The organism is Pedobacter sp. W3I1, assembly GCF_030816015.1.
Taxonomy (GTDB): domain Bacteria; phylum Bacteroidota; class Bacteroidia; order Sphingobacteriales; family Sphingobacteriaceae; genus Pedobacter.
Genome location: NZ_JAUSXN010000001.1, coordinates 5,015,955 through 5,073,625, shown reverse-complemented (window position 1 = coordinate 5,073,625; position 57,671 = coordinate 5,015,955). Strand labels below are relative to the sequence as shown.

Annotated in this window: 48 protein-coding genes, 5 tRNA genes and 1 pseudogene (1 of these 54 only partly in view); 33 read left to right on the top strand and 21 right to left on the bottom strand. The window is 38.0% G+C overall.

Annotation, left to right across the window (positions count from 1 at the left end):
• Nucleotides 1–350 precede the first annotated feature (350 nt).
• Nucleotides 351–1,505, top strand: coding sequence for an acyl-CoA dehydrogenase (locus QF042_RS20750; RefSeq protein WP_307531952.1), 1,155 nt, complete (start codon nt 351–353; stop codon nt 1,503–1,505).
• A 339-nt stretch (nt 1,506–1,844) separates the two neighbouring features.
• Nucleotides 1,845–2,018 (top strand): DUF6496 domain-containing protein, encoded by a 174-nt coding sequence (locus QF042_RS20745; protein ID WP_222431196.1) that lies wholly within the window; start codon nt 1,845–1,847, stop codon nt 2,016–2,018.
• Between the two features lie 91 nt (nt 2,019–2,109).
• Here the strand turns inward: QF042_RS20745 and QF042_RS20740 are convergent, their stop codons facing one another.
• Entirely contained in the window at nt 2,110–2,496 is a 387-nt protein-coding gene (locus tag QF042_RS20740; protein WP_307531950.1) for a hypothetical protein, read from the bottom strand.
• Nucleotides 2,497–2,665: 169 nt separating this feature from the next.
• Here QF042_RS20740 and rpsU point away from each other — a divergent pair, with 169 nt between their 5' ends.
• The 17 genes from rpsU (at nt 2,666) to rpoC (ending at nt 18,696) form a co-directional block, all read left to right on the top strand.
• Nucleotides 2,666–2,860: a 30S ribosomal protein S21 gene (gene rpsU, locus QF042_RS20735; RefSeq protein ID WP_025143268.1), complete on the top strand. Its 195-nt coding sequence runs from the start codon at nt 2,666–2,668 to the stop codon at nt 2,858–2,860.
• 158 nt (nt 2,861–3,018) lie between these two features.
• Nucleotides 3,019–3,900 (top strand): tyrosine-type recombinase/integrase, encoded by an 882-nt coding sequence (locus tag QF042_RS20730; RefSeq protein ID WP_307531948.1) that lies wholly within the window; start codon nt 3,019–3,021, stop codon nt 3,898–3,900.
• Between the two features lie 14 nt (nt 3,901–3,914).
• Complete coding sequence (gene hpf / locus QF042_RS20725) at nt 3,915–4,262, top strand: ribosome hibernation-promoting factor, HPF/YfiA family (RefSeq protein WP_025143266.1); 348 nt, start codon at nt 3,915–3,917, stop codon at nt 4,260–4,262.
• A 544-nt stretch (nt 4,263–4,806) separates the two neighbouring features.
• Nucleotides 4,807–4,879: transfer RNA gene (locus tag QF042_RS20720), tRNA-Thr, on the top strand.
• 39 nt (nt 4,880–4,918) lie between these two features.
• Nucleotides 4,919–5,001, top strand: a tRNA-Tyr gene (locus tag QF042_RS20715).
• Nucleotides 5,002–5,082: 81 nt separating this feature from the next.
• A tRNA-Gly gene (locus tag QF042_RS20710) sits at nt 5,083–5,158 on the top strand.
• An 81-nt stretch (nt 5,159–5,239) separates the two neighbouring features.
• Nucleotides 5,240–5,311, top strand: a tRNA-Thr gene (locus tag QF042_RS20705).
• A 124-nt stretch (nt 5,312–5,435) separates the two neighbouring features.
• Nucleotides 5,436–6,623, top strand: a complete 1,188-nt coding sequence (gene tuf, locus QF042_RS20700) for an elongation factor Tu (protein WP_116250009.1) — start codon at nt 5,436–5,438, stop codon at nt 6,621–6,623.
• Nucleotides 6,624–6,705: 82 nt separating this feature from the next.
• Nucleotides 6,706–6,776 (top strand) — tRNA-Trp (locus QF042_RS20695).
• Between the two features lie 109 nt (nt 6,777–6,885).
• Nucleotides 6,886–7,083 carry a preprotein translocase subunit SecE gene (secE, locus tag QF042_RS20690; RefSeq protein ID WP_025143264.1) on the top strand — a complete coding sequence of 66 codons (198 nt, stop codon included), beginning with the start codon at nt 6,886–6,888 and terminating at the stop codon, nt 7,081–7,083.
• Nucleotides 7,084–7,092: 9 nt separating this feature from the next.
• Complete coding sequence (gene nusG, locus QF042_RS20685) at nt 7,093–7,632, top strand: transcription termination/antitermination protein NusG (protein ID WP_025143263.1); 540 nt, start codon at nt 7,093–7,095, stop codon at nt 7,630–7,632.
• A 600-nt stretch (nt 7,633–8,232) separates the two neighbouring features.
• Nucleotides 8,233–8,676 carry a 50S ribosomal protein L11 gene (gene rplK, locus QF042_RS20680; protein WP_010601094.1) on the top strand — a complete coding sequence of 148 codons (444 nt, stop codon included), beginning with the start codon at nt 8,233–8,235 and terminating at the stop codon, nt 8,674–8,676.
• A gap of 20 nt (nt 8,677–8,696) precedes the next feature.
• Complete coding sequence (gene rplA, locus QF042_RS20675) at nt 8,697–9,395, top strand: 50S ribosomal protein L1 (RefSeq protein WP_307531943.1); 699 nt, start codon at nt 8,697–8,699, stop codon at nt 9,393–9,395.
• A gap of 2 nt (nt 9,396–9,397) precedes the next feature.
• Nucleotides 9,398–9,919, top strand: coding sequence for a 50S ribosomal protein L10 (rplJ, locus tag QF042_RS20670; RefSeq protein WP_307531941.1), 522 nt, complete (start codon nt 9,398–9,400; stop codon nt 9,917–9,919).
• A 64-nt stretch (nt 9,920–9,983) separates the two neighbouring features.
• The gene (gene rplL, locus QF042_RS20665) at nt 9,984–10,361 is read left to right on the top strand and encodes a 50S ribosomal protein L7/L12 (protein ID WP_029279312.1); all 378 of its coding nucleotides are present in this window, start codon (nt 9,984–9,986) and stop codon (nt 10,359–10,361) included.
• A gap of 157 nt (nt 10,362–10,518) precedes the next feature.
• On the top strand, nt 10,519–14,322 hold the full coding sequence (rpoB, locus tag QF042_RS20660) for a DNA-directed RNA polymerase subunit beta (protein ID WP_307531936.1): 3,804 nt from the start codon (nt 10,519–10,521) through the stop codon (nt 14,320–14,322).
• An 87-nt stretch (nt 14,323–14,409) separates the two neighbouring features.
• On the top strand, nt 14,410–18,696 hold the full coding sequence (gene rpoC, locus QF042_RS20655) for a DNA-directed RNA polymerase subunit beta' (protein WP_307531934.1): 4,287 nt from the start codon (nt 14,410–14,412) through the stop codon (nt 18,694–18,696).
• Between the two features lie 167 nt (nt 18,697–18,863).
• On the opposite strand, the gene QF042_RS20650 is transcribed toward rpoC, so the two are convergent.
• Nucleotides 18,864–20,165, bottom strand: coding sequence for an IS4 family transposase (locus QF042_RS20650; RefSeq protein ID WP_307526034.1), 1,302 nt, complete (start codon nt 20,163–20,165; stop codon nt 18,864–18,866).
• A 434-nt stretch (nt 20,166–20,599) separates the two neighbouring features.
• On the opposite strand from QF042_RS20650, the gene QF042_RS20645 reads away from it, so the two are divergent.
• The 3 genes from QF042_RS20645 (at nt 20,600) to QF042_RS20635 (ending at nt 23,524) form a co-directional block, all read left to right on the top strand.
• A complete protein-coding gene (locus QF042_RS20645; protein WP_029279713.1) occupies nt 20,600–20,911 on the top strand; it encodes a DUF3467 domain-containing protein in 312 nt (103 codons plus the stop codon).
• Nucleotides 20,912–20,987: 76 nt separating this feature from the next.
• On the top strand, nt 20,988–22,211 hold the full coding sequence (locus QF042_RS20640; protein ID WP_307531931.1) for an OmpP1/FadL family transporter: 1,224 nt from the start codon (nt 20,988–20,990) through the stop codon (nt 22,209–22,211).
• A gap of 11 nt (nt 22,212–22,222) precedes the next feature.
• Nucleotides 22,223–23,524 carry a G-D-S-L family lipolytic protein gene (locus QF042_RS20635; protein ID WP_307531928.1) on the top strand — a complete coding sequence of 434 codons (1,302 nt, stop codon included), beginning with the start codon at nt 22,223–22,225 and terminating at the stop codon, nt 23,522–23,524.
• A 169-nt stretch (nt 23,525–23,693) separates the two neighbouring features.
• Here QF042_RS20635 and miaA read toward each other — a convergent pair whose 3' ends face one another.
• The 4 genes from miaA to QF042_RS20615 all read right to left on the bottom strand — a co-directional run bounded on the left by miaA (nt 23,694) and on the right by QF042_RS20615 (nt 27,572).
• Complete coding sequence (miaA, locus tag QF042_RS20630; RefSeq protein ID WP_307531927.1) at nt 23,694–24,629, bottom strand: tRNA (adenosine(37)-N6)-dimethylallyltransferase MiaA; 936 nt, start codon at nt 24,627–24,629, stop codon at nt 23,694–23,696.
• Nucleotides 24,630–24,739: 110 nt separating this feature from the next.
• Nucleotides 24,740–25,387: a hypothetical protein gene (locus QF042_RS20625; protein WP_307531924.1), complete on the bottom strand. Its 648-nt coding sequence runs from the start codon at nt 25,385–25,387 to the stop codon at nt 24,740–24,742.
• A gap of 97 nt (nt 25,388–25,484) precedes the next feature.
• On the bottom strand, nt 25,485–26,891 hold the full coding sequence (locus tag QF042_RS20620) for a CCA tRNA nucleotidyltransferase (protein ID WP_307531922.1): 1,407 nt from the start codon (nt 26,889–26,891) through the stop codon (nt 25,485–25,487).
• A gap of 114 nt (nt 26,892–27,005) precedes the next feature.
• A complete protein-coding gene (locus QF042_RS20615; protein ID WP_307531920.1) occupies nt 27,006–27,572 on the bottom strand; it encodes an L-threonylcarbamoyladenylate synthase in 567 nt (188 codons plus the stop codon).
• Nucleotides 27,573–28,021: 449 nt separating this feature from the next.
• Between QF042_RS20615 and QF042_RS20610 the strand changes: the two genes are divergently transcribed.
• Both QF042_RS20610 and QF042_RS20605 read left to right on the top strand, forming a co-directional pair.
• The gene (locus QF042_RS20610) at nt 28,022–28,573 is read left to right on the top strand and encodes a DUF4136 domain-containing protein (RefSeq protein WP_307531918.1); all 552 of its coding nucleotides are present in this window, start codon (nt 28,022–28,024) and stop codon (nt 28,571–28,573) included.
• A gap of 178 nt (nt 28,574–28,751) precedes the next feature.
• Entirely contained in the window at nt 28,752–29,309 is a 558-nt protein-coding gene (locus QF042_RS20605) for a DUF4136 domain-containing protein (RefSeq protein ID WP_307531916.1), read from the top strand.
• A gap of 300 nt (nt 29,310–29,609) precedes the next feature.
• On the opposite strand, the gene QF042_RS20600 is transcribed toward QF042_RS20605, so the two are convergent.
• Complete coding sequence (locus QF042_RS20600; protein WP_307531914.1) at nt 29,610–30,719, bottom strand: glycosyltransferase family 1 protein; 1,110 nt, start codon at nt 30,717–30,719, stop codon at nt 29,610–29,612.
• 78 nt (nt 30,720–30,797) lie between these two features.
• Nucleotides 30,798–31,617: pseudogene (locus tag QF042_RS20595) on the bottom strand (2,3,4,5-tetrahydropyridine-2,6-dicarboxylate N-succinyltransferase).
• Nucleotides 31,618–31,800: 183 nt separating this feature from the next.
• Between QF042_RS20595 and QF042_RS20590 the strand changes: the two are divergent.
• The gene (locus QF042_RS20590; RefSeq protein ID WP_307531912.1) at nt 31,801–32,199 is read left to right on the top strand and encodes an RNA-binding S4 domain-containing protein; all 399 of its coding nucleotides are present in this window, start codon (nt 31,801–31,803) and stop codon (nt 32,197–32,199) included.
• Here the strand turns inward: QF042_RS20590 and QF042_RS20585 are convergent, their stop codons facing one another.
• The 3 genes from QF042_RS20585 to QF042_RS20575 all read right to left on the bottom strand — a co-directional run bounded on the left by QF042_RS20585 (nt 32,200) and on the right by QF042_RS20575 (nt 34,220).
• Nucleotides 32,200–32,970 (bottom strand): EcsC family protein, encoded by a 771-nt coding sequence (locus QF042_RS20585; RefSeq protein ID WP_307531910.1) that lies wholly within the window; start codon nt 32,968–32,970, stop codon nt 32,200–32,202.
• 126 nt (nt 32,971–33,096) lie between these two features.
• Entirely contained in the window at nt 33,097–33,537 is a 441-nt protein-coding gene (locus tag QF042_RS20580) for a nucleoside deaminase (protein WP_307531908.1), read from the bottom strand.
• Nucleotides 33,538–33,620: 83 nt separating this feature from the next.
• The gene (locus QF042_RS20575) at nt 33,621–34,220 is read right to left on the bottom strand and encodes an OmpH family outer membrane protein (RefSeq protein ID WP_307531905.1); all 600 of its coding nucleotides are present in this window, start codon (nt 34,218–34,220) and stop codon (nt 33,621–33,623) included.
• Between the two features lie 1,057 nt (nt 34,221–35,277).
• Here QF042_RS20575 and gyrB point away from each other — a divergent pair.
• Complete coding sequence (gene gyrB / locus QF042_RS20570) at nt 35,278–37,236, top strand: DNA topoisomerase (ATP-hydrolyzing) subunit B (protein WP_307531902.1); 1,959 nt, start codon at nt 35,278–35,280, stop codon at nt 37,234–37,236.
• Between the two features lie 416 nt (nt 37,237–37,652).
• On the opposite strand, the gene QF042_RS20565 is transcribed toward gyrB, so the two are convergent.
• The 9 genes from QF042_RS20565 to mdh all read right to left on the bottom strand — a co-directional run bounded on the left by QF042_RS20565 (nt 37,653) and on the right by mdh (nt 44,639).
• On the bottom strand, nt 37,653–38,579 hold the full coding sequence (locus QF042_RS20565; protein WP_307531900.1) for a bestrophin family protein: 927 nt from the start codon (nt 38,577–38,579) through the stop codon (nt 37,653–37,655).
• Between the two features lie 24 nt (nt 38,580–38,603).
• The gene (locus QF042_RS20560) at nt 38,604–39,101 is read right to left on the bottom strand and encodes a hypothetical protein (protein WP_307531897.1); all 498 of its coding nucleotides are present in this window, start codon (nt 39,099–39,101) and stop codon (nt 38,604–38,606) included.
• A gap of 211 nt (nt 39,102–39,312) precedes the next feature.
• A complete protein-coding gene (locus QF042_RS20555; protein ID WP_307531895.1) occupies nt 39,313–40,665 on the bottom strand; it encodes a cell wall metabolism sensor histidine kinase WalK in 1,353 nt (450 codons plus the stop codon).
• Entirely contained in the window at nt 40,666–41,343 is a 678-nt protein-coding gene (locus tag QF042_RS20550) for a response regulator transcription factor (RefSeq protein WP_307531893.1), read from the bottom strand.
• Nucleotides 41,344–41,535: 192 nt separating this feature from the next.
• The gene (locus tag QF042_RS20545; RefSeq protein WP_307531891.1) at nt 41,536–42,069 is read right to left on the bottom strand and encodes an SRPBCC family protein; all 534 of its coding nucleotides are present in this window, start codon (nt 42,067–42,069) and stop codon (nt 41,536–41,538) included.
• 64 nt (nt 42,070–42,133) lie between these two features.
• Nucleotides 42,134–42,529, bottom strand: a complete 396-nt coding sequence (locus tag QF042_RS20540; protein ID WP_307531889.1) for a group III truncated hemoglobin — start codon at nt 42,527–42,529, stop codon at nt 42,134–42,136.
• The gene (locus QF042_RS20535; protein WP_307531886.1) at nt 42,510–42,953 is read right to left on the bottom strand and encodes a hypothetical protein; all 444 of its coding nucleotides are present in this window, start codon (nt 42,951–42,953) and stop codon (nt 42,510–42,512) included. The genes QF042_RS20540 and QF042_RS20535 overlap by 20 nt, the downstream gene beginning before the upstream one ends.
• A gap of 64 nt (nt 42,954–43,017) precedes the next feature.
• The gene (locus QF042_RS20530; protein WP_307531885.1) at nt 43,018–43,443 is read right to left on the bottom strand and encodes an aspartyl protease family protein; all 426 of its coding nucleotides are present in this window, start codon (nt 43,441–43,443) and stop codon (nt 43,018–43,020) included.
• A 257-nt stretch (nt 43,444–43,700) separates the two neighbouring features.
• On the bottom strand, nt 43,701–44,639 hold the full coding sequence (gene mdh, locus QF042_RS20525; protein WP_307531884.1) for a malate dehydrogenase: 939 nt from the start codon (nt 44,637–44,639) through the stop codon (nt 43,701–43,703).
• A gap of 1,037 nt (nt 44,640–45,676) precedes the next feature.
• On the opposite strand from mdh, the gene dnaE reads away from it, so the two are divergent.
• The 7 genes from dnaE (at nt 45,677) to QF042_RS20490 (ending at nt 57,101) form a co-directional block, all read left to right on the top strand.
• On the top strand, nt 45,677–50,110 hold the full coding sequence (dnaE, locus tag QF042_RS20520; RefSeq protein WP_307531882.1) for a DNA polymerase III subunit alpha: 4,434 nt from the start codon (nt 45,677–45,679) through the stop codon (nt 50,108–50,110).
• Between the two features lie 156 nt (nt 50,111–50,266).
• The gene (gene trxA / locus QF042_RS20515) at nt 50,267–50,587 is read left to right on the top strand and encodes a thioredoxin (RefSeq protein ID WP_029275428.1); all 321 of its coding nucleotides are present in this window, start codon (nt 50,267–50,269) and stop codon (nt 50,585–50,587) included.
• 127 nt (nt 50,588–50,714) lie between these two features.
• Nucleotides 50,715–51,932: a PQQ-dependent sugar dehydrogenase gene (locus tag QF042_RS20510; protein WP_307531879.1), complete on the top strand. Its 1,218-nt coding sequence runs from the start codon at nt 50,715–50,717 to the stop codon at nt 51,930–51,932.
• 464 nt (nt 51,933–52,396) lie between these two features.
• Nucleotides 52,397–53,314 carry a DUF58 domain-containing protein gene (locus QF042_RS20505; protein WP_307531876.1) on the top strand — a complete coding sequence of 306 codons (918 nt, stop codon included), beginning with the start codon at nt 52,397–52,399 and terminating at the stop codon, nt 53,312–53,314.
• Nucleotides 53,315–53,383: 69 nt separating this feature from the next.
• Entirely contained in the window at nt 53,384–53,845 is a 462-nt protein-coding gene (locus QF042_RS20500) for a redoxin domain-containing protein (protein ID WP_307531875.1), read from the top strand.
• A gap of 3 nt (nt 53,846–53,848) precedes the next feature.
• Nucleotides 53,849–54,367, top strand: a complete 519-nt coding sequence (locus QF042_RS20495; RefSeq protein WP_307531873.1) for a thioredoxin domain-containing protein — start codon at nt 53,849–53,851, stop codon at nt 54,365–54,367.
• 997 nt (nt 54,368–55,364) lie between these two features.
• Nucleotides 55,365–57,101, top strand: coding sequence for a thiamine pyrophosphate-dependent enzyme (locus tag QF042_RS20490; protein WP_307531871.1), 1,737 nt, complete (start codon nt 55,365–55,367; stop codon nt 57,099–57,101).
• Between the two features lie 160 nt (nt 57,102–57,261).
• On the opposite strand, the gene QF042_RS20485 is transcribed toward QF042_RS20490, so the two are convergent.
• On the bottom strand, nt 57,262–57,671 hold the 3' portion of the coding sequence (locus QF042_RS20485; RefSeq protein WP_307531868.1) for a hypothetical protein. Its footprint extends 64 nt past the window's final position; the window shows 410 of its 474 coding nt (coding positions 65–474); its start codon lies beyond the right edge, outside the window; the stop codon is at nt 57,262–57,264.

Sequence of the window (57,671 nt, the reverse complement as noted above, 5' to 3'; positions counted from 1 at the left end):
ATCATATTGCCTGCCCTGCCACCTAAACCTGATCGGAACGAACACGAAGTGTAACGGAGTAAAGTGGAGAGCAGGGCTGAATAACCCCAAATGCTTCTGTACCTGATTTCAAAAAAAAGGAGAACAAATTAAAATGATGTGTTGCCTAAACGCCATTATCTAAAATTATTCGGCTAAAGTTGTAAGAAAAATAGGAAAAACTTTATCGGTTAATTTCAAGGTTTAAAATTAACCGATAAACTAATTGAACCGAATACCATTTCATTCTGTAATTGCACAAATATTTAATGGTAACTAACTATCAAATAATTGTTTATAATTGCCTCAACTAACAATAAAATATAAATTTAATGAGCGTAAGCTTCGATTTTTCAGAAACAGAAACTCAGCAGAGTGTAAAGGCCATGGTCCGCGATTTTGCAGAGAAAAACATTCGTCCACATATAATGGAATGGGATGAGGTACAGCATTTTCCTGTAGAATTGTTTAAACAGCTCGGCGAATTAGGTTTAATGGGTGTTTTAGTTCCGGAAGAATATGGAGGATCTGGATTGGGCTATCAGGAGTATGTTGATGTAATTGTAGAAGTGGCCCGGGTTTGTGGTTCAATCGGTTTATCATTAGCCGCACACAACTCTTTATGTACCGGCCATATTCTGGCATTTGCTAATGAAGAACAGAAACAAAGGTGGCTGCCAAAGCTGGCAACGGCCGAGTGGATTGGTGCCTGGGGATTAACCGAGGCCAATACAGGTTCTGATGCCTTAAGAATGATGACCACTGCTGTTGAAGATGGCGACGATTACATTATAAACGGTGCAAAAAATTGGATTACCCACGGCAAAAGCGGCGATATTGCAGTTGTTATGGTAAGAACGGGGGAGCAGGGGAGCTCGAAAGGGATTTCGGCCATTGTAGTAGAGCGTGGTACACCTGGTTTTACCGCAGGCAAAAAAGAAAATAAATTAGGAATGCGGGCATCAGAAACTACAGAAATGATTTTTGATAATTGCCGCGTACCCAAAGCCAATTTATTGGGCAATGTTGGCGAAGGCTTTAAACAAGCCATGAAGGTTTTAGATGGCGGAAGAATTTCTATTGCCGCATTGGCCTTAGGAATTGCAAAAGGCGCTTTTGATGCCGCAGTAGCCTATTCAAAACAGCGGCAGCAATTTGGACAGCCGATTGCCAGCTTTCAGGCCATTAGTTTTAAGCTTGCCGATATGGCTACCGAAATTGAAGCAGCTGAATTATTGATCCGTCAGGCTGCAGATTTAAAGAACAGACATTTGCCTATGACAAAAGAATCGGCTATGGCGAAATATTTTGCCTCAGAGGTTTCGGTAAGGGTAGCCACAGATGCCGTTCAGATATTTGGTGGTTATGGTTATACTAAAGATTTTCCGGTGGAGAAATTCTATCGTGATAGTAAATTATGTACAATAGGCGAGGGAACATCAGAAATACAGAAAATTGTAATTGCCAGAGAAATATTGCAGAGGTAGGAAGGTAAAAGGTTTAGGGTTTAAGGCAAATGTCGATCACCCTACACCTTTTGCCCTACACCTTTAACCTTACTAAAAACCAAATATATTATGAGTAATCCGGATGGCTTAACTACTTCCGGATTTTTTTGTTTAAATTTTTAAAACCAAGCAGCTGAAACCAATGTTTTTTAATGACCAATGACCAATGACCAATGACCAATGACCAATGACCAATGACCAATGACCAATGACCAGTTGAGTTTGGGGTGGGGAGTTTGGCGTTTGGCGTCAGTTAACCGATTTAAACAATTAACCGATTAACCATACTAACTAACGATTGATTAATGAACTAAAAATATGGCAAAGTATTCAGAAAAAGCTGGTGAGAAAGTAGAAAAAACCATGCACGAAATGAAAGAGGGTAAGCTTAAAAGCGGATCAGGTAAAAAAGTGACTTCCAAAAAGCAGGCAATTGCTATCGGTTTATCGGAAGCGAGGAAAGCAGGAGCGAAGGTACCTAAGAAAGGTTAGGAGGTAAAAGGTGTATGGTGTAAGGTTTAAAACTAATCGTCAAAATAATAGTTTTCCCTAAACCCTAAACCCTAAACCCTAAACCCTTCCCTTACTGTGGTATATCTTTCGTGGTTAAAATGCTATCTACTACATAAACACTAAATCCGCGCCAGGGTAAGGTGTTTTTATATTCTTTGTAATGTAGCTCGTAGAACTTTCCGCTATTGGCCATCATTTTATCGGCAATTTCTTTATTTGCAATAGAGAATTCGAATTCATTGTTTTGTAAGGTGCCGGCTTGTTTGGATCGTACCCCGCTTTGAATCAATTTACCTTCGTAAGTTTTAAAGATATAACCTTTCTTCACTACATAATTTAATTCGCCTGCTTTAACGCCTTCGCCAAAAACAAAGAAATACCGGTAATAGCAAATTGCTATCAGTAAAATAACGACTATAACTGCGATAATTGAGCCAATTTTTTTTCCTGTTGTCATATGATATAATGTATAGATAAATGTAGGTAAACAACAGTTTAGTTTAATCAATGATTTAAATAAATTTCTTTTTTGTAAAATCTTTCTCATTTTCAATATTTTGCTTACATTTGCAGCCCCGATAATACGGGAAAAATTTAAAAACCACGAGAGGAGGTATTTCAGCGTTATGATCATTATCAACATTAAAGACGGCGAATCATTAGATAAAGCCCTTAAACGTTTCAAGAAAAAGTTTGAAAAAACTGGTGTATTGAGAGAACTACGTAGTCGTCAGGCATACGAGAAAAAATCCGTTGCCCGCCGTACTGAAATTAAACATGCTGTTTACATTCAGAATATGAATCTAGATACAACTTCTTAGTTGTTTACGATATAAATACATTAAAGTCCTGGTCGTTTGATCGGGACTTTTTTGTTTTAAAAAGAAATCAAAAACTTTACAATAAACAATTAATTAATGATTTCTTTATATCAAAACTATTTGTAACTTCATATCAATGCCCCGCAAAAAGATATTGAATGTTGCTAAAAAGTTTTATAGCCTATTTAACTCACGAGAAGCGCTATTCTCAGCACACCATTACCTCTTATCAAACAGATTTAGATCAGTTTGAAGCGTACATTATTACATACGATCTGAACTTTTTAGAAGTAAAACATGTGCATCTAAGGGACTATATGGTCGATCTGATGGAGAACAAAATATCGGAACATACCATCAATAGAAAAATTTCGACTTTACGGAGCTTTTATAAATTTTTACACAGAACAGGAAAGATTGATCAAAATCCTACTGTCTTAATTAAAGCACCAAAAATACCGAAAAGACTTCCTGTGTTTGTTGATTCGCAAAAGATGGATCAGCTATTAGATTCGGAGCAGTATTTTAACGAGGGCTTTCCCTCCGTTCGCGATCATCTGGTAATCGAGCTGCTTTTTGGTACCGGAATGCGTTTAACCGAGCTGCTTCAGTTAAAAGATACTGATATTGATATTTATTCAGGGACGATAAAGGTGCTGGGTAAAAGAAATAAGGAGCGAATCATCCCTGTAAATAAACAGCTTATTAATCAGATCAATACCTACATTGAACTAAAAAAGTTGCAAAACTTTAATAACAATTTGCTTACCTTAATCGTTACCAATACAGGTGCAGCGGCATATCCAAAATTAATATACCGTATTGTTACCTCATACCTAAACCACATTTCAACCAATGAGAAGAAAAGTCCCCACGTGCTCCGGCACAGTTATGCAACAAGCCTGCTAAATGCAGGAGCAGATCTAAATGCAATTAAAGAACTTTTGGGTCACGCGAGTTTAGCGGCAACCCAGGTTTACACGCACAATTCGATCGAAAGATTAAAAACAATTTATAAACAAGCCCATCCAAAGGCGTAAAAAAAGGAGGAAAAATGAAAATCGGAGTTCAATCAATCCACTTCAGTGCAGACAGTAAGTTGTTAGATTTTATACAGAAGAAAGCAAACAAGCTAGATCAGTTTTTCGACCAGATCATTAGCGGAGAAGTGTATTTAAAGTTAGAGAACGTAGAGGATGAAGCTAATAAAATTAGTGAGATAAAACTCATTGTGCCGGGAGGTACCCTCTTCGCTAAAGAACAATGTAAATCATTTGAAGAAGCCACAGATCTGGCCATTGAATCATTAAGAAAGCAGATTACGAAACATAAAGATAAAACACGCGCAAAATTAAGTGAGCATAAGGCTATTTTAAGCGAAAGCGAAGCCGCTGACTACTAAAATAGTATATCCTTAACAAAACGGCAACATGATTCATAATTGTGTTGCCGTTTTTTTATAATTACGTTTGCTGGATGGAGGAATTTTGATACTGTATGATCTCTTTTCGGATAGAAGAGATAATTCTATTGGCTATTTTTTGAAGGAATATAAAGGAATTGAATTAACAAAGGGTATACAAACTAATCGTTGGAGAGGTTTAGTAAATAAAGAAAAGAACGGTTAACGTTAAAAATCGATTCGCATAACTTTAAAACGCATAAAAGTTAAAAATAATATACGTTTTATGCCAGGGCAAAGCGACTGATTATGAAGTACCTATTATTCTAAATGGTCTATATTGAGTTAAAGGGCTAAAAAAGTTCTGTATTTTTTTTCGATTTTATTTTGAACTGAAATATAAGTGTGTATATTTGCATTCCCTTTCGGAAACGGTGTTAAGCCAGGAAGAAAAGGCTTGTTCTTTAAAAAGATAAAAGTTTTAAAAAAACACGTTAATAGTATGAAAAATGAAGATTTTTCGTATCATTGCACAAAATTTAAAGCCTCCTTAGCTCAGCTGGTAGAGCAACTGACTTGTAATCAGTAGGTCATTGGTTCGATTCCGATAGGAGGCTCTTTTTATTTTAAAGTGTTAGCATTTTGAAATAAAAAATGGGGAGATTCCAGAGCGGCCAAATGGGACAGACTGTAACTCTGTTATCGCAAGATTTCGAAGGTTCGAATCCTTCTCTCCCCACAATTAAATGAATGACCAAATGTTTTAATGATAGAATATATCTCTCATTCTTTCATTCAATCAATCACTGGTTTTAAAAAAGCGGAAGTAGCTCAGTTGGTAGAGCGATAGCCTTCCAAGCTATAGGTCGCGAGTTCGAACCTCGTCTTCCGCTCCAATAAAATTAGAAAAAGTGGGCAGTTATTGGTTACGGTTTTAATTTAGTTAAAACTAAAAGGCTGGAACTGGAAACTAAAAAGCCGACTTAGCTCAGCGGTAGAGCACTTCCTTGGTAAGGAAGAGGTCATGGGTTCAATTCCCATAGTTGGCTCAGGATAATAAAGCTTTGTTAAATCTGTTTAATATGCAGTGTAGACAAGGTTTTTTGTGTTGCATTGCATCAAAACAATAAATAAAATAATAAAAAGTTAACCTACTAATTAGTTATAAATAAAATGGCAAAAGAAAAATTTGACCGTAGTAAACCGCACTTAAACATCGGTACAATCGGTCACGTCGATCACGGTAAAACAACTTTAACAGCAGCTATTACAAAAGTTTTAGCTGATGCAGGTTTATCTGAGGCACGTTCATTCGATTCAATTGACTCAGCTCCTGAGGAAAAAGAAAGAGGTATTACAATTAATACTGCGCACGTTGAGTATTCAACTGCAAACCGTCACTACGCACACGTAGATTGTCCAGGTCACGCGGATTATGTTAAAAACATGGTTACAGGTGCGGCTCAAATGGATGGTGCTATTATCGTTGTTGCTGCTACTGATGGTCCAATGCCACAAACTCGTGAGCACATCTTGTTAGCTCGTCAGGTTGGTGTACCTTCATTGGTTGTATTCATGAACAAAGTGGATATGGTTGATGATCCTGAATTATTAGAATTAGTAGAAATGGAAGTTCGTGAACTATTATCGTTCTACGATTTCCCTGGTGATGATATTCCTGTTATTCAAGGTTCTGCTTTAGGTGGTTTGAATGGCGATCCAAAATGGGTTGGAAAAATTATGGAGTTAATGGATGCTGTAGATAGCTACATTCCAATTCCTCCACGTTTAACTGAACTTCCATTCTTAATGCCTGTTGAAGATGTATTCTCGATCACTGGTCGTGGTACTGTAGCAACTGGTCGTATTGAGCGTGGTGTAATCAACTCTGGAGATCCGGTTGAAATCTTAGGTATGGGTGCTGAGAACTTAAAATCTACAGTAACTGGTGTTGAGATGTTCCGTAAGATCTTAGATTATGGTGAAGCTGGTGATAACGTAGGTTTATTGTTACGTGGTATTGAGAAAACTGATATCCGTCGTGGTATGGTAATCTGTAAACCAGGTTCAGTAACTCCTCACACTGATTTCAAAGCTGAGATCTATGTATTATCAAAAGCAGAAGGTGGTCGTCACACTCCATTCTTCAACAAATACCGTCCACAGTTCTATTTCCGTACTACAGATGTTACTGGTGAAATTTCACTAGCTGAAGGTACTGAGATGGTAATGCCAGGTGATAACGTTACAATTTCTGTGAAATTGATCAACGCAATCGCAATGGAAAAAGGTCTACGTTTCGCAATCCGTGAGGGTGGTAGAACAGTAGGTGCTGGTCAGGTAACTGAGATTGTAAAATAAAACCCCAAACCCCTTAAGGGGCTTCAGGTAAATAACTGAAAGCAAAGTGCTTGAGTTCACTTAAGCACTTTGCTTTCTAATTACGGGAATAGTTCAACGGTAGAATAGAGGTCTCCAAAACCTTTGATCAGGGTTCGAATCCTTGTTCCCGTGCTCAAAACAATGATTGAGTAATTAAATGAGTGAATGATTGAATTTGAAAGTTAGCTTTCGAATATTATCATTCACTCATTTAGTCATTCTGTCATTCAATAAATTAAATATGGCTAAAGTAGTTGAGTTTATAAAAGAATCATACGATGAAATGACCAATAAGGTTACATGGCCTACTTGGGGCGAACTGCAAAGTTCTGCGATTCTTGTATTAGTGGCTTCTTTAATTATTGCATTGGTTATTTTTGCAATGGATAAAGGATCGACATTTGTGTTAGATACTTTTTATAAATCACTTTCTAATTAATATTTACAAATGAGCGATCTAAAGTGGTACGTTGTAAGGGCTGTTAGCGGTAAAGAAAAGAAAGTAAAACAGTACATTGATGCTGAGATCAGCCGTTTAGGTTTCTCTCATTTGGTTCCTCAGGTTTTAATACCAATGGAAAAATATTACCAAATGAAAGATGGTAAAAAAATTGCCAAAGAACGTAACTTCTATCCTGGTTATGTTTTAATCGAAGCTACATTAGATGGAGAGTTAGAGCACATCATTAAAGGAATTAACAGTGTTATTGGTTTCTTGGGTGATAAAGCGGGCAATCCAATCCCAATGCGCCAGGCAGAAGTTAACCGTATTTTAGGTGTGGTTGATGAAATGAGCGAGCAAGGCGAAACCATGAATGTGCCTTACTATGTTGGCGAAGGCATTAAAGTTATGGACGGACCTTTCAATGGTTTCTCAGGTATTATCGAAGAGGTAAACGAAGAGAAGAAAAAACTGAAAGTAATGGTTAAGATTTTCGGACGTAAAACGCCACTTGAACTTAACTACATGCAAGTAGAAAAAGAGTAAAAAATTGTCTTAAATATTTGAAAGGCCTTAGAATTTATTTTCTGAGGCCTTTTTGTTTTATATAGGGTTTGAAATCAGTTAATGTATTTTTAAGTATAATAACACATTCTATATTTAGAAACTCTTTAAAAATGATGGAAATTTATACAGGTTGTCACGTCGAGACTGCCGAAACGCCTTTAGAGCTGATCCTTCAACAAGCTAGCTATCAATGATAAGATTTAATTAGAAAGGTCGTCATTGCGAGGAGGAACGACGAAGCAATCTTTCCTGCTAGAAAAGATTGCTTCCCCGAAAAACGGGGCAGGCTGTCGGCTGAAAAAGCCTTCTCGCAATGACGATAATCTGAGGAGATTTATCTCCTTAAATATCATATCATTTATATTGATTTTATACAATAAATTAACCCTCAGGATGACAAGTAAATATAAAAACGAAACTTAAACAGCCTCTTAAAAATATATTTTTCTCAATCTATTGCAGGACTGCAAGATTATCCATATCTTTGCAGTCCTTTAAGCTTTATAGGAGCTATGAGGAATTAAATGTTACATGCTTCCAATATTTAACATTGAGTTTTAAATAAACAAAAAACACAAAATGGCAAAAGAAGTCAGTGCAATGATCAAATTACAGATCAAAGGCGGAGCGGCAAATCCATCGCCACCAGTAGGACCTGCATTAGGTGCTAAAGGGGTGAACATTATGGAGTTTTGCAAACAGTACAACGCTCGTACCCAAGATAAAGCAGGTAAAGTATTGCCAGTTGTAATTACTGTTTATGCTGATAAGTCATTCGATTTCATCATCAAAACCCCTCCGGTAGCTATCCAGTTAAAAGATGCTACTAAATTACAGAGTGGTTCTGCTGAGCCTAACCGTAAAAAAGTTGGATCGGTGACCTGGGACCAGATTAAAGTTATTGCTGAAGATAAAATGCCTGATTTAAATGCATTTACAATCGAATCTGCAATGAGTATGGTTGCCGGTACAGCACGCAGTATGGGAATCACCGTTTCTGGTGACGCACCCTGGAACAATTAATTAAAAAACAGTTTACAACAGTGGCGAAATTAACTAAAAATCAAAAAAAGGCACATGCTAAAATAGAAGCTGGTAAAGCTTATACTTTGAAGGATGCTGCTGCTTTGGTAAAAGAAATCACTACTACTAAATTCGATGCTTCAGTTGATATTGATGTATCCTTAGGAGTAGATCCGCGTAAAGCCAATCAAATGGTACGTGGTATTGCTACTTTACCACACGGAACAGGTAAAACTGTACGTGTTTTAGCTTTAGTAACTCCTGATAAGGAAGAAGAAGCAAAAGCAGCTGGCGCAGACTTCGTAGGTTTAGACGAGTATGTAGCTAAAATTGAAGGTGGTTGGACCGATGTAGACATTATTATCACTACACCAGCTTGTATGGCTAAGGTAGGTAAATTGGGCCGTGTTTTAGGTCCAAGAAACTTAATGCCTAACCCAAAATCAGGTACAGTAACTAACGATGTTGGTAAAGCTGTAACAGAGGTTAAAGCAGGTAAGATTGATTTTAAAGTAGACAAAACGGGTATCATACACGCCTCGATAGGAAAAGTATCATTCCCAGCAGATAAAATTTATGAGAATGCAATGGAGATTATCTCTGTTATTTCTAAATTAAAACCTTCTGCTGCAAAAGGAACTTATTTTAAAAGCATTCACGTGTCTTCTACAATGAGTCCTGGGATTGCAATTGAAACTAAATCAGTAGCGGGGATCTAATCATGAACAGAGAAGAAAAAAACGAAGTAGTTTTAGAACTACAAGGACAAATGCAAGAGTTTGGCAATTTTTATATTGCTGATACTTCTAGCCTTTCTGTAGAGCAGATCAATAACATCCGCCGCAAATGTTTCGAAGGTGATATCGTAATGAAGGTAGCTAAAAACTCTTTAATCCGCAAAGCGATTGAAGGTTTAGACGGCGATGCTTCTGAGATATACGAAGCCCTTAAAGGTTCATCATCATTATTATTCTCAAAAACAGCAAACGCTCCGGCTAAGTTGATTAAAACTTTGAGAAGAACATCTGATAAACCATTGCTTAAAGCAGCATATATAGATTCATCAGTATACGTTGGCGATGACCAATTGAATAACTTAGTAAGCTTAAAATCGAGAGAAGAGCTTATTGGCGATATCATTGGATTATTACAGTCACCAGCTAAGAATGTTATATCTGCGCTTAAATCAAGCGGAGGCAAAATTGCAGGAATTGTTAAAACTCTTCAGGAAAGAGAAGGTTAACGAACACCTTAAGTTCGCAAATAAAACAAAATTATTTTACGTAAAAATTTAAAATCTTAATAAAATGGCAGATTTAAAATCGTTTGCTGAGCAATTAGTAAACTTAACCGTTAAAGAAGTTAACGAATTAGCTCAAATCTTAAAAGACGAGTATGGTATCGAGCCTGCAGCTGCTGCTGTAGTTGCTGGTCCTGCTGCTGGTGGTGATGCACCTGCTGCTGCTGCAGAAAAAACATCATTTGATGTAATCTTAAAAGAAGCTGGTGGCGCTAAATTAGCAGTTGTGAAACTTGTTAAAGACTTAACTGGCCTTGGTTTGAAAGAAGCAAAAGACTTAGTTGACGGAGCACCAAAAGAATTAAAAGCTGGTGTTACTAAAGACGAAGCTGAAGCTCTTAAAAAACAATTAGAAGAAGCTGGAGCAGTAGTTGAGATTAAGTAATCACTTAACTTAGCTAAGCTAAAAATGTATTAGACACCGACTGAAAATGTCGGTGTCTTTACCTGTTTATAAACATCTCATTTTGTTTGGTTAATGAGAATGCTTGAAACCGAAACCAAACAAATAGTTTATTCTTAAACTAAAATCTTTTAGTCCATTGGCAAAGACAGTCGAACAAAGAGTAAATTTTGCAACTAGTAAGCACATTATAGACTATCCGGATTTTCTGGATGTGCAATTGCAATCATTCAGAGAATTTTTCCAGATAGATACCACATCAGACGATCGCTCTAGCGAAGGTTTGTTTAAAGTGTTTGCTGAAAACTTTCCAATAACAGATTCAAGAAATATCTTCGTATTAGAATTTCTTGATTATTTTGTTGATCCGCCACGTTACGATATACACGAGTGTATTGAGCGTGGATTAACCTACAATGTTCCATTAAAGGCAAAGCTTAAGCTTTCTTGTAATGATGTAGAACATGAAGATTTTGAAACCATTATCCAGGATGTGTATTTAGGTACTATCCCGTATATGACACCAAAAGGTACGTTTGTTATCAACGGTGCAGAACGTGTTATCGTTTCGCAATTACACCGTTCTCCAGGAGTGTTCTTCGGCCAAAGCCGTCACACTAACGGAACCAAATTGTACTCTGCACGTGTAATTCCTTTCAAAGGTTCATGGATCGAGTTCGCTACAGACGTTAATAACGTTATGTATGCTTACATCGATCGTAAGAAAAAATTCCCGGTTACCACTTTATTACGTGCTATCGGTTACGATTCTGATAAAGATATCTTGGAACTTTTCGATCTTGCTGACGAAGTAAAAGTTAGTAAATCTGGTTTAAAGAAATACATCGGTCGTAAACTGGCTGCAAGAGTATTGAAAAAATGGGTTGAAGATTTTGTTGATGAAGATACTGGTGAGGTAGTTTCTATCGACCGTAATGAAGTGATTCTTGAAAGAGAAACCGTTTTAGAAGACGAACACATTGATATGGTTATCGAAGCCGGCGTAAAAAGCATCATCTTGTCAAAAGAAGATGGCGCAAGTCAGGCTGATTATACCATTATATATAATACATTACAGAAAGATACATCAAACTCAGAAAAAGAAGCTGTAGAAAACATCTATCGTGCTTTGCGTAACGCAGAACCACCTGATGAGGAAACAGCACGTGGTATCATTGATCGTTTATTCTTTTCAGATAAACGTTACGATTTAGGAGATGTTGGTCGTTACCGCATCAACCGTAAATTAAAAATGAATACTCCTGATGAGGTTAAAGTATTAACAAAAGCAGATATTATTGCAATTGTGAAATACCTGATCAAATTGATCAACTCAAAAGAAGAGGTAGATGATATCGATCACTTGTCTAACCGTCGTGTACGTACGGTAGGTGAGCAATTGTACGCACAATTTGGTGTTGGTTTAGCCCGTATGGCCAGAACAATCCGTGAGCGTATGAACATTCGCGATAACGAGGTGTTTACACCAACTGATTTGATTAACGCCCGTACGTTATCATCGGTTATCAACTCTTTCTTTGGTACTAACCAGTTATCTCAGTTTATGGATCAAACGAATCCATTGGCAGAGATCACACACAAACGCCGTTTATCGGCTTTAGGTCCAGGTGGTTTATCACGTGAGCGTGCCGGTTTCGAGGTACGTGACGTTCACTATACTCACTATGGTCGTTTATGTACTATTGAAACTCCAGAGGGACCAAACATTGGTTTAATTTCATCACTTTGTGTGCATGCAAAAATCAATAATTTAGGTTTCATTGAAACACCATACAAACGTGTTGAAGATGGTAAAGTAGTTGTAGACTCAGACGTTATTTATTTATCTGCAGAGGATGAAGATGGTAAAACCATCGCTCAGGCAAATGCAGAGTATGATGATAAAGGTAACTTTACAACACCACGTGTTAAAGCGCGTTACGAGGGTGACTTCCCGATTATTGAGCCTGAGAAATTAGACTTAATGGACGTTGCACCTAACCAGATTACTTCAATTGCTGCTTCGTTAATTCCGTTCTTGGAACATGATGATGCGAACAGGGCTTTGATGGGATCGAACATGCAACGCCAGGCCGTACCATTGTTACGTCCTGAAGCACCGATTGTAGGTACAGGTTTAGAAGGTCGCGTAGCACGTGACTCGAGAACTTTGATCAATGCAGAAGGTGACGGTGTTGTTGAGTATGTTGATGCTAACGAAATCACGATTAAATATGAGCGTAACGAAGATGATCGTTTAGTTTCATTTGAAGGTGATAGCAAAACTTACCGTTTAATTAAATTCAAAAAAACCAACCAGAATACTTGTATCAACTTAAAACCAATCGTTAAGAAAGGTCAGAAAGTTACTAAAGGACAAGTGCTTTGCGAAGGTTATGCAACTGAAAATGGTGAATTAGCATTAGGTAGAAACTTAAAAGTGGCATTCATGCCTTGGCAAGGTTTCAACTTTGAGGATGCGATTGTAATTAATGAGCGTATTGTTCGTGATGACATTTTCACTTCATTGCATATTGAAGAGTTTGAATTAGAAGTACGTGATACTAAACGTGGAGAAGAGGAATTAACACCAGATATCCCGAACGTTTCTGAAGAGGCTACTAAAGACCTTGATGAAAACGGTATTATCCGTATTGGTGCTGATGTAAAAGAAGGTGATATTTTAATTGGTAAGATTACTCCAAAAGGAGAATCAGATCCTTCGCCTGAAGAAAAATTACTACGTGCAATTTTTGGTGATAAAGCAGGTGATGTTAAAGATGCGTCTTTAAAAACTCCTCCTTCAATCCAGGGTGTAGTAATTGATACTAAATTATTCAGCCGTGCTAAGAAAACTACAAAAGCTGAAGAGAAATCGGCAATTGAGAAATTAGACAAAGGATATAACAATATCACTGAGAAATTAAAAGCAGAATTAGTTGACAAATTATTCACCATTGTAAACGGCAAAACATCTCAGGGTGTATTTAACATTTACAAAGAATTATTGGTTGCTAAAGGCGCTAAATTTACTCAGAAAATTTTAGCTGAGCTTGATTATAATCACATTAGTCCTAACAAATGGACTACTGATGATGATAAAAACGAGATGATTAAAATGTTGCTTCACAACTACGGTATCCGTGTTAACGAAGAACTTGGTGCTTACAAACGCGATAAATTCGCAATCAGTGTAGGTGATGAGCTTCCTTCAGGAATCGTACAGATGGCAAAAGTTTATGTAGCTAAAAAACGTAAATTAAAAGTAGGTGATAAAATGGCGGGTCGTCACGGTAACAAAGGTATTGTTGCGCGTATTGTACGTGATGAGGATATGCCTTTCTTAGCTGATGGTACTCCGGTTGATATCGTGTTGAACCCATTGGGTGTACCTTCCCGTATGAACCTTGGTCAGATCTACGAAACTATTTTAGCTTGGGCAGGCCAGGAATTAGGTGTTAAATTTGCAACACCGATTTTTGATGGTGCTACCCACCAAGAAGTAGAAGAATGGATTGCTAAAGCGGGAGTTCCTGCTTCGGGAAAAACCTACTTATATAATGGTTTAACAGGTGAGCGTTTCGATCAGACTACAACTGTAGGTATTATCTACATGTTGAAATTAGGTCACATGGTTGATGATAAGATGCACGCCCGTTCAATCGGACCATACTCATTAATTACACAACAACCATTGGGTGGTAAAGCCCAGTTCGGTGGTCAGCGTTTTGGTGAGATGGAGGTTTGGGCATTAGAGGCATTCGGTGCAGCTAATATTCTTCAAGAGATCTTAACCGTTAAATCGGATGATGTAATCGGAAGAGCCAAAACTTACGAAGCCATTGTTAAAGGTGAAAACCTACCAACACCAGGTGTGCCAGAATCGTTCAACGTATTGGTACATGAGTTACGCGGTTTAGGTTTAGATATTACGTTAGACTAAGTATTGAGTATTAAGTATCAAGTATCAAGATTGGATTATCCGTCTTGATACTCGATACTAAGTACTTGCTACTAAAAACAAAAAGATATGTCTTACAAAAAGGATAATAAATTAAAAAGCAATTTCACATCAATCACGATTAGCTTATCGTCTCCGGAAATTATTTTGGAACGCTCAAGCGGTGAGGTGCTGAAACCAGAAACCATTAACTACCGTACTTACAAACCTGAGCGTGATGGTTTGTTCTGTGAGCGTATTTTTGGTCCGGTAAAAGATTACGAATGTCATTGCGGTAAATACAAACGTATCCGTTATAAAGGTATTGTTTGCGATCGTTGTGGTGTTGAAGTAACGGAGAAAAAAGTACGTCGTGAGCGTATGGGCCACATTGCTTTGGTGGTTCCTGTTGCACACATCTGGTACTTCCGCTCCTTACCAAACAAAATCGGTTATTTATTAGGTTTACCTACTAAAAAATTAGATTTAATTATCTATTACGAGCGTTACGTAGTTATTCAATCTGGCTTAATGGCCGAAGAAGGTATCAACTATATGGACTTCTTAACGGAAGAAGAATATTTAGATATCTTAGATAAATTACCTAAAGAGAACCAATATTTAGACGATAAAGATCCTAATAAATTCATCGCCAAAATGGGTGCTGAAGCATTAGAAGATTTATTAAAACGTATTGATTTAGATACTTTATCTTATGATTTACGTCACCAGGCTGCTAATGAAACTTCTCAACAACGTAAAAATGAGGCTTTAAAACGTCTTCAGGTTGTTGAAGCTTTCCGTGGTGCTAATACACGTATCGAGAATCGCCCTGAGTGGATGATTGTTAAAATCGTTCCGGTTATTCCACCAGAATTACGTCCGTTAGTGCCATTAGAAGGTGGTCGTTTCGCTACTTCCGATTTAAATGATTTATACCGTCGTGTAATTATCCGTAACAACCGTTTAAAACGTTTGATCGAGATTAAAGCACCAGAGGTAATTTTACGTAACGAAAAACGTATGCTGCAGGAAGCTGTAGATTCGTTATTCGATAACTCACGTAAAGTTAATGCAGTTAAAACTGAAGGTAACCGTGCTTTGAAATCACTTTCAGATATCCTGAAAGGTAAACAAGGTCGTTTCCGTCAGAACTTATTAGGTAAACGTGTGGATTATTCAGCTCGTTCGGTAATTGTTGTAGGGCCTAGCCTTAAATTACACGAGTGCGGTATTCCTAAAGATATGGCTGCTGAACTTTACAAACCGTTCATTATTCGTAAGATGATTGAGCGTGGTGTAGTAAAAACAGTTAAATCTGCTAAGAAAATCGTTGATCGGAAAGATCCGTTAGTTTGGGATATCTTAGAAAATGTATTAAAAGGTCACCCGGTATTATTAAACCGTGCGCCTACCTTACACAGACTAGGTATTCAGGCTTTCCAGCCAAAATTAATCGAAGGAAAAGCAATCCAGTTACACCCATTAGTTTGTACCGCATTCAACGCCGATTTTGATGGTGACCAGATGGCTGTGCATTTACCGTTAGGTAATGCAGCAATTTTGGAAGCCCAGGTTTTGATGCTTGCGGCACATAACATCTTAAACCCTGCAAACGGTACACCAATTACAGTACCATCTCAGGATATGGTTTTGGGTCTTTATTATATTACTAAAGGCCGTAGAACAGATGAAACCAGAGTTGTAAAAGGACAGGATTCTGCTTTCTATTCTCCGGAAGAAGTTATTATTGCTTATAACGAGAAAGAATTAGACTTGCATGCATTTATCAAAGTAAGGGTAAATGTTAAGCAAAATGATGGATCGATCGTTAATAAATTAACTGAAACGACTGTTGGTAGAGTATTATTCAACCAAATGGTTCCTGAGGAAGTTGGTTATATCAATGAATTATTAACCAAGAAATCTTTAAGAGATATTATTGGTGAAGTAGTGAAAATGACTGGTATGGCCCGTGCTTCTCAATTCTTGGATGATATCAAAGAATTAGGATTCCGTATGGCATTCCAGGGAGGTTTATCGTTCAATTTACAAGACGTAAACATTCCGGCAGAAAAACATACTTTATTAGAACAGGCAGCTGCAGAAGTTGAAGAGGTAAGAAACAACTATAACATGGGTTTCATTACCAACAACGAGCGTTACAACCAGATCATCGATATCTGGACCCGTATCAACAACAGGTTAACTACTTTCGTTATGACTCAGTTATCGTCAGATAACCAAGGTTTTAACTCAGTTTACATGATGCTTGATTCAGGTGCCCGTGGATCTAAAGAGCAGATTCGTCAGCTTTGCGGAATGCGTGGTTTGATGGCGAAACCTCAAAAATCAGGTTCAGGTGGCGATATCATCGAAAACCCGATCTTATCAAACTTTAAAGAAGGTTTATCGGTATTAGAGTATTTTATCTCTACTCACGGTGCACGTAAAGGTTTGGCGGATACGGCGTTAAAAACGGCGGATGCAGGTTACTTAACCCGTCGTTTACATGATGTGGCGCAGGATATGATTGTTAACGATAACGATTGTGGTACTTTAAGAGGTATGTATACTACCGCTTTAAAAGATCAGGAAGATATCGTTGAGCCATTATACGACAGGATTTTAGGCCGTACTTCATTACATGATGTGTATAATCCTTTGGATAACACTTTATTGGTAGGTGCTGGCGAAGATATTAACGAAGATGTAGCCAAATTGATCGAAGAATCTCCACTAGAAGGTATCGAGATCCGTTCAGTATTAACTTGCGAAGCTAAACGTGGTGTTTGTGCATTATGTTATGGCCGTAACTTAGCATCTGGTAAACGCGTTCAAAGAGGTGAGGCAGTTGGTGTAATTGCAGCACAGTCAATCGGTGAGCCGGGTACACAGTTAACACTTCGTACTTTCCACGTGGGTGGTACTGCATCAAACATTGCTGCAGAATCTAACATCGTAGCTAAGTTTGATGGTGTAATCGAATTCGAAAATATCCGTACTGTTGATACACAAACAGAAGAAGGAACAGTTCAGGTGGTATTGGGTCGTTCAGGTGAGTTCAAAATTGTTGAACCAGGAACCGGACGTATCATTGTAACCAACAACATTCCTTATGGTGCGTTCTTGTTCGTAAAAGAAGGTGATAAACTTTCAAAAGGTGATAAAATCTGTTCGTGGGATCCGTACAACGCGGTTATTCTATCAGAATTTGCCGGTAAAGCACATTTTGATGCTATTATCGAAGGTGTAACCTTCCGTGAAGAATCAGATGAGCAAACTGGTCACCGTGAGAAAGTAATTATCGATACACGTGATAAAACTAAAAATCCTTCAGTTCAGATCGTTGATAAGAAGGGTGAATTCATCAAAGGTTATAACATTCCGGTAGGTGCCCACGTTTCAGTTGATGAAGGTGAAGCTATCCAAACTGGTCAGATTATCGCTAAGATTCCTCGTGCAACTGGTAAAACCCGAGATATTACAGGTGGTTTACCTCGTGTAACGGAATTATTTGAAGCACGTAACCCATCTAACCCAGCTGTAGTAACTGAGATTGATGGTGTGGTAACTTTAGGTGGCGTTAAACGTGGTAACCGTGAAATTACAATCGAATCAAAAGATGGTGAAGTTAAAAAGTACCTGGTTCCATTGTCGAAACACATCCTTGTTCAGGATAACGACTTTGTAAAAGCAGGTATGCCTTTATCAGATGGTTCAATTTCTCCTGCCGATATCTTATCAATTAAAGGCCCTGCAGCGGTTCAGGAATACTTAGTAAATGGTATTCAAGAAGTTTACCGTTTACAGGGTGTGAAAATTAACGATAAGCACTTCGAGGTAATTGTTCACCAGATGATGCAGAAAGTTCACATTGAAGATCCGGGTGATACTATTTTCTTAGAAAACAATGCTGTTGACCGTTGGGATTTTGCTGACGAGAATGATGCGATGTACGACAAGAAAGTGGTTGAAGATGCAGGTGATTCTACAGATTTAAAACCAGGTCAGATTGTTTCATTACGTAGATTAAGGGACGAAAATTCTCAATTGAAACGTAAAGATTTAAAACAGATCACGGTTAGAGATGCAAGACCAGCAACTGCAAGTTCTATCTTACAAGGTATTACACGTGCATCATTAGGTACTAAATCGTTCATTTCTGCGGCTTCGTTCCAGGAAACTACGAAAGTATTAAATGAGGCAGCAATTGCAGGTAAACGCGATAATATGTTAGGCTTGAAAGAAAACGTGATCGTTGGTCACTTAATCCCTTCAGGTACTGGTGTACGTGGTTACGAAAGAATCATTGTGGGTTCTCAAGAAGAATACGATAAATTATTAGCTTCGAAACAAGAAGAAGTAGAAGCTTAGATTTTAATCTAACAGTAATTATAAGCCCCGGCAATTTGTCGGGGCTTTTTTCGTATGGCAAAGATTTCGTATTTTATGTAAATTTATAACCTAACTTTGGCCTATTTAGAAAATCGGTCATCCATTTCGACTGAAGCGAAGTCCCGAACTTTCGCATGCGCGTCAAGTTAATCTGAAAATAGTTGGTTCAAATTAATCCTATGGTTTCTTTTTTCATATTTACAGTACTTATCTATCACATCCCTGCACTGTTTACTGCCTATAGCGATTAACTCTTTCATGTTCAATACAAATAACTGTACACATTTGATCAAGCTAATTGTGCCTTTGGCATATCGGATAACTGGCAGGAATATCTTTTGCATAAACAGGCACATAAACATCAACAAGAGGTATACGTTTGTGCTGATCCGTTTTTCATTGGTACAACCATTATGCAGCAACTGCTGTAGGTGGAAGCCACTTTTCCAGGATTTGAATACAATCTCTATCTGCCAACGTACCCGGTATGCCTGATCGGCCTGGGCAGCTGTCCAGGTTTCTTCACCTACATTGGTTATCAGTACCGTATACTCCAGCCATCTGTAATAGTCCTGGCTGTGGTTCAGTCGCCTGTCCCTATCCTGTTTGGCCTTTCTGATTCTTTGTGCTGCAAGCTGCTTTGGCAGGGGAATCATGATCATTCTCACTTTTACATTCTTTTGTTTGCCTATCATTAGCCACATATCCCTTTTCGATCTGCTTTTCAGCAAGTCTTTCAGGTGTAGTTGTTTTCCATTGCAATCGTACATATTCAGACCAAAACGTAACCTGCTCAGAAAGAAGGCACCTTTGCCGGTAAGCTTTTCGAAGACCTCCAGTACAAAATACCCCAAATCTCTGATAAGCAGTTCGCCGGCTGATATCTTTTCAAGGATTTGCTGACTGGCCGATTGGTCATTATCGGTAAAGGAACCCAACGAGAAATGCAGGAACTGCATATTGCATATATCGATGAAGGCCTGTATACGGGCTACTGCCTTTTGTTTGCCCTTACTGAAATTACCTCTGAACACTTCTGAGAGTTTCTGGGGGAGATGTAAGGTGGTGCTGTCTTGTAGGATGACCCTTTTAAAATGGCTGAAAAGATTGCTCGGACGTCTATATCTGTAGAAGATACCTTGCAGCAACACATGCTCCAGAAGTGCTTTGGCAAAAGCTACCGATGATGGCCCCAAACGATCAAATACTGCTTGTTTGCTTACAGGAGTTCCGCTAAGCTGGCTAATATGAAAAGCCCATTGACTGAATGTGTTTTGCATTTGAGAACAGCTTAACACAAAGCCCATAACAAAATCTATCGGAGAAATCTTCTTTGCACTGCGCCGGAGAAAACCACTACTTCGGGCTATAGTAGCAACGGTTGATCCACCAAAAAAAATATTAAATCTTTTCTTTATTTTTGAATTGAAAAAGCGGCTTGTAGACATTGTTAAATGTGTTAGAACTACAAGTTGCTTTTTCTCTTTCAAATAATAATCACATACTTTTCAACCTCTGTCAATATCATTAACTTGACGCGCATGCGAACTTTCGGGAGAGAAATCTTTTAACATGTTCAAAGATTTCTCCGCTACGGTCGAAATGACGATACCCGACGCTATCACTTCCTTTAAAATTCCTGTTATTTATATTGATTTTTATGTAATAAACTCCACGAACCCATATTTCAAAAAAGCAGTTTCAGCAAAATATATCCAAGTAAAAGCAACAGCGATTGCCGGCAAAAAAAACATTGGCTATAGCAGAATTAGATTTCTTTTTAAAAAATAACTTTTTAAAGCACTACCAAATTAATTTTATTTCAAACATTATGTTTTAAATTCCGCTATTAAGCAGCGGAATTTTTTATTTTTGAGCTATTATGGAAGAACAACAAAACGAGAATCAATTAAACATAGAGTTATCAGAAGAAATCGCTGAAGGAATTTTTTCTAACTTAGCCATCATAACCCATTCTAATACCGAATTTGTATTGGATTTTATCCGAGTAATGCCAGGCATTCCGAAGGCAAAAGTTAAATCAAGAATTATCTTAACTCCGGAACACGCAAAGCGTTTATTATCAGCATTGGAAGATAATATTCAGAAATTCGAAGCCGTAAACGGACGTATTAAAACTCAAGAAGAACCACCTTTTCCTATGGGCTTCGGCGGGCCAACCGCTCAAGCGTAAGACTATTCAAAATCTTACAAACAAATATTTGTTTGCTATGTTAGCATAGTATATATTTGTGTATAACCATTTATAGATGAAAAAAATTTTATTGAGCGCATTACTTTCTGCCCCACTTTGGGTTTTGGGGCAGGGTTTCCAGGTTAATTTACAAGGACAGAAACAAATTGGTATGGCTGGTGCAGGTTCTGCATTGGCTTTAGATGAGGCTTCTGTGTTTTACAATCCAGGTGCAGTAACTTTCTTAGAGAAAAACTCAGTTTCAGCAGGTGTAAACCCATTATTATTTAAATCAGCTTTTAAACAAACGGGTTCGAATGTTACAGAAGATGTGAAGAACAAAATCGCTCCACCTTTCGAATTTTATGCTGTTTGGGGACCAAAATCGAATAAATGGAAGTTAGGCTTAGGTGTGTATACACCTTTCGGCGGTTTGGTAGATTGGGGCGATAATTGGTCTGGTAAGTATGCTTTAACCTCATTAAACTTAAAAGCAATCTATTTTCAACCCACTTTAAGTATTAAAATTACCGATCGTATCGGTATTGGAGCTGGTTTTGTTTATAACCATGGCGATGTGAACCTTCAAAGAGCCATCCCGGTAAATTTTCCTGATGGACGCTCTGGTCATGCTACTTTAGATGGAACGGGTACAGGCTATGGATGGAATGCAGGTTTATATATCAAAACATTAAGCAACATCTCTTTTGCACTCGTACATAAATCAAAGGTAATTACGAAACTTGACGGCGGTTCAGCAGAATTTGAAGTGCCAAAGTCATTAGCAGGATCTTTTCCAGCTGGAAATACATTTAACGCCGAATTACCTTTACCAGCAACTACAAGTTTGGGTGTAGGTATTCCCTTATCAAAAAGTACAGTTTTAGCTTTTGATGCAAGTTGGGTACAATGGCATATTTATCAGGATTTATCTTTTGATTATGCGACCAATACACCTGCACTCGTTGATACAAAATCTGCGCGCAATTATCGTGATGGATCTTCGTTTAAATTAGGTATTAACCACCAGGCATCAGAGAAATTAGCATTAAGGGCGGGTGTTGGTTATGCCTTTTCTCCGGTTCAGGATGGATACGTAACGCCTGAAGCTCCCGATGCCGACCGCTATATTTTGAGTGCTGGTGTAGGTTATACACCTACCCGCCATTTCGAAGTTAATGCATCGTTCTTTTTTGAGGATGTTAAATCGCGTAAACAAAAGAATATTGAAACGGGCCTGGACGGTACCTTTAAAACTTTGGTTTATGCACCAGGTATTTCATTAACTTATAAATGGTAGGAGAATTTTAAATGAAAAGATATATATTAAATAGTTTCGTTGCTGCTATCATCCTTTTTGCAGCAGCTTGTAAACCCGAAATAGAAACTCCTGCAGGGTCAACCGCCGGACAAGCTAATTTTAGTAAATACATTGCAGTAGGTAACTCTTTAACTTCTGGTTTTGCCGATGGCGGTTTATATTTAGAAGGGCAAAAAGTGGCTTATCCTAATTTAATGGCAGCCAAAATGGCTACTGTTGGTGGTGGAGCTTTTACCTCCCCGTTTTTTAGTGAAGAACATTTAAACGGTTCAGGTTATATTTCTTTAACCGCACTGGTTAATGGTACACCAACTTTGACTCCTGTAACTGATAAACTGGCCATAAGAGATGCTGCTAAGCATTTAGACAAATACAGTGGCGAATTTCAAAACTTGGGTATACCTGGAATGCGTGTTGATTTGGCCTTCGATCCAACGCTTACTTTCAGTGCCGCTAACCCTTACTTCGAACGTTTGTTAACCGATGCTCAGGTAGGTAAAACCAACTATTTTCAGTTTATTCAAGGAAGAAATCATACTTTTTTCTCACTCTGGTTAGGAAATAATGATGTATTGGGTTACGCCTTAAATGGTGCGGTTACCGTACCTACGGATCCTACAACAGCTTTAACGGATAAGGTTACTTTTTCTTCTTTGTATGCTAATTTTTTAAATGCCTTAACTGCAGGTGGCCAAAAAGGTATAGTTGGTACTATTCCTGATGTAACTGCAATCCCTTATTTTAATACGGTTACGATAGCAGCATTGCTAAATGCCGCTAAAGCAATTAATCCAGCGGCAGCAGCTATTTATATCCAAACTGGAACAGGAACGGTAAGGCCTGCAACTGCAGAAGATTTAATCCGTTTGCCTTTCCAATCAGAAGGTTTATTTGGGAAACCAAATGGTTCTGGCATTCCTTATGGTTTACATCCGTTAAATCCAATCGAAAATAAATGGGTGTTGGATAAGGATGAAGTAATTAAATTAAAAGATTATGTAAACAGCTACAACAGTACTATTAAATCTTTAGCCACAAGCAAAGGTTTGGCTATAGCCGATACTTATACTTATTTTAATCAGGTTAAAACAGGAATGAATATTCAGGGTGTTGGAATTAATGCTGCATTTATTACAGGTGGTGCATTTTCATTAGATGGTATCCATTTAACTCCACGCGGAAATGCCGTAATTGCAAACGTATTTATTGATGCCATTAATGCTAAATATGGTTCTACTATTCCAACAGTTGATATTACACAATATAGAGGTGTGAAATTTCCGGATAAATAAAAAATATTTTAGTGGTAAAGAGGCTGTATCATAAGTTGTGATTCCATTCGAACTTGTCACGTTGAGCTTCCCGAAGAATCGGGACAAGTAGTCGAAACGCTTTGCGAGGCATTTAAACAGGTCCTTCGACAGGCTCAGGATGACAATCTATATTTATGATAAAGCCTCTTTATTTATAAGTTATTTTGTCTTCTACAAAGTTTATAATTTCTGCACTTTGATTGGGTTCAAACCAGGCTAATTCCTCATCTCTTCTAAACCAGGTTAACTGACGCTTGGCAAAGCGGCGGGTATTTTGTTTAATTGCAGCAATGGCATCCACCAGAGATAATTTTCCGTCCAGGTAATCGAAAAGCTCACTATAGCCTACCGTGTTTAAAGCATTGTATTTTTTAAATGGTATTAGTGATTTTACTTCGTCTAGTAAACCGTCAGCTATCATTTGATCAACTCTTCTGTTAATTCGCTCGTATAAAAGAGTACGATCGGTATTTAACCCGATTTTGATGATATTAAACGGTCTTTCCTTTTTTGTAGCCGAAAGCATTGACGAAAGTTTTTGACCCGTTGATAAAAACACCTCCAAACCCCTGATCATTCTTTGCGGATTCTGTTGGTCTACCTTAGCAAAATATTCAGGATCTAATGTTGCCAGTTGTTTTTGAATGCTTAGTATTCCTTCTTCTTCAAACTGTTTATTTAACTTTTCGCGTACTGCTAAATCAATATCAGGCATTTCATCCAAGCCATTAATTAAGGCATTTACATATAAGCCAGATCCTCCAACCATAATGGCCAGGTTGTGGTCTTTAAAAATTTGATCGAGCGTTTTCAAGGCTTCTATTTCAAAATCGCCTGTGCTAAACAGTTGTGAAACAGAGTGAGAGTTAATAAAATGATGTTTAGCCGCTGCTAACTCGGTAGCATCTGGTTTTGCCGTTCCGATTTCCATTTCCTTAAAAAACTGGCGTGAATCTGCAGAAATAATTTCTGTACCAAAATATTGAGCCAGTTGAATAGCCAGGGCTGTTTTACCAATTGCAGTAGGGCCAACAATGGATATTAAGGTTTTTGATTTTTTAAAAGTTTGATCTGCAGTAAGCATAACATTTTAAAAAGAAAAAGTCAGATGTATACATCTGACTTTATATGATTTAAATTATAATTGTGCACTAAGATGCTGAACTAAATTCAGCATGACGGGTAGCGAAAAAATTAATAATCATCTTTATGGCTATCATCTTCAAAGTTATCGCTATCAGAGAATTCGTCCCCGAATTCGTCTTCTTCACTTTCTTCCTCTTCGTCTCTCTCTTCAGTATTGATGCCCATTTCGCCCATGGCTTCCAATTCGTCGGTGTCTTCCGGTACAAAGTTCATTTCATTTAAGAAATCAAATTCGCTTGCAGCTGCCACTGCGCCTCTCGGATCAACACTTTGTGGACCGTTTTGCTCCATTATTTTTGGTGCCTCGCCAGTGCTTTTAGCTAAAAATGGGTATTCGATATTAGGATCAGCATCCAAAATTATTTTTACCAGCTCAACATGGAAATCATAAGGGCGGTCGAAATTATAGATATAGTAAAACTTTTGATGTGGATCTTCAATAAAACCACTTAGCTTAGAATTCTCCATTAAAACTACGCGGTCTTTTTTACGTTCACTTGGCAAATAGGCAATTTCATCACCTTTTAACCAATTATCAGTGCTTACGTAAAAAGACGAAGATTTTTCGGCATTATAACCCGTAGATCTGTGAATAGCCTTATGCAGGTCTTCAAATGTTTGGTTTGATTTAATGTCGATCTCTCTCACAACATCATCAAAATCTTCGAAAGTAATTCTAAATTTATAAATAGCCATTATAGTGTTTTGGAACCGTAAAAATAAAGTTAATTTATAAGTAAACAATATCAGGTACCATAAAAGACATCCTGATTGTAGTGTTTTGGCAATTAAATTATTTATTAACAGGATTTAATCCCATTTGTTTTGCCTGTTTTAGCATAAAATTAAATGCTTCCTGATAGTCGTTTGTAATCTCTCCCTCTAATATGGCTTCGCGGATGGCATTTTTGATTAGGCCAACTTCTTTTCCCGCATCAAGACCAAAAGTTTCCATGATATCGTTTCCTGAAATTGGCGGCTGCCAGTTTCTAATTTTGTCGCGTTCTTCAACATCCTTAAGCTTTTGTTTAACCAGCTCAAAGTTGTTCCTGTATTTCGTTTTCTTGTATTCGTTTTTAGTGGTTACATCGGCATTGCAAAGCAACATCAAACTTTCAATTTCTTCTCCGGCATCAAAAAGTAGTCGCCTTACAGCAGAATCTGTAACTGTTTCCTGCGCCAGTACAATCGGACGTAAATGAAGCTGTACCAATTTTTGCACGTACTTCATCTTTTCGTTTAGAGGAAGTTTGAGCTGTGCAAAAATTTTCGGAACCATCCTGGCTCCTTTATCTTCATGCCCGTGAAAGGTCCAGCCGTGGCCTTCTTCAAAACGTTTAGTAGCCGGTTTGGCAATATCGTGTAAAATAGCAGCCCAGCGCAACCATAAATCATCAGTATCCGCGCAGATGTTATCCAATACTTCCAGCGTATGGTAAAAATTATCTTTATGTCCTTTTCCTTTAATAATCTCTACACCATAAAGCTGTGCCATTTGAGGGAAAATGAGTTGCAATAAGCCGGTATCAAAAAGATGTTTAAAGCCTACTGAAGGTTTTTTAGAGAGAATAATTTTATTCATCTCATCGGTAATTCTTTCTTTAGATACAATGCTAATGCGTTGCCTCTGTGTTTTAATGGCGTCTAGTGCAGCCGGGTCAATATCGAAATTTAGCTGAGCCGCAAAGCGGATTGCCCTCATCATGCGCAACGGATCATCAGAAAAAGTAATTTCCGGGTCGAGTGGTGTACGAATGAGCTTATTTTCTAAATCTTTAATCCCGTCAAACGGATCTAACAGTTCGCCAAAATGATCAGCGTTTAAATTAATGGCTAAAGCATTAATGGTAAAATCTCTGCGCAGTTGGTCATCTTCCAAAGTACCATCTTCAACAATGGGTTTACGAGAATCAGATCGGTAAGATTCTTTCCTGGCACCTACAAATTCAACTTCTAAATCCTGATATTTTATATTTGCTGTACCAAAATTTTTAAAAACAGCAACCTTAGTGTTCAGTTTTCTACCTACCGCTTCAGCATATGCTATTCCACTGCCTACAACCACCACATCAATATCTTTTGAAGGGCGATCTAAAAATAAATCACGAACAAAACCTCCGATGACATACGCTTCAGTATTGTGCTTATCGGCAATTAATGATAAGGTTTTAAATATGGGGTTTTGTAGGTGTTGTTGCATAAAAATTGCTTCGTCATGCTGAATTTATTTCAGCATCTATTAATATTAAGACCCCGAAAATAAATCGGGTGACGAATTACTTAATGATACGAAATTAATAAAAACTATTGAGGCTTACTTCCTAATAAACTCAAATTGTCCACCAGGAGAAAGTTTCATAATGGTTGATGGCTTTCGGTTGGTTCGATTTTCCTGTTCGAAATCTACCACGTAATCAACAGCATCAATAATTTCAGGGTCTATATCGTCAAAGAATTTTGGTGAAGGCTGCCCGCTTAAATTTGCAGAGGTAGAAACAATGGGTTTTCTAAAGCGTTGGATTAACGGGGTGCAAAAATCGTGTTTAACGATTCTGATCCCCACACTTCCATCGGCATTGATTACGTTTGGAGCTAAGTTTTTTGCTCCAGAGAAAATGATAGTTAAGGGATTTTCGGCGTATTCAATTAAATCGTAAGCTACATCAGGGATTTCGGTTACATAACTTTGCAGCTTACTGTCTACATCCAATAATACGATTAAACTCTTTTCAGCAGGGCGATTTTTTATCTTCAGTAATTTATCTACTGCCTCAGGATTGCTTGCATCACAGCCTAATCCCCAAATGGTATCCGTTGGATATAGAATAACTCCTCCTGATTTTAATACTTCAAAAGCTTTATTAATCTCGTCTCTTAACATGTTGCAAAGTTAATTTATTTACAACGTTTAGGGGTAGTGATTAGGAAAAACTTCGCCAATTTCTTGTGAAGGTTGTATCATAAAAACAATTTCTCCTTAGATTATGTCATGTTGAGCCTCCCGATGAAAATTGGGACTAGTAGTCGAAACACTTTGGAGGGTATTTAATAAAGTCCTTCGACAAGTTACCATTGACAAGATTCCATGGAGAGATCTTTGAAGCAAATTATTGAAATTTAAAAGATTTCTCCGCTACGGTCGAAATGACGATACTTCGAGGCCGTTTATCTTCTTAAAATCCACTATCAATTATATTGATTTTATAAAATAAATTAATCCTCAGGCTGCAAACGTATAATGATGATACTGAGTAAAATTATTTGATTCATTCGATACGTTTTAACCTAATAAACTATTATTTTAGTACTAGGTTATTAAATAAACACAAAATGAAACACACACTCAAATGGTGCATGTTATTTACTATTGTAATGGCATTTACCAGCTGTACCACTATGCTTACAGCATCAGATTACGACAAAAAGATAGATTTTTCTAAGCTAAAATCCTTTAGTTATTATGATAAAGGAATTGAACATTTAGAATTAAACAACCTCGACAAGCCTAGAATGTTAAATGCCGTTGAAACTGCTCTGGCTAAAAAAGGCTTTGTTAAAACTGAGCAACCGGATTTTTTAGTTAATGTAGCCGTTCTGACCAGCGTTAAAGCGAGGGCCGATTGGGGTTACAGCGGAGGCGGTTATCAATGGGATACAGCTTCATCTTCCTACCAATGGAGAGATTCTCAGTTTGGACCGCTTAACACCAGCAAACAATACCAGTCTGGTACCATTATTATCGATTTATTAAATCCCGAAACCAAAGCAATAATGTGGCATGGGGTAAGTTCCGGCTTTAATTTTGATGATTATGTAAATAGAGAAGAAAGGATAAATCTGGCTGTAAAAAAGATCTTATCAGAATACCCGCCTATTTATTGACTTTATCCTTTTAATCCAATTGTAAAATATTTAGGATGAGTGATATAACATTAAAACATAATCTGATAGAAACCGTTTTAAAAATAACAATCTGATTGTAAAAAATGTTAAATGATTTGCCATTTGGATTGCAGAATCGTTATATTTATGTCAGGTTATTTATACAACATCGCACAAAATGAGAACAGCACAAAAATTATTAATGCTTTTTACAGTGGTATTGGCATTAGCAGGATGTACAACACTCCGCACCGCATCAGATTACGATAAAAATGTTGATTTAAGCGGTTACAAAACTTACAATTTTTACGATAAAGGCATAGCAAGAGTTAAGCTGAATAATCTGGATAAGCGCAGATTAATGGCTGCTGTTGAATCTGAAATGAATGCCAAAGGATTTACGAAATCAAATCACCCTGATTTATTGGTTAATTTGGTAGTGGTTGCCCGAGAAAAAACCGATGTGTATGGCCCAGGTTACTACGGTGGCTGGGGTTGGGGCTGGCGTGGCGGCTGGGGAAATCCTTTCTGGGGTGGCGGTGGAACCTACGTAAACCAATATATTGAAGGCACAATTATTATCGATTTCTTAGACCCTGCTAAAAAGATTTTATTCTGGCACGGACAAGGATCTGGTTTTAACCTCGATAGCTTTAACAAAAGAGAAGAACGTTTGTATACTGGGGTAAAAGAAATATTGGCTCAATATCCGCCAACAGTTACGGCTGCTAAATAAGTTGTAAAAATTAAGATTTCAAGTTAGCAATATATTATTGCTGAATAGCTAAAGGGCTGTAGAATTTTAAAGAAATTCCGGCCCTTTTTCTTTTGAGCGCTTTCGGTAATTAAGATTTTATTTGAAAAGCAGGGGCAGTGCTACTATTAGTCGTTAGTCCTGCCAATGCTGCAAGTCCTCATTCGATGGAAGGATCGGATTGCGGGCTTTTCGCGAATGTCAGGTTTAATTGGATTGGACAGTAGCGATAACTTAGAAATAATATCTACTTAACCTTACTGAGCTTTGAAGAATAACTTGTTAAAGGCTGAGATAGCAGTCCATTAATTGCTGCGTAACGGCAGGGCTATTGAATTTTTGAACAAATTCCAGCCCTTTTTCTTTCATCTCTTTTTGAAGCTGAGGATTTTCTATAATTTGATTGATCGCTGTAGCTAAAGCACTGGCATCTTTTGGTGAGATGTATAAACTATTAGGCCCACCAGCTTCTTCCAGGCACGATCCGGTTGCTGCAACTACAGGAACTGCAGAGTATAGTGCCTCGATAATCGGAATGCCAAAACCTTCGTAAAAGGAAGGATAAACAAAAACACTTGCCATTTGATAAATGCCAGGCAGATCGGCAAAAGGGATATTTTTTAAGAACAGAATTCTGGTTTTAAGGCCAAGTTTTTCTATTTCTTTCTCAATGGTTTTAAAATAAGCAGTTTGTTTACCTATCACCACCAATTTATATACTTCGTTTACTTCTTTTAAAGCCTGAACAGCCAATTTTAGATTCTTACGCTCTTCAATGGTGCCAACGTTCAGAATATATTTTTCAGGTAATTTATAAGTTGCCTTAATCCTGCTTAATGTTTCTTTTGGCAAGGGTGTTTTAAAACTGTCATCACAGCTTTGGTAAATTACTTCAATCTTCTCCGGGTTGATCCCGTAAAGATCAATGAGATCTTCCTTTGTTTTTTCGCTGATGGCAATAATCTTATTGGCCCGTTTACAAGCTGATTTACTTTTCCACTCATATAATTTGCGGTCGATAAATTTGTAATACTGAGGAAAGCGAAGAAAAATTAAATCATGGATGGTAACGATAGATTTAATCCGTGTGTGTTGTATGGCTAATGGAATTTCGTGGCTCAAACCATGAAAAATCTGACAATCATCCTGGGTTAAATCTTTAAGGATATTTAAAGTCCTCCATAAAAAGGGGCCGTTTTTAGGAAGCTTTAGTTCTATGTTTTCATTGTCGAAAAAAGCATCAATCTGTTTGGCCAATTTTACTTTTGGAGCGTATACCAGGTACTGGTGTTGAGGAAACTGATGTGCCAAATGCTCAATTAAAGACCGGCTGTAATTACCCAGCCCTGTTAAATTGTTGGCGGCACGCTTGCCATCGTATCCAATCTTCATTAGAGGTGTAAGGTTTAAGGTAAAAGGTTTAAGGCTTTGGGTGTTACCTTACACCTTAAGCCCTATACCTTAAACCATTTATACTGCTACATTATTTTCTCTTAACGCATCGTTAAGCGAAGTTTTTTTATCTGTACTTTCTTTACGTTTACCAATAATTAAAGCACAAGGAACCTGAAATTCGCCGGCAGGGAATTTTTTAGTATAGCTTCCTGGTATAACAACCGAGCGAGCTGGAACAATTCCTTTATATTCTACTGGGGTAGGACCGGTAACATCAATAATTTTGGTCGATGCTGTTAAAACCACATTAGCACCTAACACTACTTCTTTCTCTAGTTTAACACCTTCAACAACAATTGCTCTTGAACCTAAGAAACAATCATCTTCAATAATTACCGGAGCAGCTTGAACAGGTTCTTAAAACACCACCAATACCTACACCACCACTTAAGTGAACGCGTTTACCAATCTGTGCACAAGAACCAACGGTAGCCCAGGTATCAACCATGGTACCTTCATCAACATAAGCGCCAATGTTAACGTATGATGGCATCATGATTACACCTTTTGCTAAAAACGAGCCATAACGCGCACTTGCCATAGGCACAACACGTACACCAGTTGTTTTATAATCGGTTTTTAAATCCATTTTATCGTGGTAAACAAAAGGCCCACTTTTAATTTCTTTCATCTCGCGAATCGGGAAATATAAAATTACCGCTTTCTTTACCCATTCATTAATGCCCCAAGAGTTTAAAACTGGCTCAGCAACACGGATTTCGCCCTTATCAAGGCCCATAATAACGGCTTCAATGGCTTCGCAATAGTTGCTGTATTTTAAAAGGGTTCTATCCTCCCAAGCGGCTTCAATTAATTTCTTTAAATCTGAATACATGATGTTTTTAAATTTTACGCAAAATAAATCAATTTTTGCTTATTAAATGGTTAATTGTTTAAATTGTTTTTTGGTGGGTTAACTGGTTAATCGTTTGAATTGGTTAACTGTAGGAATACATCATATCCAATTAACCGATTAATCAATTTAAACAGTTAACCTAAATGCGTATTTTTGAATTTTATGACAGAGACAGAAAAACTTAGGATAGATAAATATTTGTGGGCGATCAGGTTGTTTAAAACAAGGAGCCTGGCTACCGAAGCCTGTAAAGCAGGTAGAGTGAAACTCAAAGGGCAGAATATTAAACCTTCAGCCATTGTGAAAGTAGGTGAAGTTTATCAGGTATCGAAAGGGATCGAAAAAAAAATTATTGAGGTGGTAGAACTTTCATATAATAGAACAGATTCGCCAACAGCCTTAACTAAATACAAAGACCTAACGCCAGTTGAAGAAACGCATGCTTTTAAATCGATGTTTCATGCACCAAATCTAAAACGCGATAGAGGTACTGGTCGTCCGACTAAAAAAGATCGACGGGAAACGGATGATTTGATTGGTGGGATGTTTGAAGAGGAATAGTTAGTTCCCAGTTTCTAGTTTGCGGTTTTCAGTTTGCGTACTGATAACTGCATACTGCAAACTGAAATACCTCATCCGGTAACTCATCATTGCTGTTCTGCCCAGTTTTTCAATTAATTTATAATTGGCAACTGCACCAACGGCTGCACCTACAAATGGTAGCATTTGCGCAAGTTTTGCTAAATCAATATAATCACGGTATTGCTGTTGGAAGGTAAGCCAGTCAAATTCATCGATATTGGTTGGTAATTGATGGGCTTTATCATCCCAATCCTGCATTTTCATGAAAATATTCTGGCTTTCTTCTTTACTTGAAAAGGCCAGCTGGAAGATGTGTAAAATATATAAACGTTCGCGGTAATCTTTAACATCGTATCCGTAAACTGCGGCAATATCAAAAAGCATTTTCATCTTTATACCCAGCAATAGCGGGAAATCGGCCAGGCTCATTAAAAAGCCTCCTGCACCAGTAATGCCACCTTCGGCAGCACCTGTTTTTTTGTAATTATCTATCTTTTGTTTAATCAATGCCTCGCGATGCATCAAGGTTAAATCGGTAATGGGTTTAGATGTGGTAAATGTTGAGCCAAAAAGTACGGCCTTTACCATCTGTTTAATGGCAGACGTAATCGCGCTATGAACCTTATCTGGGATATAACTGTTTATTTTCTTCTGAACTTTATCGGTTACCTTATTAAAAAGAGAAGGTTTCTGTAAGGTTTTAAATTTCCAGAAATCTAATTCGCCAGTTATTTTTTGTTCGTAGGTCATCCTTAATTACTGCAATAATTATTCCTTAAAATGGTTATGCTCATATTTGATGTTGGAGCAGCAAATGCACGTTATCCAACATCTTTTATTTAGTATTCTATCCTCATCGGTGAGGTTTCCCAGAGTTTAAAGGCTGCTAAAGCTTCGTCGCGCATCAGCTGGATAACCGGGTAAGCTTCTGTTTTCCATGGGCTTGTCTAGCTCTTCGTAAATAAATTTATCACTAAAACCAATGTGTTCGGCATCAGCCTTGGTATTTGCATAATAAATCGTGTCTATTTTTGCCCAATAAATTGCACCTAAACACATTGGACAAGGCTCGCAGCTGGTGTAAATTACGCAGCCGCTTAAATCGAAAGTATTTAATTCGGTACAGGCCAGTCTGATTGCCGAAACCTCAGCATGTGCAGTTGGATCGTTGGTAGAGGTCACCTTATTTGCCGATTTGGCAATCAGCTTCCCGTCTTTTACCACTACAGCTCCAAAAGGCCCACCCATGCTTTCGCTCACATTTTGTACAGATAACTCAATTGCCATCTGCATATATTCCTGATGTTGATTGTTCATATTAATCTGATCTTTTTATAAAATATAGAACAAAAAAAATGCCCCGATTTATCGAGGCATCTATTATTTTAATAGCTATTCGCTTATTTTTTGCTGTATTCTGCGTTTAAACCTTTAATTACTTCCGAAGTAACATCTAAACTTTCGTCGGCAAATAAAATAGCGCTGTTACCTTTTGAATAAGTTAAAACCATTTTATAACCTTTTTCTTTAGCGTAACCTTTTAAGTAATCAGCCACTTTATCATAAAGTTTTTCATTCTCAGCAGCTTGCTCATTCTGTAAAGCACCACCAGCATTTTGTTGGTAAGTTTGTAGTTCTTGTTGTTTACGTGCTAAACGCTCTTCAGTGCTTTTACGTTGATCGGCCGATAGCGTTTGTGCCGATTGTTGGTATTGTGCCACTTCTCTTTGAAAAGCCTGACTTTTAGCCTGCATGTCTGCCTGAGCATTTTTGGTCTTACCTTCAAATTTCACTTTAAGATCTTTGAAGTATTCATATTTTGTAAGTAACGAGTCGGAGTTTACATACACAATTTTCTCAGCTGGAGAAACCGCAGCAGTAGTACTCTCTGTTTTTTTAGTTTCAGTAGTTTTAGTGTCTTTGTTCTGGCATGCAGAGAAAGCAGTTATCAAAGTTGCTGTTGCAAGTAAACCAAAGGTTTTAAAGGTTCTTCTTTCCATTCTTGTTTAATAAATTTTAGCAAACTTATATAAATTAGTTTTTATATCCAATTTAAAGCCAATCCGATAATATAAGCGATTATAAATAGTTGGTTTTTGATTGAGGAAAGCAGCCGCAGTGTTTCATTTAACGTTACACCCGCTGTCCGCTTTATTTCATGCCCGCTGCCATCGGGTTTAGGTGGCCCGGGAAGTAATACTATTTAGGGTTGCAGGGTGGTAATATCAAATTTCAAATACCAAACGTTCCTACGGAACGAAAACAATATTTCATTTTTTTTCTACCATGAGTCGTCCCTACGGAACGATTTGCAATGTGAAAATTAATCCTTTTCGTCTCAATTGGACGAATTATAGTTTAGAGATTATACGCTTTTGGTACCAGTTGGAAGATTGTTGGGTAGCCAATTGCATAATTGGCTTATATGAATTAGTTTTTATATCCAATTTAAAGCCAATCCGATAAGTATAAGCGATTGTAAATAGTTGGTTTTTGATTGAGGAAAGCAGCCACAGTGTTTCATTTTAACGTTACACCCGCTGTCCGCTTTATTTCATGCCCGCTGCCATCGGGTTTAGGTGGCACGGGAAGTAATACTATTTATAGTTGCATGGTGGTAATAGCAAAATTCAAATACCAAACGTTCCTACGGAACGAAAACAATATTTCATTTTTTTATACCCATGAGTCGTCCCTACGGAACGATTTGCAATGTGAAAATTAATCCTTTTCGTCCCAGAGGGACGACTCGTGGGTAGCCAATTGCAAATTGGCGTTTTCGTTCCGTCGGAACGATTGGTGGGCAATCTTTAATATTTACCAAAGCTTTGCCATCTAAACCAGATTGAAATGAAAAGCTCCCGCATCTTCAGCGGGACTTGTAATGGAAAGCGGGAGGAGACTTTGATTGGAATGCAGGTTTTGCTTTCCAAAACCCGATTTAAACCTGTTTTAATCCCTTTAACCCTTATCTCTTAACAGCTCGAAATTTATCCACATATTAGTTTAAATGGCAAAATTTCCGTATTTTTGATACTTATTGTTTTTAATTAAAATATGAGCGAAGAACAGGATTTAAAGTCAAATTATTCGGCAGATAATATACAGGTTTTAGAAGGTTTAGAAGCGGTGCGTAAGCGCCCTTCAATGTATATAGGTGATACTGGTGTTAAAGGTTTACACCATTTGGTTTACGAGGTTGTAGATAACTCAATTGATGAGGCTTTAGCCGGTCATGCAGATACAATCGACGTTAGAATTTTAGAAGGTAACTCCATCAGAGTTGAAGACAATGGTCGTGGTATTCCAACCGGGATTAATACAAAAGAAAATAAATCGGCGCTAGAAATCGTAATGACGGTTTTGCACGCGGGTGGTAAATTCGATAAAGATACTTACAAAGTATCCGGAGGTTTGCACGGTGTGGGGGTAAGTTGCGTTAACGCCTTATCAACACATTTAAAAGCTGAGGTTCACCGTGAAGGTAAAATCTGGATGCAGGAATACAATATCGGTAAACCTTTATATGATGTAAAGGAAACCGGTGTTACTGATAAACGTGGTACCATTGTAACTTTCAGTCCTGATGCAACTATTTTTACGCAAACAACTGAATATAAGTATGATACATTGGCTGGTCGTTTACGTGAATTGGCTTTCTTAAATAAAGGAATTAAATTAACGTTAACTGATGAACGCGAGAAATTAGATGATGGTACTTTCCTGTCAGAAGTTTTTCAATCTGAAGGTGGTTTAAAAGAATTTGTTTCCTTTTTAGATGGAACACGTGCATCTTTCTTACCAGAACCGATTTATATCGATGGTATTAAAAATGGTGTTCCTGTAGAGTTGGCTTTCCAATACAATGATAGTTACTCAGAAAATGTTCACTCGTATGTAAACAACATCAACACACACGAGGGTGGTACACACATTGCAGGTTTCCGTAGAGGTTTAACACGTACGCTGAAAAGCTATGCTGATAAATCTGGTTTATTGAAAAACCTGAAAATGGAAATCACTGGTGATGACTTTAGAGAAGGTTTAACTGCTGTAGTTTCGGTTAAGGTGCAAGAACCTCAATTTGAAGGACAAACCAAAACTAAATTGGGTAATACCGAAGTAATGGGTGCGGTTGATATTGCTGTTGGCGAAGCTTTAGGAGCTTATTTGGAAGAAAATCCAAAAGAAGCTAAAATGATCGTTAACAAGGTAATCTTGGCTGCTACAGCTCGTGCTGCGGCCCGTAAGGCTCGCGAAATGGTTCAACGTAAGAGTGTAATGGGTGGTTCTGGTTTGCCAGGAAAACTTGCCGATTGCTCAGACAGTGATCCAGTAAAATGTGAGATCTACCTGGTAGAGGGTGACTCTGCGGGTGGTACCGCTAAACAAGGTCGTGATAGAAACATTCAGGCTATTTTGCCTTTAAAAGGTAAAATCCTGAACGTAGAAAAAGCGATGGAGCACAAGATTTACGAGAACGACGAGATCAAAAATATGTTTACGGCAATCGGTGTGAGTATTGGTACGCCTGAAGATGATAAAGCATTAAACCTGACTAAATTACGTTATCACAAGATTGTAATCATGACGGATGCGGATATTGATGGTTCTCACATTACCACTTTGATCCTAACATTCTTCTACCGTTATATGCGGGCATTAATAGAAGCGGGTTATGTTTATATTGCATCGCCACCACTTTACCAGGTTAAAAAAGGTAAAGATTTCGAATATTGCTGGAATGATGTGCAACGCGATGCGGCTGTACAACGTATTAAAGGTAATGGTAAGGAAGATAGCGTACACATCCAGCGTTACAAAGGTTTGGGTGAGATGAATGCTGAACAACTTTGGGATACTACATTGAATCCTGCTACACGTACTTTATTACAGGCTACAATTGAAAGTGCAGCAGAATGTGATCATACTTTCTCTATGTTAATGGGCGATGAAGTTGCTCCACGTAGAGAGTTTATTGAGCGTAATGCAAAATATGCCAAAATTGATGCTTAGCCCCTAAATCCCCTAAAGGGGACTGAAATACGAACCCTCTTCAAGTTAAAACTTGGAGAGGTTTTTTTTGTCAGATTCGTCATTGCGAGGCACGAAGCAATCTTAATGCTTTGGGTTTTACCAGCGAACGTTGTAAGATTGCTTCGTGCCTCGCAATGACGGTAACCCGATAATTGTGGTGTAAGATGTTACCATCTTACACTGTACTGAATTTTTCTTTTTCGGGTAGATTTAGTTGTTATAAGTCAGATGGTAACACCTGACTACACAATAATTGATTATAAAAACAAAGCCATTCAGTTTACGAATGGCTTTGTATCACTATAAACCTTTCAAAATGATTGTGCTATCCAGTACAAATACATTTTGATTAACTAACCATCTCAAAAAAAGAGATTATTTTAAGGCACTACAGATTACAAAATGTAATATGATCCAACAGGTGCTAATTCGGTTTGAGGTTTGTCCTCGTATATTTTATTGTCATCCAACATCTGGCACAAATCTCTTTCGATAGTTCGGCAGATTGTTGTTGTTGGCGTATCAGTTGGTTTGTTTTCAAAAGGATCCTGAAGATGAACCGCCATTTTTTCTACTAACAAAAAGAATGCTGCAATAGCTACTACCAAAGGTACTTCCATGTAGCCAAAATATTCAATTAAGCCAAAAGGCAGCAATACAATGAATAAATGAATAGACATGTTGATGTATTTGCTGTAAGTAACCGGAAAAACGGTGTTTTTTATTCTTTCCGATCCGCCCATGTGGTTACATAAAGCTGTAATGGTTTTATCGATTTCTATTTGCTGGTATTTATTAATCCAACCTTCTTGCAATGCCTTTTTTAAGTCCATGGCATGTAACTCCAATATCGTCGCAGTTACATTTTTACGTTTTTTAATAAAAGCAATTTCCTCTGTACACATGTATTCTTCCAGGCCTTTACGTGGGTTAAAACCTCTTAACGATTGACTTAAGGCATAACACCAGGCAATTTGTCTTTTGATAAACCTCGCCTTAAATTCTTCAATTTCATCTGATCCGTAAGGATTTTCGACGAAAGATAATATTTGGCGGGAAAGGGTTCTGGAATCGTTAACAATAGCACCCCAGAGAATTCTGGCTTCCCACCATCTATCGTAAGCCTGGTTAGACCTAAACGCCAATAGAAGTGAAATGATTGTTCCGAGTAAAGCTGGTACAGCGACAGGAATGGAAATGCGTGTAACATGAAAGTTTTCATACAACACCACAATACCTATAGAGTAGCCAATAACAAACAAGAGTTCTTTTTTGATCTTTCCGAATATATAAGTGAGCGGAATGTTATTTCGTAACAGCATAATATAATTTTTTAAATGTGATAATTAAGCATTTGCTTTCTGCAATTGCGTTTCGTGTATTTTTGTGTCAATTAAATTTTCACTAGCATGAACAGTCAACGTGTTTAATTGAATTACTTCACAGCCTGCACGTTCTGTTAATATTTTAGGGTCGATGCTATATTTGTTGATTGGTGTGAAATTATATTCTTTTAAGTAGGCAATACGGTCTACATCAAAAGCTTCGATAAAGTTTTTGAAAGCGGCTACTGTACTTCCGTAAAAATATTCGATCCTAATAGTATTAATCTGAGTAGGGTACTTTGCCTTGGCCTGGTTTAACTGCTGATAAAATTCGTCGCTTACATTCTCGTAATCGCGGCTGCGGCGACTCAGCATTAACATATCAGTTATCGAATCTGATAATTTAAAGGCATGTACAAAAATAATGTTTAACGTTTCATTTTTTTGATGCTGAACAAGCGCATCAATAATTTTAATGCTTTCTAATTTAAAGTCGGTTGGTACTAATACTGTTTTCATCGCTATTCTGTTTAAATGAATTGAAAAATTATTTATACAAGTTTAGCTTGATGTTATTATAGCGAAATAAGAGCGAGATTAGAATGAGATTAGAACGTACTCCTTTTTGGAGTGGCTGTAAGCTTGGTTAACTGTATAAACGGGTTAATCGGTTAATTGTACTAACAGTTAACCAGTTTTAACGATTTAAACAATTAACCATTAAAACGAACTAACTCTTCGTCGGCAATAAAACCTTTATCTCTGTGCCAACCCCTTCCTGCGATTTAATGGCAATACTACCCCGGTGCAAACGGATAATATTTAGTGAAAGTGGCAAGCCAACGCCATATCCCTTAAAATCATTGGTGTTAGATGCACGATAAAAGGGTTCAAATATATGCTGTATATCTGTCTGTGGTATGCCAATTCCTCTATCGGTTACAGCAATCGAAAGCATATTGACATTGCTTTCGATACTAATGCTTACCAGATTCTCATTGGAGTATTTACAGGCATTGTTTACAATATTGCTGATGGCAAGTTTCATCAGGTTTTTGTTTGCCTTTAGTGTTAGTAATTCTTCATCATCAGGTAGTTTGGTAAAGTCGATTTCTATTTTACTGTTGGGGTGTACCTGGTTAACAGATTCTTTAATTTCCCATAACAGTTCGTCCATTCGTACCTCTTCCCAGGGCTGGTTTTTACCATTAAAGCCAGATTGTGCCAGGCCCAGTAAACTGGTTAAGATATGTTCTAATCTTTCTGCCTCATCTTTAATTTTTGCTAAAGCTTTTTCCTGTTTTGCCGTATCTTCGATGGTTTTCATCGCCAGTTCAACCTCACCACTAATAATAGTTAATGGTGTTCTTAATTCGTGCGAAGCATTACTGATGAAGTTATTCTGCGTTTCGAAAGCTGTTTCTAAACGGTTAAGCATGTTATTAAAGGTTTGGGCCAATTGCGACATTTCATCGTTACCTTTTTTTACATCCAACCTTAAATGTAAATTTTCTGCCTTTATTTTTTTTACGCTTTTAATTATATTCCTTAATGGCATTAACATGTAATTGGAGAATTTCCAGCCAACCACAAAAGATAAAATAACAGAAAGGAAAAAACCGATTATCAAAATCCTTTGAAGATCTTTTAACTCCCGAAAACCAAAAGGGTCATTTGCAGAAACAATAACGATATATCCGTTATTTTTATTTTTAAAGTATTTTCCTGCGTAGAAATGGTTCTCGACTCGATAACGGGCCATATAACCTGCTTTAATCCGGTTATAAAAATCAGTCGGTAATTCACGGTCAACCTTACCGGGTGTTGTGCCAGCTTCAATAATATATTCCTTCTCAGAGGGTAACCGCTCCAGGTATTGATTCCGCATTTTTGCATAAACCTTATTGTTGCCATCTTCGTACAGTTTAATCTGGGCAGCAATTTTAACCCTGGCCTCCAGGCGTTTATAAAAATCTTCAAAGGCGAAGTCGTTAGAGAAATACCAAACAAAACCACTTAATAAGGAGATAATAATTGCCGATAAAATGGCGAAAAGTAAAGTGATCCTCTTGGCTATCTCCATTTATTTTTCCTTTAATATATAACCTAAGCCTACTGCGGTATGGATAAGTTTTTGATCGGCATTTTTATCTATTTTTTTGCGAAGATAATTAACATAAACATCAACTACATTGGTGCCAAGGTTAAAATCGATATCCCAAACATTTTCCAAAATGTCTATCCGGGATAAAATTTTAGATTTGTTTTTGGCCATGTACTCAATTAGCCGATACTCTGTTGCTGTAAGTACAATTTCCTGTTGATTTCGTTTTACCGTTTTTGCGCTTAAATTAATCTGGAGGTCTGCTACTGAAATAATCTGATCTTGCGAAACCACACCATGATATCGCCTTAACAGCATTCTGATCCGTGCAAAAAGTTCTGCAAATTTAAATGGCTTTATTAAATAATCATCCGCACCATTATCGAGTCCGTTTACCACATTTTCGGTAGTACCCAAAGCCGTAAGCATAATAACAGGTGTATTAGGTTGTTGTTCTTTAATGATTTTGCAAAGCTCCAATCCATTTATTCCTGGTAGCATGATATCGAGAATAATCAGGTCGAACTGATTTTCTAAAGCCATCTGTTTCCCGATTAAACCATCAGGAGAAATACTTACAGTAAAGCCCTCGTCGGTTAAACCTCTCGAAATTACAGATACAACGCTCGGTTCATCTTCTACAAGTAATAAATTCATTTGCTGGCAAGTAATCTAAAAAATAGGGAATTACAAAATATTAATTGATGGTTTAGCTGGTTTAATGCTTTTTTAACGCAAAACCGACACAATTGTTTGGGTAATTAAGATTGAAGCATAAAAAAGCCTCCCAAAAAGAGAGGCTATAAATAGTTAAGTGGTCTTCGACTACGCTCAGACTGACACAGCGTTTTAGATTCCCTTCTCTGATTTTTCTTTCAGAGATTTAAGTCCGTTTTCGAAATCTTTGCCGATCATCTTATCCATAAATAAACAAAACCATTTATTTATTATTCCTTTACTTTCACCACTCATGGTCCAGATAACTTTATTTCCATTAGTCTCTTTTTCAATATCAAAACGGGTATCGGCAACACTTTCCATAGGTTTGATGAATCTCAATTCCATATCAACCATTTTATTGATTTCAACCTTATTGATTTTCATTTGTCCGTTACCACTTTTTTCTCCGTTCCATTGGTATAGGTGACCAGGTTGGGCGATAGTTCCTGTAATGGTTACCTTAGCTTGTGGGTCCATTTTAGACCAGGCGTTCCATTTATAAAATTCATTATAATTGGCAATGTTTTTATAGATTACACTATCTGGAGCATTAATTGTTATAGTTCGATTAACAGAATAGCTTTTTGGCAGAAATAAACTACCACCAATAATAATTATTGCCAATACGACAATAATGCCTAATAAGATTTTGAGAAATTTCATAATTTAAATTTAGTTTGGTTAACTAAATTTATGAAGAATGCCGTTTAAATCAAAGTAAAAAAACTTAAACAATTTTAATCTTCGATTCCGGCGAATTTATTTTAAAGTGCATCAAATCGGCAATAGATTGTGCTTTTTGTTTAATCAAATCTGCATTAGCTCCCGCAAAAAGATCGTCAACAGTTTGGAAGAACAGTTTTTTCCAGGTTTCGAAGGCCTCGGTTTGCAAGGGTGTTTGTTCATTCAATGCAAAATGGGTAAGCATAGGATTTCCTTTGTAAATTGCTTTTCCGAAAAGAATGCTTTCCCAGAAATCGTACATTTTTGGGAGGTGGTGCGACCAGTCTACTTTAGCCACGTCGGTAAATATAGGCCCAATCTCTTTATTAAGCGCAACATTTTTATAAAACGTATCCACTAAAACGATAATATCTTCTCTATTATGAATAACTTTTTTCATGGTAAAGTGATTTTAAACTTAAAAAACCTAGAACAATCAATGACAGGAATTTCATGGTGTCGATAATGATGTACAATATATGATGATAACTTTTAATTGGAACATTGCCAGCCAAAACCAGTTTTGCCCTTTCATCGAGTAATGGCAAGAGCCAAAAAGTATCTACCATTAAAAGAATAGTAACCAAGAAAAGTAAAATACTGCGGATGTTTTTTAAAGGTGCTGGTAAGGAGCAGGTTAAAATGATGATGACTAATACGATCTCTATTTTATTAAGTGCCTGAAAAACCAATTGTCCGATACCTAAACCAAGTGGGATAGTAATCCCCGGAGCCTGGAATTTTAACGGCGCTTCCAAAAAACTAATTCCGCCAATTAATCCTGCCCAAAAAATAACACCAAAAATTGCGATTAACTTTTTCATCAGGTTCAAATGTCATTTAAAATGGCTTAATAAAAATGATTAAAGTCATAAAATAAAATTACGTTTATCTATAAAGCTTAAGGATCATTTTCTTGTAATTAATAACGGCTTTATATTGCATTAATATATCTCCTCCAATAATACTCATAATAGGTGGGTGGCCAAACTGTTGGTAGGTTTCGCTCACTGATTGCAGATCAAAAGCCACAGTTTCATAATTCTTGATCTTTAGTGGTCCGATTTTTAGTTCTGGAATGGTAGCCTGGATGGTAGTGGTGGTGGTAAAAAGGGTGGCAGCGTTAATCTCGTCGGATACTTGCAGCGTTTCTGATAAATGTTGTTCGATTAATGATTTATCGAAAACACTTCTTGAAGCGCCAGTATCTAAAACAGCAAAATGTTTTTCCTTAAAAACAACAACTTCTACTAAAAGGTGGAAGCCGTCGTCTTGTAAGTTTATGAGTTTTAATGGGATTGAAATTGATTTCATTGTTTATTTATGTCTACTGCCCTTCGACTACGCTCAGGGTGACAACTTATTTAAGTGTAAAAAATGCCACGACCGGCTAGCTATTCAGGCAGGGAAATACCGAATAGATGGATGTCAAAAACGGTCGTCATTCTCGCGTAGGCGGGAATCTTAAAGCCTATTGCATTAAGATTCCCAATCGAGTTGGGAATGACGAACCGAGGAAATCTATTTTAGTAATTTAATACTTCCTTTAAAAATTAATCTTCAGAATGGTGTTAAACCAATTTCATTTCTGCCAGTACGTTATTCATATTTCTTACTGCATCGGCACTTTTATTAAATGCAGCCTGCTCATCTTCGGTTAATTTAAAATCGATGATTTTTTCCCAACCATTACGACCAATAATTACCGGTACACCTAAACAGATATCTTCTTGTCCGTATTCTCCTTCTAGCGAAACACAGCAGGTAAATAATTTTTTCTCGTCACGTAAAATCGCTTCAACCAATGCAGCACCTGCGGCACCTGGCGCATACCAGGCCGAAGTTCCGATTAAACCTGTTAAAGTAGCACCACCAACCATGGTATCAGCTGCAACTTTATCAAGTGTAGCTTGATCTAATAAATTACTAACTGGTAAACTTTGGTAGGTAGCTAAACGGGTTAGTGGAATCATAGTGGTATCGCCATGGCCGCCAATTACAAAGCCCTGCAAATCGTTAGGATTACAATTTAAAGCCTGCGATAAATAAAATTTGAAACGGGAGCTATCTAACGTTCCGCCCATGCCGATAATGCGGTTTTTAGGCAGACCCAAAGATTTTAGGGCAAGGTAAGTCATGGTATCCATCGGATTACTGATCACGATGAAAATGGCTTCCGGAGAGAATTTTAAAATATTTTCGGCAACACCTTTAACAATACCGGCATTAATACCGATCAGTTCTTCTCTGGTCATCCCTGGTTTGCGGGGCAATCCTGAAGTAATTACGACCACATCAGAACCAGCAGTTTTGCTGTAATCGCCGGTTACGCCTGTAATTTTGGTGTCGAAACCCAAAAGGGTTGCAGTTTGCATCATGTCGATCGCTTTGCCTTCGGCAAAACCCTCTTTAATATCTAACAGGACAAGTTCGTTCGCTAATTCTTTGCGGGCAATATTATCTGCACAAGTGGCACCAACTGCGCCTGCGCCAACAACCGTTACTTTCATATATTTTATTTTAATGGTTTGCGTATCGTTAATCTTAATCGAAGGTAGAAATAAATATAAGGTTTAAAAATCCTTTTCAAAACTTTATAATTTGATGATGGTTTGCTTAATAAGTTCAAAAGCAGAAGCATTAAAGCAAAGCCAACTATGGAAAACAAGCCGATTTTAACTCTCAATAATAAGCCTTGGAAGGTAAAAAATGTAACGGAATTAATAAGTTAGGGGGGTAGCTTTTCCTTCCCTGTCATTCTGAGGGTTAATTTATTGTATAAAAATCAATATAAATGACAGGGATTTAAGGAGATAAATTTCCTCAGATTATCGTCATTATAAGAAAGCTTCAGCCGACAGCCCGCCCCGATTTTCGGGGAAGCAATCTTTATAGTAGAATCATTAGCAGGAAAGATTGCTTCGTCGTTCCTCCTCGCAATGACGACAGCACTAACGGATTCTGTCAATGATAGCGCAGCGAAGAATCTCCTCATTACTTTGTATGATGCATTGATTGTTTTTGAAAACATACGTTCAGTTTTTCATAGGCGGGTTCAGTCCCGCTCTTTGCTAAATTCCGATGAAACCTGTGAAACAAGCAAGCAGGTCAAAAAACAATGAACAGCAATGCTTAAATCGGAATACCGCTTCCGATCGGGTTTAGGTGGTGCCAATTGTGCTACTATCCTGGGCTGAAAATCCTATGGGAAAATGAATTTTAAAGCTTGTTGCATTATTAACTCTTTGACTATGGCTTTTTTAAGTTTTGACCACAGACTTTTGTTATCTAAACCCGATAGCAGCGAACACGTAGTGCAACGAAGTAAAGCGTATAGCGGGACTGAAAGCCCGATGAAAAATCGAAGCACTCATTTCCAAAAAAAATAAAAAGGTAAAAGAAACAAAATGATAATGTGCTTTGAAAAAACCTGATAGGTTTGCTCGTCATATTTTTGTTGATAAAATCCTGACAACTTCAACCCTCAAATTCCTTATTTTTGAAGAACCGTTATTATTCTAAAACGGTTAATTCTTTACCGCACAATATGTACTTAATTTTTGATACTGAAACCACTGGTTTGCCACGTAATTATAACGCACCCATTACCGATACGGATAATTGGCCGCGTTGTATTCAGATTGCATGGCAATTGCACGATGAGATGGGGAGATTGGTTGAACATCAGGATTATCTGGTTAAACCAGAGGGATTTAATATTCCGTACGACGCAGAACGCATTCACGGGATCTCTACCGAACTGGCTGCCGAACAAGGTATTGGGTTTGAGGAAATGTTGGCAAAGTTTAATGAAGTATTAAATAAAGCTAAGTTTATTGTAGGGCAAAACGTTGGCTTCGATGTGAACATTATGGGCTGTGAGTTTCACCGATTTGGTGTGGCTAATCGCCTGGCAGAAATGCCAGTTTTGGATACCTGTACCGAAGTTACGGCTCAACTTTTACAATTACCAGGCGGTAGGGGCGGAAGGTTTAAACTGCCAACCTTAACCGAGTTACATGCTTATTTATTTGGTGTTCCTTTTAACGAAGCCCACAATGCAACTGCCGATGTGGAAGCAACTACACGTTGTTTCTTAGAGCTGGTAAAACGAGAAGTTTTTAAAAAAGAAGAACTACAGGTTGACGTAGAATATTTCCCTCGTTTTAGAGAGGTAAACCCAGCTACGATTGAAGGTGTTGGTTTAAAACACATCAATTTAAAAGCAGCTTCTGATGAAATCCGCAAACGTTTACAAAAAGCAGAGGGTGGAGGCATTTCTAAACAAGAACTTGCCGGAAACAAACAGGAACTTGCTGCAGCAACTTTTGTTCATTTACACAACCATACCCAGTTTTCGGTATTGCAAAGTACCATCAGTATCCCCGATCTGGTAAAAGCCGCGGCAGCACAAAAGATGCCGGCAGTAGCCATGACCGATCATGCGAACATGATGGGGGCCTTTCACTTTGTAAATCATGTTTTAAACCATAATAAAGCTGCCGAAGCAAAAAATGCTGCCGCAATAGAAGCAGGTGAGCGTCCAACTGAGGTGGTCATGACGCCGATTGTTGGGGTAGAGTTTTTTGTTTGTGGCAACCACTTAGACCGGACTGTAAAAGATAACGGTTACCAGATGGTACTGTTGGCGAAGAACAAAAAAGGCTATCACAATTTAGCTAAAATGTCTTCTATCGCTTATACCAAGGGTTTTTATTACGTTCCACGTATTGATAGGGCGGTAATTGAACAGTATAAAGATGATATTATTGTTCTATCGGGTAACCTTTCCGGAGAGATTTCGAACAAAATTTTAAACATGGGTGAAACCCAGGCTGAAGAAGCACTGATCTGGTGGAAGAACATGTTTGGCGATGATTTCTATGTGGAGGTAATGCGCCACAACCAGGAAGATGAAGACCGTGTAAATGAATCGTTGATTGCATTGGCTAGAAAACATGCTGTTAAACTGGTAGCCACCAATAATACCTATTACATTAACAAAAAGGATGCGAATGCACATGATATTTTGCTTTGTGTAAAAGATGGCGAAAAACAGGCAACACCAATTGGCCGTGGCCGCGGTTACCGTTATGGTTTGCCCAATCAAGAATATTATTTCAAATCTGGTGATGAAATGAAATCGCTTTTTGCCGATTTGCCAGAGGCGATTTTAAACATTAAAGAAATTGTAGATAAAATCGAAATCTATAAACTCGCCCGCGAAGTACTCTTACCTAAATTCGATATTCCAGGCGAATTTTTAGTGGCCGAGGATGAAGCCGACGGTGGAAAACGTGGGGAAAATAAATTTTTACGGCACCTTACCTACGAGGGTGCCAAGAAACGTTATGGTGTATTAACCCCTGAAATTATTGAGCGATTAGATTTCGAATTGCAAACCATCGAGAAAACAGGTTATCCGGGTTATTTCCTAATTGTACAGGATTTTATTGCCGAAGCCCGTCGCAGGGATGTTTCGGTGGGCCCTGGCCGTGGTTCTGCAGCCGGGTCGGTGGTTGCTTATTGTTTGTGGATCACGAATATCGATCCGATTAAGTACGATCTCCTTTTTGAGCGTTTCTTAAACCCCGATCGAGTATCCATGCCCGATATTGATATCGATTTTGATGATGAGGGCCGTGGCCGTGTAATGGAATACGTAATCAACAAATACGGTTCCAGCCAGGTGGCGCAGATTATCACTTATGGAACCATGGCTGCCAAATCTTCTATCCGCGATACCGCAAGGGTATTGGATTTGCCACTTTTTGAAGCAGATAAAATTGCCAAGCTGATTCCGAACATGAAGCTCGCCAAAATCTTCACGCTGGATGAAAAAACTTTAAAAGAATCTTTGCGCCCTGATGAATATGAACGCGTAGTAGAATTGAAGAACCTTGGTGCATTAAAAGATTTAAGTGCCGAAACCATTCAACAGGCACAGATTTTAGAGGGCTCTTTGCGAAATACCGGTATCCATGCCTGCGGGGTGATTATTACGCCAAGTGATATTACCAATTTCGTTCCTGTTTCTACTGCAAAAGATTCTGATTTATATGTTACCCAATTTGATAACTCGGTTGTAGAGAGCGCGGGTTTATTAAAGATGGACTTTTTGGGCTTAAAAACCCTTACCCTGATAAAGGATACCGTAAAACTGGTTAAAAAACGGTTTGGCATCGATCTCGATCCGGATAATTTCCCCATTGATGATGTATTAACCTATGAGCTTTTCCAGCGTGGTGAAACCATCGGGATTTTTCAGTATGAGAGTCCAGGTATGCAGAAATACATGAAGGAGCTGAAACCAACAGTTTTCGACGATTTAATTGCAATGAACGCATTATATCGCCCGGGACCAATGGAGTACATCCCGAGTTTCGTTCGCCGTAAAAATGGTGAAGAAGAGATTAAATACGATTTAGATGCCTGTGAAGAGTATTTGAAAGAAACCTACGGAATTACCGTTTATCAGGAGCAGGTAATGCTTTTATCGCAGAAACTGGCTGGATTTACCAAAGGTGAGGCCGACGTGCTGCGTAAGGCGATGGGTAAGAAACAGAAAGACGTTCTGGATAAAATGAAACCAAAGTTTGTGAAACAAGCCGCCGAGAAAGGTCACGATGCCACAACTTTAGAAAAAATATGGAAAGATTGGGAAGCATTTGCATCCTACGCTTTTAATAAATCGCACTCTACCTGTTATGCATGGATTGCCTATCAAACCGCATACTTAAAAGCACATTATCCTGCTGAATATATGGCTGCGGTACTGTCGAACAACATGAGTGATATTAAACAGGTGGCTTTCTTCATGGAAGAATGTCGACAGATGAGTGTTACCGTATTAGGTCCCGATGTTAACGAATCCGATCTCAAATTCTCAGTAAATGCCAAAGGCGAAGTCCGTTTTGGGATGTCGGCAGTAAAAGGTGTTGGTGAAAAGGCAGTAGAGAGTATTATTGAAGAAAGATTGGCAAACGGACCCTATAATAATGTGTACGATTTCGCCAAGCGTTCCAACACGCGTATTGTAAATAAAAAAGCTTACGAGAGTTTTGTATACAGCGGTGCTTTCGATGCATTTGGAGGTCATAGGGCGCAGTATTTTTATATCGGCCCGAACGATAAAATGAATGGTATCGAAAAGATTATTAAATATGCCAACGATTTTCAGAACAACGAAAGTACCTCACAGGCTTCCTTGTTCGGGGGCTCTAAAGCTGACCTTATTTTAGAACCAAGTTTGCCAGTTTCACCAGAATGGGCATTAATGGACAGGTTAAAATACGAGAAAGATGCTATCGGGATTTTCCTTTCCGGCCACCCTTTAGACAATTATAAACTCGAACTCGATAAATTCTGTACACATGGTGTTAAACAGCTGAGTATCATTAATAAGGTGCGTATGGGCGATAACAACGAAGAAATATTGGCCGAATTCGAAAAACTAAAAAACCGTGAGCTTTGTGTAGGCGGACTCGTAGTCACAGCATCGCAAAGGATTACCAAAACAGGTAAGCCCTTTGGTACTTTTGTTTTCGAAGATTATGAAGATGCAAGTGAAATGGCCTTGTTCGGGGAAGATTTTTTAAAGTTTAAATCGTTTTTAACAGAAGGATATTTCTTACAGATTAGAGGCAGGGTTGGTGAGCGTTTCGGTAAAGCCGGAGATTGGGAATTTAAAATCACCGCCATTAACTTAATGTCTGAACTAAGGGATAAACTAGCGAAAAGTTTAACTATCCAGGTGCCGATTGAGCGGGTTAACGATCAGCTGATGCGCGAGATTGAAGCCATACTAGCAGACAATAAGGCAAACTCTGAGCAGCAAAACTGCCAACTTAACTTTGCTATTTTTGATAGAGAAAAGGAGATTATGTTGGATATGCCATCGAAAAATCTTAAAATAAATCCAAGCAATAAGTTTTTGGAACAATTGCTTGGATTGAATGTTGTAAATTACAAGCTAAACTAAGGTATGAGGCGGAAGGTTTAAGGTGGAAGGTTAAAGCCGCCTAAGCCTTATACCCTTCACCTTTAAGCCCTCTACCTCAAAATAATGTCAAATTGACATTACAGATGGGTTGGCATTACAATTGAATACATATATTTGAACATAAAAAAAATAATTATGGCATTAGAAATCACAGATGCAAACTTCGAGGAGCTTGTATTAAAATCAGATAAACCCGTATTAGTAGATTTTTGGGCAGAATGGTGTGGCCCTTGTCGCATGGTTGGTCCGGTAGTAGAAGAAATCGCAAAAGAATACGATGGTAAAGCGGTAGTTGGAAAAGTGAACGTTGATAACAACCCTCAAATTTCAATGCAATTTGGTATCCGTAACATCCCGGCTTTATTATACTTTAAAGATGGTCAGGTTGTTGACAAACAAGTTGGTGCTGTTCCAAAATCAGTATTAGCAGAAAAATTAAACAAGCAATTGGCTTAGTTTAAGCTTAAAGCAGAAGACCAAAGCCTAAAGGCTTGTAACATATTTAAAACCCCAGGTTCATTTGATGGATTTGGGTTTTTTATTGCAAACATAATTTTGTTTCTTTAATAAAAAACTAACAATCATGTCTATTAACTTATTTAACAATAAAACTTTAGGTATTTTATTGACAGGTTTAACGCTAAACTGTGCAAATATTGCATGTGTATCGGCGCAGAACCCTGTTGAAACTAACGAACCCTCAGCTGATTATAAACCGGCATTTGCAGGGCAAACCCGAATCGCAGGTGTAAAAACCAAAACCCCGCTGGATATTACGATTATTAACGAAAAGTTAGAAAATCCATGGGCCATTTCAGTTCTTCCAAATGGTGGTTTTTTAATTACACAAAAACAGGGTACAATGGTGATCCTTACGCCTGATGGGAAATTAAGCAAAAAGATAACCGGTTTACCAAAGGTAGATCCTTCAGGCCAGGGCGGTTTATTGGATGTAACCTTAGATCCGAACTTTGCTAAAAACAGGATGATTTATTGGGCTTATTCAGAGCCCCAGGATAAAGGTGTTTTATTGGCCATTGCCAAAGGTAAATTGGCAGCTAATGAAACTACCATAGAGAACCAAACCATAATTTACAGGGCTACACCAGCTTATGGAGGTAAACTGCAATACGGATCGAGAATTGTTTTCGATAAAAATGGCAATTTATTTGTAAGTACAGGCGAACGTTCCGGCAGCGATATCAGAATCCAGGCGCAGTATTTAAATTCTTCTCTGGGTAAAATCTTACACCTTACCACCGATGGCAAAGCAGTGGCGAATGGACCATTTGCTGGCAAGGCAGATGCAAAACCAGAAATTTATGCCTACGGATTGCGGAATCCGGATGGTTTGGCCATTAATCCGTTAACCGGAGATTTATGGGAAGCCGAATTTGGCCCTAAAGGAGGCGATGAGGTGAATATTATTAAACCGGGCAAAAACTATGGTTGGCCAATTATCACCTACGGAACTGAATATAGCGGTAAAAAAGTGGGCGATGGCATTCAACAGAAAGAAGGGATGGAGCAACCTGTTTACTACTGGAATCCAAGTATTTCACCAGGTTGTATTGCGTTTTACAATAGTAACAGCATTGCAGAATGGAAAGGAAATTTATTTGTAGGCGGTTTAGGCGGTTCGCATATTATCAGATTGATGATAAAAGATGATAAAATTGTTGGCGAAGAGCGATTGCTGGAAGGTAAAGGCGAACGTTTCCGCGATATGGTAGAAGGAAAGGACGGAGCGCTTTATTCGGTAACCGATAATGGACATTTGTTTAGAATAGCTAAGAAATAAATTAGGTAATTATAAAATATTGATCCCGAATTCATTAGAGTTCGGGATTTTTTTGTTTTAAACCATTTTATTCGTTTTTGGAAATGAGGGTTCTGTTTTCCATAGCATTTTCAGTCCCGCTTTCCGTTTGTAGTGCCGGCGTGAAGCCGGCAGCTACCACTGCAATCGGGTTTGTTTACTATGGATAGGAGCACAGCAGGTGCCACTTAAACCCGACCGAAGCAAGATGCCGATTTTAAGCACTTATTTTTGTTGTTTTATTGTGTGCTTGCTTGTTTCACAGGTTTCATCGGCAGAAGCGGGGGCGGGGCTGTACTAGCCTAAACGGAACTACAGTTGCTTTCCAAATCACTTAAAAATGTTATGTACTTCTAAACCATGCTTATCGATAAAATATATTTTTTCCACCCAAACCTGATAGATTTTTACAAGTTTTTTAATAAATCTTTTATTAGCTTTACCCTATGCAGGCTGTAAACTATGAAAACGAAACAAGCTATGGTAATTTAGAATTGCTTGCACAGCAAGTGGTAGAAGGTTTTATTACCGGACTGCATAAAAGTCCATTTCATGGCTTTTCAGTCGAATTTGCCGAACACCGTCAGTATAATAATGGCGATAATGTTAAAAATATCGACTGGAAATTATATGCCAAAACTGATAAACTTTACAGTAAACGTTTCGAAGAAGAAACCAATTTGCGTTGTCAGTTTGTGATTGATGTTTCCTCATCAATGTATTTTCCTGAACCTAAAAATAACAAACTGATTTTCGCTATACAGGCTACTGCATCATTAATGTATTTGTTGAAGAAACAGCGCGATGCCTTTGGTTTAAGCTTATTTACAGATGAAATACTGTTGAATTCGCCGGCAAAGTCGACTACTGTACACCAAAAATATTTATTTACACAATTAGAAGAACTGCTGCACAAGCCTAAGGTAAATGCGCAAACTAATTTGAGCGAAGCTTTGCATCAGGTAGCCGAATTAATTCATAAACGCTCTTTGGTTATTATTTTCAGCGATTTATTTAATACGCAGACCAGTATGGATAAAACGGACGAGTTTTTTGATGCCCTGCAGCATTTAAAATTCAACAAACATGAAGTGGTGGTTTTTAACGTAGTGGATAAATCAAAAGAAGTTGAGTTCAATTTTGAGAACCGCCCATACCAGTTTATCGATATGGAAACCGGCGAAACAATTAAAGTACATACCAATCAGGTAAAAGAAAATTATACAGCGGCAATTTCTGCTTATCGTCAGCAAATTGCGCTAAAGTGTGCCCAATATAAAATCGACTTAATTGATGCGGATATGAACGAGGGATTTTATCCAATCCTTCAGTCTTATTTAATCAAACGGCAAAAATTAGGTTAACATTTTATTGCAAACAACAGCGGTTCTGTGCTGTTTTATATAAATGATTTAAATTTTAAACTCCCCAATATGTTAGAAAAAGGCGCTACAGCACCAGATTTCCAATTGAATGCTACTCCCGATCAGAAAATAAAACTTAAAGATTTTAAAGGTAAAAATGTAATCCTGGCTTTTTATCCTGCCGATTGGAGCCCGGTATGCAGCGACCAAATGGCACTTTATAACGAAATGCTAAAATATTTTAATAAGTACGACGCACAGATTTTCGGTGTTTCTGTTGATAGTGTTTGGTGCCACCTCGCTTTCGAAGAAAATAGAAAGCTGCATTTTCCACTTTTGGCCGATTTTGAACCAAAAGGCGCAGTATCAAAAGCTTACGGCGTGTACGATGAAGAACTTGGTGAAAGTAAAAGGGCACTTTTTGTGATTGATAAAGAGGGAAAAATCGCCTGGAGTTACTTGTCGCCGATAGCCGTTAACCCTGGTGCTGATGGAATTTTAGATGCATTAGAACAATTAGATAAGAAATAAGTTATGAGCACTTTAAAACCTGAAATAAATAGTCAAGATCATATTCAAGGCGACGATTCGGCTAGTGTAACTATTGTCGAATTTGGCGATTATCAATGCCCATATTGTGGCAATGCTTACCCGATTATGAAGGAAATTGAAGAAACATTTGGCCATCAGATCAAATTTATCTTCCGTCATTTTCCTTTGGCAAATGCGCATGAGTTTGCTTTTCCGGCTGCCATTGCTGCAGAAGCTGCAGGTTTACAAGGTAAGTTTTGGGAAATGCACGATGCACTCTACGAAAACCAGTACCGCTTAAATGGTGAGCTGTTCGACGAATTGGCTGAAACGATTGGTTTGGACTTTGAGCAGTTTCAGCAAGACAGCACTTCAGAAGAGATCAAACGAAAAATAGAAGATGATTTTGATAGTGGTGTGCGGAGTGGGGTAAACGGAACGCCTTCATTTTATGTAAACGGAACTAAATTTGATGGGGGAGCAACAGACCTTTATCAGATGCTTAAAGAAAGTGCCGAATAGGAGGGAAGGCACAGGATATAAGCCAGCTCTTCTGTGCCATATTGCATAATTTATGCGGAAGGTCTCTTTAGTCGAGCGTGAAGTTAACGTTTATATTATATTTTATATGCAGGTCTTTGACGATGTGGAATTCACAATCGCCAGGAACTAAACGCTGGGAAATGGTGACTGACTGATTAGGTTTAAGCTCGATCTTCCGCTTAATCTCATAGGTCTTGGTGCAGCCTTTGGTTGCATCGCCCTCGAGAAGCAAAGAGAAAATTTTGATAAGCTGTTTGCTCTTGTTTTTTATTGTGATTTTCGCAAACGTGACTAAGTTGCGATCGTGTGTGTATTTTAAAGATATCGCACAGATGGAATTTTGCCTGTTGGTCTGATCAGCTAATGCTGGTTTAGTTATTTTGTATACTTTAGAACTGTCAGTACTTGCAGGTCTAACCTGGTTTTTTTGAGCTTTACTTTCAGCCAGGGGCATTTTCAAACAAACATGAGAGAGGATCATTAGTATTCCTATTGCCTTTGAGAACATAATTTAGCTTATCATACAGGATGGCAGCGCTTTTGATTGGTTAGTGCCCATCTTTTCGTGCCATTCCGTAATAAAATTTAATATTCCTAAGTTAATCAGTTTTTTTAAAATTAATTTACTGCAGGCTTAATAGTCCACAAAGCAAAACAAAAAAACCTCATGTATTTTGCAATACATGAGGTATCAGATAAGGGTAACCGGAAAACTAAAAAACTAATTATGAGTTTTTAGAATTTAACAAAATTGAAATCGCTTCGTGTTTTGTTACTTCAAAGGTGCACTTCAATTATGAAGTTTTAGTGAAGAAACTTCATTCTCACATTATTGCATTACTTATGTTACAACGCTAAAGTTAAAGTCTTTAATAAGTCAGATTGGCCTCTTTTCTATCTGCTAATTAAAACAATATCACTGCTTCATCTATTTATAAGGTATTAATAAAACAATCCCCGATTAAAAAATACTTTCATGAGTAAAAATGTGGCAGAACAACTGGTTGAAATGCTGGTTGAAGTTGGCGTAAAGAGAGTTTACGCCGTTACTGGAGATAGTTTGAATTATTTTAACGATGCGGTAAGGCGAAACGGCAAAATAAAATGGATTCACGTTCGTAATGAAGAGGTTGGTGCTTTTGCTGCAGCAGCTGAGTCTGAACTTGATGGAATAGCTTGTTGTGCAGGAAGTTGTGGACCTGGGCATGTTCACTTGATCAACGGTCTTTACGATGCGCATCGCTCTCATGTTCCCGTAATTGCCATTGCCTCAACCATTCCAACAGGCGAATTCGGAATGGAATTTTTTCAGGAAACCAATACCATTAAATTATTCGACGATTGTAGTTACTATAATCAGGTAGCCACCACCGCCGAACAGGTACCCAGAATGTTTCAGACCGCCATTCAGCATGCCATTCATAAAAAAGGTGTTTCCGTTTTTGGTTTGCCTGGTGATGTAGCTCAAATGGACGCTGTAGAAAGTGTAACTTCCATGCAGTTGTTTAATAATAAGTCTGTTATCCGTCCTTCCGATTTGGAACTAAATGATTTATCTGCCTTGCTTAATAGTGAGAAGAAAATTATGCTCTATTGTGGGATAGGCGCTGCCGAAGCACACGATGAAGTGGTACAACTTGCAGCCAAATTGAAAGCCCCTGTCGGATTTTCGTTCCGGGGCAAAATGGGTATCCAATATGATAATCCTTACGAAGTGGGGATGACTGGGCTTCTAGGGCAGCCATCGGGATACCATGCCATGCATGAGGCTGATGTGGTGCTTTTGTTGGGAACCGATTTTCCTTATGTAAACTTCATGCCCCAAAAAAATAAGATTGTTCAGATTGACGAAAAACCTGAACGCTTAGGTCGTAGAGCAAAACTAACCATGGGCTTATGCGGTAATATTAGCGATTCGATTAAAGCACTATTACCCCTTTTGAGAGAGAAGAAAGATGATAAATTTTTAAAATCTCAACTGGAATTCTATCAAAAAATAAAAGAAAGCCAGCAGGTGTATGTTAAAGATCAGGGCGAAGAAAATAAAATCCAGCCAGAATTTGTTGCCGAGACCATTAATAAATTGGCTACGAATGACGCTATCTTTACCGTAGATACTGGGATGTGTTGTGTTTGGGGAGCTCGTTTTATTGATGGAACTGGTAAACGAAAAATGCTGGGCTCTTTTAACCATGGCTCAATGGCCAATGCTATGCCCATGGCCATAGGGGCGGCTCTGGCGCGTCCGCAACAGCAGGTGATTGCCCTTTGTGGCGATGGTGGTTTATCAATGCTCCTGGGCGATCTGGCTACTATAAAACAGTATAATCTCCCTATAAAGCTAATTGTTTTTAACAACAGGGCTTTAGGAATGGTTAAGCTGGAAATGGAAGTAGATGGTTTGCCTGATAACGAAACGGATATGATCAATCCGGATTTTGCGTTGGTGGCGCAGGCGATGGGTTTTAAAGGAATCACGGTTGCTAAGCCTGGAGAAGTAGAAACCGCAATAAGCCATGCGCTTAGTGAAGATGGTCCGGTTTTGTTAAATATTATGACCAATCCTAATGCTTTAGCAATGCCACCAAAAATAGAATGGGCACAGATTAAAGGAATGACCGAATCGATGGCCAAATTAATGCTAGGCGGAAAAATGACTGAGGTTTTAGATACGATAAAATCGAACTATAAACATTTGGGTGAAGTGCTATAGGCATAAGAAGTAGTTATATTAATTCGTGCACAAAATCTGATAAAAAGCTCGTCATCTCGACTGAAGCGCAGTGAAATGGAGAGATCAATCTAGTTAGATTTCTCGGCTTCGTTGTACTTCGCTGGAAATGACGAACGCTCATATTTGACTCCTCAATAAATTATTTCTTCGAATAAAGGCTTTGTAGGTGCATCAGTGCCGTTATCAGTTTATCTTCATCGCCTGCTAAACAATAATATTTTATTCCATTTTTATCATTATCAGGTTCTTCTTCCCGCTTATCAAAAACAGGATATATCGATTTAATTGTTGTGCTGTTTTGTTCCGGGCTAACCTTAAATCCTTTCCAGTGCTGTATTTGCGATTTATTGGAGCTTTCTATCCTGGCATTATCTGAACTGGAGAAGGTTTTTCCGATGGTGAAAATTCCGAAATTCATTTCTTCATCAATGGAGAATGAATTTGCGGTAATTTTAAATTTAGTTTCCTTTCCATTATGTAAGGTAATATCTGTTCCACCAATTGCTTTTGCCAGCAGTTGATTGATGGTTTTTACAATTTCAGCTTTTG

Coding starts and splice junctions, on each gene's coding strand:
- mdh (WP_307531884.1), bottom strand. CDS start 44,639: ATGAAAGTAACGGTTGTTGGCGCAGGCGCAGTTGGTGCCACTTGTGCA.
- QF042_RS20580 (WP_307531908.1), bottom strand. CDS start 33,537: ATGAACAATCAACATCAGGAATATATGCAGATGGCAATTGAGTTATCT.
- QF042_RS20565 (WP_307531900.1), bottom strand. CDS start 38,579: ATGCTGTTACGAAATAACATTCCGCTCACTTATATATTCGGAAAGATC.
- rplK (WP_010601094.1), top strand. CDS start 8,233: ATGGCAAAAGAAGTCAGTGCAATGATCAAATTACAGATCAAAGGCGGA.
- QF042_RS20730 (WP_307531948.1), top strand. CDS start 3,019: ATGTTGCTAAAAAGTTTTATAGCCTATTTAACTCACGAGAAGCGCTAT.
- rpoC (WP_307531934.1), top strand. CDS start 14,410: ATGTCTTACAAAAAGGATAATAAATTAAAAAGCAATTTCACATCAATC.
- tuf (WP_116250009.1), top strand. CDS start 5,436: ATGGCAAAAGAAAAATTTGACCGTAGTAAACCGCACTTAAACATCGGT.
- QF042_RS20590 (WP_307531912.1), top strand. CDS start 31,801: ATGACAGAGACAGAAAAACTTAGGATAGATAAATATTTGTGGGCGATC.
- QF042_RS20605 (WP_307531916.1), top strand. CDS start 28,752: ATGAGAACAGCACAAAAATTATTAATGCTTTTTACAGTGGTATTGGCA.
- QF042_RS20645 (WP_029279713.1), top strand. CDS start 20,600: ATGGAAGAACAACAAAACGAGAATCAATTAAACATAGAGTTATCAGAA.
- QF042_RS20640 (WP_307531931.1), top strand. CDS start 20,988: ATGAAAAAAATTTTATTGAGCGCATTACTTTCTGCCCCACTTTGGGTT.
- QF042_RS20625 (WP_307531924.1), bottom strand. CDS start 25,387: ATGGCTATTTATAAATTTAGAATTACTTTCGAAGATTTTGATGATGTT.
- QF042_RS20620 (WP_307531922.1), bottom strand. CDS start 26,891: ATGCAACAACACCTACAAAACCCCATATTTAAAACCTTATCATTAATT.
- QF042_RS20530 (WP_307531885.1), bottom strand. CDS start 43,443: ATGAAATCAATTTCAATCCCATTAAAACTCATAAACTTACAAGACGAC.
- QF042_RS20510 (WP_307531879.1), top strand. CDS start 50,715: ATGTCTATTAACTTATTTAACAATAAAACTTTAGGTATTTTATTGACA.
- QF042_RS20535 (WP_307531886.1), bottom strand. CDS start 42,953: ATGAAAAAGTTAATCGCAATTTTTGGTGTTATTTTTTGGGCAGGATTA.
- QF042_RS20500 (WP_307531875.1), top strand. CDS start 53,384: ATGTTAGAAAAAGGCGCTACAGCACCAGATTTCCAATTGAATGCTACT.
- secE (WP_025143264.1), top strand. CDS start 6,886: ATGGCTAAAGTAGTTGAGTTTATAAAAGAATCATACGATGAAATGACC.
- nusG (WP_025143263.1), top strand. CDS start 7,093: ATGAGCGATCTAAAGTGGTACGTTGTAAGGGCTGTTAGCGGTAAAGAA.
- QF042_RS20610 (WP_307531918.1), top strand. CDS start 28,022: ATGAAACACACACTCAAATGGTGCATGTTATTTACTATTGTAATGGCA.
- rplJ (WP_307531941.1), top strand. CDS start 9,398: ATGAACAGAGAAGAAAAAAACGAAGTAGTTTTAGAACTACAAGGACAA.
- QF042_RS20745 (WP_222431196.1), top strand. CDS start 1,845: ATGGCAAAGTATTCAGAAAAAGCTGGTGAGAAAGTAGAAAAAACCATG.
- QF042_RS20635 (WP_307531928.1), top strand. CDS start 22,223: ATGAAAAGATATATATTAAATAGTTTCGTTGCTGCTATCATCCTTTTT.
- QF042_RS20740 (WP_307531950.1), bottom strand. CDS start 2,496: ATGACAACAGGAAAAAAAATTGGCTCAATTATCGCAGTTATAGTCGTT.
- hpf (WP_025143266.1), top strand. CDS start 3,915: ATGAAAATCGGAGTTCAATCAATCCACTTCAGTGCAGACAGTAAGTTG.
- QF042_RS20505 (WP_307531876.1), top strand. CDS start 52,397: ATGCAGGCTGTAAACTATGAAAACGAAACAAGCTATGGTAATTTAGAA.
- QF042_RS20550 (WP_307531893.1), bottom strand. CDS start 41,343: ATGAATTTATTACTTGTAGAAGATGAACCGAGCGTTGTATCTGTAATT.
- QF042_RS20555 (WP_307531895.1), bottom strand. CDS start 40,665: ATGGAGATAGCCAAGAGGATCACTTTACTTTTCGCCATTTTATCGGCA.
- QF042_RS20545 (WP_307531891.1), bottom strand. CDS start 42,069: ATGAAATTTCTCAAAATCTTATTAGGCATTATTGTCGTATTGGCAATA.
- QF042_RS20650 (WP_307526034.1), bottom strand. CDS start 20,165: ATGTCTACAAGCCGCTTTTTCAATTCAAAAATAAAGAAAAGATTTAAT.
- QF042_RS20490 (WP_307531871.1), top strand. CDS start 55,365: ATGAGTAAAAATGTGGCAGAACAACTGGTTGAAATGCTGGTTGAAGTT.
- trxA (WP_029275428.1), top strand. CDS start 50,267: ATGGCATTAGAAATCACAGATGCAAACTTCGAGGAGCTTGTATTAAAA.
- QF042_RS20600 (WP_307531914.1), bottom strand. CDS start 30,719: ATGAAGATTGGATACGATGGCAAGCGTGCCGCCAACAATTTAACAGGG.
- QF042_RS20495 (WP_307531873.1), top strand. CDS start 53,849: ATGAGCACTTTAAAACCTGAAATAAATAGTCAAGATCATATTCAAGGC.
- miaA (WP_307531927.1), bottom strand. CDS start 24,629: ATGCTTACTGCAGATCAAACTTTTAAAAAATCAAAAACCTTAATATCC.
- dnaE (WP_307531882.1), top strand. CDS start 45,677: ATGTACTTAATTTTTGATACTGAAACCACTGGTTTGCCACGTAATTAT.
- QF042_RS20575 (WP_307531905.1), bottom strand. CDS start 34,220: ATGGAAAGAAGAACCTTTAAAACCTTTGGTTTACTTGCAACAGCAACT.
- QF042_RS20585 (WP_307531910.1), bottom strand. CDS start 32,970: ATGACCTACGAACAAAAAATAACTGGCGAATTAGATTTCTGGAAATTT.
- QF042_RS20540 (WP_307531889.1), bottom strand. CDS start 42,529: ATGAAAAAAGTTATTCATAATAGAGAAGATATTATCGTTTTAGTGGAT.
- rpsU (WP_025143268.1), top strand. CDS start 2,666: ATGATCATTATCAACATTAAAGACGGCGAATCATTAGATAAAGCCCTT.
- QF042_RS20750 (WP_307531952.1), top strand. CDS start 351: ATGAGCGTAAGCTTCGATTTTTCAGAAACAGAAACTCAGCAGAGTGTA.
- QF042_RS20560 (WP_307531897.1), bottom strand. CDS start 39,101: ATGAAAACAGTATTAGTACCAACCGACTTTAAATTAGAAAGCATTAAA.
- gyrB (WP_307531902.1), top strand. CDS start 35,278: ATGAGCGAAGAACAGGATTTAAAGTCAAATTATTCGGCAGATAATATA.
- rplL (WP_029279312.1), top strand. CDS start 9,984: ATGGCAGATTTAAAATCGTTTGCTGAGCAATTAGTAAACTTAACCGTT.
- QF042_RS20615 (WP_307531920.1), bottom strand. CDS start 27,572: ATGTTAAGAGACGAGATTAATAAAGCTTTTGAAGTATTAAAATCAGGA.